The organism is Bordetella tumulicola (genome assembly GCF_965138755.1).
GTDB lineage: Bacteria > Pseudomonadota > Gammaproteobacteria > Burkholderiales > Burkholderiaceae_B > Bordetella_A > Bordetella_A tumulicola.
In genome coordinates this window covers 259,141-316,811 of sequence record NZ_CBCSFP010000005.1, presented here as the reverse complement: position 1 = coordinate 316,811, position 57,671 = coordinate 259,141, and the positions used below count along the sequence as shown (strand labels likewise).

General features: G+C 59.6%; 53 protein-coding genes (2 of these 53 only partly in view). 15 read left to right on the top strand and 38 right to left on the bottom strand.

What is annotated here, in order from left to right; all coding sequences use genetic code 11:
• Window positions 1-274: the 5' portion of a PA0069 family radical SAM protein gene (locus tag ACNAZS_RS15665; RefSeq protein ID WP_415790898.1), read on the bottom strand. Its footprint begins 1,004 nt before the window's first position; the window shows 274 of its 1,278 coding nt (coding positions 1-274); it begins with the start codon at window positions 272-274; its stop codon lies off the left edge, out of view.
• A 225-nt stretch (window positions 275-499) separates the two neighbouring features.
• Window positions 500-1,798, bottom strand: a complete 1,299-nt coding sequence (locus ACNAZS_RS15660; RefSeq protein ID WP_415790896.1) for a sulfate adenylyltransferase subunit 1 — start codon at window positions 1,796-1,798, stop codon at window positions 500-502.
• Window positions 1,799-1,935: 137 nt separating this feature from the next.
• Between ACNAZS_RS15660 and ACNAZS_RS15655 the strand changes: the two genes are divergently transcribed.
• Entirely contained in the window at window positions 1,936-3,240 is a 1,305-nt protein-coding gene (locus ACNAZS_RS15655; protein WP_415790894.1) for an RNA-guided endonuclease TnpB family protein, read from the top strand.
• Here ACNAZS_RS15655 and cysD read toward each other — a convergent pair.
• From cysD to ACNAZS_RS15610, 9 genes are all read right to left on the bottom strand, one after another.
• Window positions 3,158-4,066 carry a sulfate adenylyltransferase subunit CysD gene (gene cysD, locus ACNAZS_RS15650; RefSeq protein WP_415790892.1) on the bottom strand — a complete coding sequence of 303 codons (909 nt, stop codon included), beginning with the start codon at window positions 4,064-4,066 and terminating at the stop codon, window positions 3,158-3,160. The two genes, ACNAZS_RS15655 and cysD, sit on opposite strands and share 83 nt — an antisense overlap.
• A gap of 9 nt (window positions 4,067-4,075) precedes the next feature.
• Window positions 4,076-4,828 (bottom strand): phosphoadenylyl-sulfate reductase, encoded by a 753-nt coding sequence (locus tag ACNAZS_RS15645; RefSeq protein WP_415790890.1) that lies wholly within the window; start codon window positions 4,826-4,828, stop codon window positions 4,076-4,078.
• Between the two features lie 2 nt (window positions 4,829-4,830).
• On the bottom strand, window positions 4,831-5,892 hold the full coding sequence (locus tag ACNAZS_RS15640) for a sulfate/molybdate ABC transporter ATP-binding protein (protein ID WP_415790888.1): 1,062 nt from the start codon (window positions 5,890-5,892) through the stop codon (window positions 4,831-4,833).
• Between the two features lie 13 nt (window positions 5,893-5,905).
• Window positions 5,906-6,808 (bottom strand): sulfate ABC transporter permease subunit CysW, encoded by a 903-nt coding sequence (gene cysW, locus ACNAZS_RS15635; protein ID WP_415790886.1) that lies wholly within the window; start codon window positions 6,806-6,808, stop codon window positions 5,906-5,908.
• Entirely contained in the window at window positions 6,805-7,689 is an 885-nt protein-coding gene (cysT, locus tag ACNAZS_RS15630) for a sulfate ABC transporter permease subunit CysT (RefSeq protein ID WP_415790885.1), read from the bottom strand. Before cysT ends, cysW begins: the two co-directional genes overlap by 4 nt.
• A gap of 21 nt (window positions 7,690-7,710) precedes the next feature.
• Entirely contained in the window at window positions 7,711-8,736 is a 1,026-nt protein-coding gene (locus ACNAZS_RS15625; protein ID WP_415790883.1) for a sulfate ABC transporter substrate-binding protein, read from the bottom strand.
• A gap of 220 nt (window positions 8,737-8,956) precedes the next feature.
• The gene (locus tag ACNAZS_RS15620; protein WP_415790881.1) at window positions 8,957-9,598 is read right to left on the bottom strand and encodes a peroxiredoxin; all 642 of its coding nucleotides are present in this window, start codon (window positions 9,596-9,598) and stop codon (window positions 8,957-8,959) included.
• A gap of 151 nt (window positions 9,599-9,749) precedes the next feature.
• Entirely contained in the window at window positions 9,750-11,576 is a 1,827-nt protein-coding gene (locus tag ACNAZS_RS15615; protein WP_415790879.1) for an acyl-CoA dehydrogenase, read from the bottom strand.
• A 48-nt stretch (window positions 11,577-11,624) separates the two neighbouring features.
• Complete coding sequence (locus ACNAZS_RS15610) at window positions 11,625-12,974, bottom strand: SGNH/GDSL hydrolase family protein (RefSeq protein ID WP_415790877.1); 1,350 nt, start codon at window positions 12,972-12,974, stop codon at window positions 11,625-11,627.
• Between the two features lie 111 nt (window positions 12,975-13,085).
• Here ACNAZS_RS15610 and ACNAZS_RS15605 point away from each other — a divergent pair, with 111 nt between their 5' ends.
• Window positions 13,086-14,060 (top strand): LysR family transcriptional regulator, encoded by a 975-nt coding sequence (locus ACNAZS_RS15605; RefSeq protein ID WP_415790875.1) that lies wholly within the window; start codon window positions 13,086-13,088, stop codon window positions 14,058-14,060.
• Between the two features lie 45 nt (window positions 14,061-14,105).
• On the opposite strand, the gene ACNAZS_RS15600 is transcribed toward ACNAZS_RS15605, so the two are convergent.
• From ACNAZS_RS15600 to ACNAZS_RS15590, 3 genes are all read right to left on the bottom strand, one after another.
• On the bottom strand, window positions 14,106-15,035 hold the full coding sequence (locus ACNAZS_RS15600; RefSeq protein WP_415790873.1) for an electron transfer flavoprotein subunit alpha/FixB family protein: 930 nt from the start codon (window positions 15,033-15,035) through the stop codon (window positions 14,106-14,108).
• Between the two features lies 1 nt (window position 15,036).
• Window positions 15,037-15,786, bottom strand: a complete 750-nt coding sequence (locus ACNAZS_RS15595; RefSeq protein ID WP_415790871.1) for an electron transfer flavoprotein subunit beta/FixA family protein — start codon at window positions 15,784-15,786, stop codon at window positions 15,037-15,039.
• Window positions 15,787-15,857: 71 nt separating this feature from the next.
• On the bottom strand, window positions 15,858-16,781 hold the full coding sequence (locus ACNAZS_RS15590; RefSeq protein WP_415790869.1) for a histone deacetylase family protein: 924 nt from the start codon (window positions 16,779-16,781) through the stop codon (window positions 15,858-15,860).
• A 13-nt stretch (window positions 16,782-16,794) separates the two neighbouring features.
• Here ACNAZS_RS15590 and mltB point away from each other — a divergent pair, with 13 nt between their 5' ends.
• Window positions 16,795-17,931 (top strand): lytic murein transglycosylase B, encoded by a 1,137-nt coding sequence (gene mltB / locus ACNAZS_RS15585; protein ID WP_415790867.1) that lies wholly within the window; start codon window positions 16,795-16,797, stop codon window positions 17,929-17,931.
• A 100-nt stretch (window positions 17,932-18,031) separates the two neighbouring features.
• Here mltB and cysM read toward each other — a convergent pair whose 3' ends face one another.
• From cysM to gyrA, 15 genes are all read right to left on the bottom strand, one after another.
• Window positions 18,032-18,952: a cysteine synthase CysM gene (gene cysM, locus ACNAZS_RS15580; RefSeq protein WP_415790865.1), complete on the bottom strand. Its 921-nt coding sequence runs from the start codon at window positions 18,950-18,952 to the stop codon at window positions 18,032-18,034.
• A 75-nt stretch (window positions 18,953-19,027) separates the two neighbouring features.
• Window positions 19,028-19,513, bottom strand: coding sequence for a ComEA family DNA-binding protein (locus ACNAZS_RS15575; protein ID WP_415790863.1), 486 nt, complete (start codon window positions 19,511-19,513; stop codon window positions 19,028-19,030).
• Between the two features lie 175 nt (window positions 19,514-19,688).
• Entirely contained in the window at window positions 19,689-20,681 is a 993-nt protein-coding gene (gene rfaD, locus ACNAZS_RS15570; RefSeq protein ID WP_415790861.1) for an ADP-glyceromanno-heptose 6-epimerase, read from the bottom strand.
• Window positions 20,678-21,619: a D-glycero-beta-D-manno-heptose-7-phosphate kinase gene (gene rfaE1, locus ACNAZS_RS15565; RefSeq protein ID WP_415790859.1), complete on the bottom strand. Its 942-nt coding sequence runs from the start codon at window positions 21,617-21,619 to the stop codon at window positions 20,678-20,680. Before rfaE1 ends, rfaD begins: the two co-directional genes overlap by 4 nt.
• The gene (gene lapB, locus ACNAZS_RS15560) at window positions 21,616-22,845 is read right to left on the bottom strand and encodes a lipopolysaccharide assembly protein LapB (RefSeq protein WP_415790857.1); all 1,230 of its coding nucleotides are present in this window, start codon (window positions 22,843-22,845) and stop codon (window positions 21,616-21,618) included. Before lapB ends, rfaE1 begins: the two co-directional genes overlap by 4 nt.
• 38 nt (window positions 22,846-22,883) lie before the next feature.
• The gene (locus ACNAZS_RS15555; RefSeq protein ID WP_415790855.1) at window positions 22,884-23,198 is read right to left on the bottom strand and encodes a LapA family protein; all 315 of its coding nucleotides are present in this window, start codon (window positions 23,196-23,198) and stop codon (window positions 22,884-22,886) included.
• 189 nt (window positions 23,199-23,387) lie between these two features.
• Complete coding sequence (locus tag ACNAZS_RS15550) at window positions 23,388-23,747, bottom strand: integration host factor subunit beta (RefSeq protein WP_415790853.1); 360 nt, start codon at window positions 23,745-23,747, stop codon at window positions 23,388-23,390.
• A 2-nt stretch (window positions 23,748-23,749) separates the two neighbouring features.
• Window positions 23,750-25,462 carry a 30S ribosomal protein S1 gene (rpsA, locus tag ACNAZS_RS15545; RefSeq protein ID WP_415790851.1) on the bottom strand — a complete coding sequence of 571 codons (1,713 nt, stop codon included), beginning with the start codon at window positions 25,460-25,462 and terminating at the stop codon, window positions 23,750-23,752.
• Between the two features lie 147 nt (window positions 25,463-25,609).
• Entirely contained in the window at window positions 25,610-26,302 is a 693-nt protein-coding gene (gene cmk, locus ACNAZS_RS15540; RefSeq protein WP_415790849.1) for a (d)CMP kinase, read from the bottom strand.
• A 1-nt stretch (window position 26,303) separates the two neighbouring features.
• Window positions 26,304-27,638 carry a 3-phosphoshikimate 1-carboxyvinyltransferase gene (gene aroA, locus ACNAZS_RS15535; RefSeq protein ID WP_415790847.1) on the bottom strand — a complete coding sequence of 445 codons (1,335 nt, stop codon included), beginning with the start codon at window positions 27,636-27,638 and terminating at the stop codon, window positions 26,304-26,306.
• 5 nt (window positions 27,639-27,643) lie between these two features.
• Window positions 27,644-28,549 (bottom strand): prephenate dehydrogenase, encoded by a 906-nt coding sequence (locus ACNAZS_RS15530; RefSeq protein ID WP_415790845.1) that lies wholly within the window; start codon window positions 28,547-28,549, stop codon window positions 27,644-27,646.
• Entirely contained in the window at window positions 28,546-29,667 is a 1,122-nt protein-coding gene (hisC, locus tag ACNAZS_RS15525; protein ID WP_415790843.1) for a histidinol-phosphate transaminase, read from the bottom strand. Before hisC ends, ACNAZS_RS15530 begins: the two co-directional genes overlap by 4 nt.
• A gap of 126 nt (window positions 29,668-29,793) precedes the next feature.
• Entirely contained in the window at window positions 29,794-30,879 is a 1,086-nt protein-coding gene (gene pheA / locus ACNAZS_RS15520; RefSeq protein ID WP_415790841.1) for a prephenate dehydratase, read from the bottom strand.
• Complete coding sequence (gene serC, locus ACNAZS_RS15515) at window positions 30,872-32,002, bottom strand: 3-phosphoserine/phosphohydroxythreonine transaminase (protein ID WP_415790839.1); 1,131 nt, start codon at window positions 32,000-32,002, stop codon at window positions 30,872-30,874. Before serC ends, pheA begins: the two co-directional genes overlap by 8 nt.
• Window positions 32,002-34,656: a DNA gyrase subunit A gene (gene gyrA / locus ACNAZS_RS15510; protein WP_415790837.1), complete on the bottom strand. Its 2,655-nt coding sequence runs from the start codon at window positions 34,654-34,656 to the stop codon at window positions 32,002-32,004. Before gyrA ends, serC begins: the two co-directional genes overlap by 1 nt.
• A 383-nt stretch (window positions 34,657-35,039) precedes the next feature.
• Between gyrA and ompA the strand changes: the two genes are divergently transcribed.
• The 4 genes from ompA to ACNAZS_RS15490 all read left to right on the top strand — a co-directional run bounded on the left by ompA (window position 35,040) and on the right by ACNAZS_RS15490 (window position 38,624).
• A complete protein-coding gene (gene ompA / locus ACNAZS_RS15505; protein WP_415790835.1) occupies window positions 35,040-35,621 on the top strand; it encodes an outer membrane protein OmpA in 582 nt (193 codons plus the stop codon).
• A gap of 122 nt (window positions 35,622-35,743) precedes the next feature.
• Entirely contained in the window at window positions 35,744-36,472 is a 729-nt protein-coding gene (gene ubiG / locus ACNAZS_RS15500; protein ID WP_415790833.1) for a bifunctional 2-polyprenyl-6-hydroxyphenol methylase/3-demethylubiquinol 3-O-methyltransferase UbiG, read from the top strand.
• Entirely contained in the window at window positions 36,469-37,155 is a 687-nt protein-coding gene (locus ACNAZS_RS15495; RefSeq protein WP_415790831.1) for an HAD-IA family hydrolase, read from the top strand. The genes ubiG and ACNAZS_RS15495 overlap by 4 nt, the downstream gene beginning before the upstream one ends.
• Window positions 37,156-37,442: 287 nt before the next feature.
• Entirely contained in the window at window positions 37,443-38,624 is a 1,182-nt protein-coding gene (locus ACNAZS_RS15490; protein WP_415790829.1) for an MFS transporter, read from the top strand.
• An 89-nt stretch (window positions 38,625-38,713) separates the two neighbouring features.
• On the opposite strand, the gene ACNAZS_RS15485 is transcribed toward ACNAZS_RS15490, so the two are convergent.
• The 6 genes from ACNAZS_RS15485 to ACNAZS_RS15460 form a co-directional block, all read right to left on the bottom strand.
• Window positions 38,714-40,213 carry a M81 family metallopeptidase gene (locus ACNAZS_RS15485; protein WP_415790827.1) on the bottom strand — a complete coding sequence of 500 codons (1,500 nt, stop codon included), beginning with the start codon at window positions 40,211-40,213 and terminating at the stop codon, window positions 38,714-38,716.
• 27 nt (window positions 40,214-40,240) lie between these two features.
• A complete protein-coding gene (locus ACNAZS_RS15480) occupies window positions 40,241-41,953 on the bottom strand; it encodes a dipeptide ABC transporter ATP-binding protein (protein WP_415790825.1) in 1,713 nt (570 codons plus the stop codon).
• A 31-nt stretch (window positions 41,954-41,984) separates the two neighbouring features.
• Entirely contained in the window at window positions 41,985-42,872 is an 888-nt protein-coding gene (locus ACNAZS_RS15475; protein ID WP_415790823.1) for an ABC transporter permease, read from the bottom strand.
• A gap of 10 nt (window positions 42,873-42,882) precedes the next feature.
• Window positions 42,883-43,824: an ABC transporter permease gene (locus tag ACNAZS_RS15470; RefSeq protein ID WP_415790821.1), complete on the bottom strand. Its 942-nt coding sequence runs from the start codon at window positions 43,822-43,824 to the stop codon at window positions 42,883-42,885.
• Between the two features lie 7 nt (window positions 43,825-43,831).
• A complete protein-coding gene (locus ACNAZS_RS15465) occupies window positions 43,832-45,403 on the bottom strand; it encodes an ABC transporter substrate-binding protein (RefSeq protein WP_415790934.1) in 1,572 nt (523 codons plus the stop codon).
• Window positions 45,404-45,476: 73 nt separating this feature from the next.
• Window positions 45,477-46,817 (bottom strand): D-serine ammonia-lyase, encoded by a 1,341-nt coding sequence (locus ACNAZS_RS15460; protein ID WP_415790819.1) that lies wholly within the window; start codon window positions 46,815-46,817, stop codon window positions 45,477-45,479.
• A gap of 99 nt (window positions 46,818-46,916) precedes the next feature.
• Between ACNAZS_RS15460 and ACNAZS_RS15455 the strand changes: the two genes are divergently transcribed.
• A complete protein-coding gene (locus ACNAZS_RS15455; RefSeq protein WP_415790817.1) occupies window positions 46,917-47,885 on the top strand; it encodes a LysR family transcriptional regulator in 969 nt (322 codons plus the stop codon).
• A gap of 138 nt (window positions 47,886-48,023) precedes the next feature.
• Here ACNAZS_RS15455 and ACNAZS_RS15450 read toward each other — a convergent pair whose 3' ends face one another.
• Window positions 48,024-49,208: an RNA-guided endonuclease TnpB family protein gene (locus ACNAZS_RS15450; protein WP_415790815.1), complete on the bottom strand. Its 1,185-nt coding sequence runs from the start codon at window positions 49,206-49,208 to the stop codon at window positions 48,024-48,026.
• 317 nt (window positions 49,209-49,525) lie between these two features.
• Between ACNAZS_RS15450 and ACNAZS_RS15445 the strand changes: the two genes are divergently transcribed.
• The gene (locus ACNAZS_RS15445; RefSeq protein ID WP_415790813.1) at window positions 49,526-50,794 is read left to right on the top strand and encodes a TIGR03862 family flavoprotein; all 1,269 of its coding nucleotides are present in this window, start codon (window positions 49,526-49,528) and stop codon (window positions 50,792-50,794) included.
• A gap of 41 nt (window positions 50,795-50,835) precedes the next feature.
• On the opposite strand, the gene ACNAZS_RS15440 is transcribed toward ACNAZS_RS15445, so the two are convergent.
• Together ACNAZS_RS15440 and pcaQ are read right to left on the bottom strand one after the other, a co-directional pair.
• Window positions 50,836-51,333, bottom strand: coding sequence for a GNAT family N-acetyltransferase (locus ACNAZS_RS15440; protein WP_415790811.1), 498 nt, complete (start codon window positions 51,331-51,333; stop codon window positions 50,836-50,838).
• 58 nt (window positions 51,334-51,391) lie between these two features.
• Window positions 51,392-52,342 (bottom strand): pca operon transcription factor PcaQ, encoded by a 951-nt coding sequence (gene pcaQ / locus ACNAZS_RS15435; protein WP_415790809.1) that lies wholly within the window; start codon window positions 52,340-52,342, stop codon window positions 51,392-51,394.
• 95 nt (window positions 52,343-52,437) lie between these two features.
• Between pcaQ and pcaH the strand changes: the two genes are divergently transcribed.
• From pcaH to ACNAZS_RS15405, 6 genes are all read left to right on the top strand, one after another.
• Entirely contained in the window at window positions 52,438-53,154 is a 717-nt protein-coding gene (gene pcaH / locus ACNAZS_RS15430) for a protocatechuate 3,4-dioxygenase subunit beta (protein ID WP_415790807.1), read from the top strand.
• A gap of 3 nt (window positions 53,155-53,157) precedes the next feature.
• A complete protein-coding gene (gene pcaG, locus ACNAZS_RS15425; RefSeq protein ID WP_415790805.1) occupies window positions 53,158-53,748 on the top strand; it encodes a protocatechuate 3,4-dioxygenase subunit alpha in 591 nt (196 codons plus the stop codon).
• A gap of 241 nt (window positions 53,749-53,989) precedes the next feature.
• The gene (locus tag ACNAZS_RS15420) at window positions 53,990-55,009 is read left to right on the top strand and encodes a Bug family tripartite tricarboxylate transporter substrate binding protein (protein WP_415790803.1); all 1,020 of its coding nucleotides are present in this window, start codon (window positions 53,990-53,992) and stop codon (window positions 55,007-55,009) included.
• A 100-nt stretch (window positions 55,010-55,109) separates the two neighbouring features.
• Window positions 55,110-56,429, top strand: coding sequence for a Rieske 2Fe-2S domain-containing protein (locus ACNAZS_RS15415; RefSeq protein ID WP_415790801.1), 1,320 nt, complete (start codon window positions 55,110-55,112; stop codon window positions 56,427-56,429).
• A 28-nt stretch (window positions 56,430-56,457) separates the two neighbouring features.
• Window positions 56,458-57,447 carry an ABC transporter substrate-binding protein gene (locus ACNAZS_RS15410; protein ID WP_415790799.1) on the top strand — a complete coding sequence of 330 codons (990 nt, stop codon included), beginning with the start codon at window positions 56,458-56,460 and terminating at the stop codon, window positions 57,445-57,447.
• Window positions 57,448-57,474: 27 nt separating this feature from the next.
• Window positions 57,475-57,671, top strand: the beginning of a protein-coding gene (locus tag ACNAZS_RS15405; RefSeq protein WP_415790797.1) for a PDR/VanB family oxidoreductase. It continues 775 nt past the right edge of the window; only the first 197 of its 972 coding nucleotides appear in the window; the start codon lies at window positions 57,475-57,477; its stop codon lies beyond the right edge, outside the window.

Below are 57,671 nucleotides of genomic sequence, written 5' to 3'. Positions count from 1 at the left end.
CCTGCTCTGGCGCGACGGTGGTCTTGGGTGCCGGTTGGGCGACAATGGGAATGTAACCGCCCGGGAGATCTCCGCCGCAGCCATCGCCCTCGGAGACAGCCCCCTGGGAGGCGGTATCGTCCTGCCCGCTGGACCAACCGTCATCGACGGGTTCGCGCTCGGCTTGCTGGAAACGGTGCTGAACATTAGTAACCGCTCCCCGGCCGCGCAAGGCGGCGGGGGCGGTAGCCGGGGACCCAGAACCGGCGGAAAAAACGTAATCAGTGCGTTCCATGAAAGTACTGTACAAAAAACCAGTACTTTCAGCAAGCCCCAATTGCCCTTAACAGGCGAAATCTCACTTTACCCCAAGACGAGAGCGCCGTCTGAAGTATTGATTTCACACTCTGGAAATCGGCCGAAAACCCGCATCATTATTGGATTTAGACAAAAAACAACAGGCCACCACCCGGCAAGGTGATGGCCTGAACGCCCCGTTCGACAGCCTAGGTGAATTCCCTTAGCGCAACATACCCGCGGCAGCGGTCTGATGCGTGGCCGCGTCGATCAAAATAAACGCGCCGGTCGCCGGCGCATCCACATAGCGATCGACGGCCAGGGCTTCGCGCGTGGCAAATGAGACGCGCCCGATCTCGTTCATATTCAAGGTTCCGCTCGTGTTCTGCACCTCTTGCAACTCGTGAACATCCCGTTGCGTCAATACGCCCCGAATCTTGGCAGAGGTTAAACGCGTGCCATGCTTGAGCAAATATTTTCGTGCGGGATTCAGGGCCTGCGTATCCAGCCAGCACAGCTCGGCCTCGAACTCGCGCCCGACCCGTGCTGGCGCCTCGGCATGCGACAAGACATCGCCGCGCGACACGTCGACATCTCGGTCCAGCACCACCGTCACCGAATCCCCCACCACCGCCACATCGACGGCACGATCAAACGCCAGGATCTCTTTCACGCGCGCCGTCACGCCCGAAGGTTGCACGACGATGTCGTCGCCCGGGCGCAACTCTCCGCTGGCAATGCAACCGGCATAGCCTCGAAAATCATCGGCGCTCTCGCCGCCGTGGCGCGCCACCCACTGCACAGGGAATCGCAAGGGACGAATAGCCGCTTCGTTATCCAGGCCCAGCTGTTCCAGCAAACTCAACAATGGCGGGCCGTCATACCACGGCGCTTTAGCAGACCGATTGACAACGTTATCGCCCTCCAGCGCCGATAGTGGCAACACATGAAAGTGCGCGATATTCAGTCGACGGGCCAGGTCGGCATAGGCTTCGCGAATGCGCTCGAACACCGCCTGATCCCAGTCGATCAGATCCATTTTGTTCACCGCAACGACGATATGACGAATACCCAGTAAATGCGCGATGGTACTGTGACGCTTGGTTTGCGTCAGCAACTTGCCATCGGTGGCACGCGTAGCATCGATCAAGATAATGGCGGCATCCGCCGTCGAGGCGCCAGTCACCATATTGCGCGTGTACTGCTCATGTCCCGGTGCATCGGCGACGATGAACTTGCGCAGCGGTGTCGAAAAATAGCGGTAGGCCACATCAATCGTGATCCCTTGCTCACGCTCGGCCTCAAGGCCATCGGTCAGCAACGCAAAATCAATACCGTCACCCGCCACACGCTTGTACTTGGCACGCGAAATGGCATCGAGCTGATCGGCAAATACGCCTTTGCTGTCGTACAGCAAGCGTCCGATCAGCGTGGACTTGCCGTCGTCCACCGAACCGGCCGTAATCAACCGCAGTACGCCATTGTCGGTATCGGGCAAAAAAGAATCATTCACTGCGTTCATCCATTACTCCGAGAAACCTCGGCATTCACGCCGGGGAGGAAAGGGGCGCAGCCGTCAGGCTGCAGGATTGGTCTGATTTGAGCTGACGACTGGATAGAAATCCAGTTATTGGGTTTGACGCGGATAGCATCTTGGGCATGCAAACCAAACGTGCCTACCGATTCCGCTTCTATCCCACGCCCGAGCAAGCGATCACGCTGGCTCGCACGTTTGGTTGTGTGCGCGTGGTCTATAACCACATGCTTGCCCTTCGTTCGACGGCTTGGGCCCAGCGGCAAGAGCGTCTGGAATATCACGTGACCTCGGCTGCGCTGACGGCGCTGAAAAAGACGGCGGACCACATCTGGTTGAACGAGGTCAGTAGTGTTCCCCTGCAGCAAACGCTGCGCCATTTGCAAACGGCGTTTGTTAGTTTCTTCGCCAAGCGCACCAGATACCCTCGCTTCAAACGCAAAGACGGCTCGCAATCGGCCGAATACACCGCCAGTGCCTTTCGATGGGATGGCCGTTCGCTCAAATTGGCGAAGATGGCTGGAGTTCTCCCGATTCGTTGGTCCCGTCAGATTCCGAAGGCTGCCAAAGTCACCGTCGTCACCGTCGGCAAAGACCCGGCAGGGCGATACTTTGTCAGCCTGCTGTGTGATGACGCCGTGGTACAGAAACCTCCGGCGTCGAGCTGTGTCGGGATCGATCTGGGGCTGTCTCATTTTGCGACCCTCTCAACAGGAGAAAAAGTCGATGCGCCACAGGTCTTTCGACAACACGAGGCGAAGCTAGCCAAGCTGCAACGTCGCTTGGCCAGGAAACATCGCGGATCGGCTCGCCGTGCCAAGGCGAGGCTAAAAGTCGCCAAACTGCATGCAAAGATCGCAGACATCCGCAGGGATTTCCTGCACCAGCTTTCTACCCGGTTGATCCACGAAAACCAAGTGATCGCCGTAGAAAGCTTGTCTGTGTCCAACATGCAGAAAAACCGCTGTCTGGCTAAATCCATCGGAGATGCCGGGTGGGCTGAGTTCGTGAGACAGCTTGAATACAAAGCGCGTTGGGTCGGACGAGACGTCGTGCGGGTGGATCGCTGGTACCCCTCCAGCAAGCGCTGCCACGCTTGCGGGCACGTTTTACCTAAGCTGCCGTTGAGCGTGCGGCAGTGGTCCTGTCCAGAATGTGGCACAGACCACGATCGTGACATCAACGCCGCGCATAACGTATTAGCCGCCGGGCTGGCGGTGTTAGCCCATGGAGAAACGGTAAGACCTGAGTGCATGAGTGTTGATGCGCAAATGGCTCGGTTCGGTGAAGTGGGAATCCCTTTCCCTTTAGGGAAGGGAGCAATCAAGTTGAAATCCGATAATCAGTTCAGAAATAACCTTCTTTCTTGCGGCGCTCCATCGAGGCCTCGGAAGTCTGGTCATCCATGCGCGTCGCGCCGCGCTCGGTAATGTCGGTAACGGCCGTCTCGGCAATGATGGCCAGCGGATCTGCAGCGTCGGACGCCACAGGGCAGGTGCAAGAGATATCGCCCACCGTGCGAAAACGCACCGATAGATTCTCGATCTGCTCGCCCTCTTGCGGCGGGGTCAAAGGCGTCACCGGCACCAGCAGGCCCTTGCGGCGAACCACATCGCGTTGATGGCTGTAGTAAATCGACGGCAAGGCCAACTGCTCGCGCTGGATGTATTGCCACACATCCAGTTCGGTCCAATTGGAAATCGGAAAGACACGCATGTTTTCACCCGGGTGCACACGGGTATTGAACAGATTCCACAACTCGGGACGCTGCGCTTTGGGATCCCACTGGCCAAACTCGTCGCGGAAGGAAAAAATACGTTCCTTGGCGCGCGCTTTCTCTTCGTCACGACGAGCGCCACCGATACACGCGTCAAAGCCGAATTCTTCGATAGACTCCAACAGCGTCACCGCCTGCGCTGCATTGCGCGAATCCGTCTCGCGTCGCAACACCACGCTGCCGCGACGGATCGAGTCCTCCACGCTGCGTACGATCAGCGTCTCGCCCAACTCGGCAGCACGCTGATCGCGAAAAGCAATCACCTCGTCATAGTTGTGGCCGGTGTCGATGTGCATCAGCGGAAACGGAAAGCGGCCCGGACGAAAGGCCTTTTCGGCCAACCGCAGCAACACGACCGAATCCTTCCCTCCCGAGAACAGCAGGACGGGCTTGGCGCATTCGGCGGCCACTTCGCGCAAAATGTAGATCGCTTCGGACTCCAGCCAATCCAGGTGGCTACGATTGATAACGACGGACATGATGTTCCTTTAAACAGAAGTCGATTTTTCGGTCGCCGCGACCACCGAAATCACACGATTGCCGGCATGCAGGCCGCATTCTTTAGAATCGGAGGATTCCCACCACCAACGCCCTGCCCGCACATCCTCGCCAGGGCGAACAGCGCGCGTACAGGGCTCGCAACCTATCGAGGGATAGCCTTGGTCGTGCAGCGGGTTGTAGTGGATGCCCAGCGCGCGGATGACGTGCCAGACATCCTCTTCACTCCAGGCGGCCAACGGGTTGTATTTGTACAAACCGAACACGGGATCGTGTTCGGCCTCCGGCAACTCGCCACGTGTGGCCGCTTGCGCACGACGTTGTCCCGTAATCCAGGCGCCGCGTCCCGCCAGGGCGCGCTTTAACGGGTCGACCTTGCGGATCTGGCAACAGGCTTTACGCAATTCCACGCTTTCATAAAATGCGTACGCACCATGGGCGTTGACATGCGCATCGACGGCCGCCGCGTCCGGACGATAGACCGTCAAGCTGCGGCCATAACGTTCACGCACGGCGTCCTGCATGCCCAGCGTCTCGGTATGCAGGCGGCCCGTATCCAGCGTAAAAATCTCTAGCGGAAAACCGCCCTCGTAGATCGCGTGCGTCAGGACCATATCCTCCGCGGCCAAAGACGAGGCCAGCGCGGCGTCGGGATAACGTTGAGCAATATCGGCCAATTGGCCTTGGAGTCTTTGCCAGAGAACATCCACGGCGGGTTCGAGAACGGAATCGACAGTCGTCATGGTTACGCATTGGCGAAAACACGAGCACGACGCGGTCGCGCCAGCAGGCTTTCGCCCTCCTTCAAGTTGAGTTCACGATAGAGATATTCGGGGACCTGGGCTTCGATGGTGGCCTGGGCGTCCTGGCGCTCCAGCTCCAGATAGGCGCTAGGCCCCGCCAGATACACATGATTCAAGCGCACGGGAATCCCCTGCCCCAGCCCATCATCACGAGCCACGTCAATCTCGTGAGGCCGCACGTAGGCGATCGCTTGCTGATTCTCGACCTTTGCCAGATCAGGCGCGGGCAGCTCAATACCATGCGCATGCCAAATGCCGCGCGTAGCGTGGCCGCTGACTTGATTCACGTCGCCCAGGAATCCATACACGAACGGCGTCGCCGGATGCTCCCACACCTCGCGCGGCGTGCCGACCTGCTCGATACGGCCGGCGTTCATCAACACGACGCGATCGGCGACCTCCAGGGCTTCTTCCTGGTCATGTGTCACAAAGACGCTGGCGACGTGTAGTTCGTCATGCAGCCGGCGCAACCAGCGGCGCAGTTCCTTGCGTACCTTGGCATCCAGCGCGCCAAAGGGCTCGTCCAACAACAACACCCGAGGCTCTACGGCCAAGGCTCGCGCAAGCGCAATACGCTGGCGCTGTCCTCCTGACAGTTGGGCGGGATACCGATCCGCCAACCAATCAAGCTGGACCAGGCTCAACAACTCATGCACTTTGGCGCGAATCTGCGCCTCGCTGGGCCGCAACGCGCGACGCTTGACCCGCAGGCCGAAGGCCACGTTTTCAAACACCGTCATATGCTTAAAGAGCGCATAGTGCTGGAACACAAACCCCACCTGACGATGACGCACGTCGACCTCGGTGGCGTCTTCACCCGCAAAGAGCACGCTTCCGGTGTCAGCCGTTTCCAGGCCCGCGATGATACGGAGCAAGGTCGTCTTGCCACAGCCCGATGGCCCCAGCAACGCAACCAGCTCGCCCGTTTCGATATGCAAAGACACATCGTCCAGGGCACGAAAATCGCCAAAGCGGCGCGAAAGATTCTTGACTTCGATACTCATACCTGGAGCTCCATTACGCCGTCGCCGGCCTCGGTACCACCACCGGCGCGCCCGCGGCTTCAATGGGTTGATCTGCACTATCGAGACGGGCGCTGCGCCACTCGACGACGTTTTTGATCACGAGCGTTACCAGGGCCAGCAACGCCAACAACGAGGCCACCGCGAATGAGGCGGCAAACTGATACTCACCGTAGAGAATTTCCACATGCAGCGTCAGCGTATTAGTCAGCCCGCGCACGTGACCGGACACCACCGAGACCGCGCCAAACTCGCCCATCGCCCGCGCATTGCAGAGAATCGCCCCGTAGAGCAGCCCCCATTTGATATTCGGCAGCGTCACGCGCCAGAAAATCTGCCAACCGTTGGCGCCCAAGGTCAACGCAGCCTGTTCTTCCTCGCTGCCTTGCGCTTGCATCAAGGGGATCAACTCTCGCGCGATGAACGGGAATGTGACGAACAAGGTCGCCAACAAAACGCCGGGCACGGCATAGACGATCTTGAGGTCGTAGACTTGCAACCACGGCCACAACCCGCTTTGCGAGCCAAACAGCAACACAAACACCAAGCCCGCCACGACAGGCGATACCGAGAACGGCAGATCGATCAAGGTGATCAAGAACTGCTTGCCCCGGAACTCGAACTTTGCAATGGCCCAGGCCGCCGACACGCCGAAAATCAGGTTCATCACGAGCGACAGCGCCGCGACCCACAGAGTCAGCTTGATTGCGCTCCAGGCATCTGGCTCGGTAATCGCCGCGAGATACAGCGCCCACCCCTTATTGAAGGCTTCGACAAATACCGTAATCAAAGGCAGCAGCAGAAACAACGCCAGAAATGCCAGTGCCAGCGTCAACAGTACGCCGCGTACCCAACGGGGCTCGGTCAGATGGTTGGCACGGTTCGTCACTGCACTCATGCGAACCTCCTGCCGCGACGGGCCTGCCAGCCCTGCAGTAAATTAATAAGCAGCAGCATGACAAACGAGATTGCAAGCATCACCGTGGCGATCGCCGCGGCGCCCACGTAATCGAATTGCTCCAGCTTGGACATGATCAGCAAGGGTGTGATTTGCGTCATCATCGGCCGGTTGCCCGCGATGAACACCACGGATCCATACTCTCCAATCGCCCGCGCAAACGCCATGGCAAAGCCCGTCAACAGAGCCGGCGTGATGGTGGGAAACAGGACGCGACGCAAGGTTTCCCATCGGTCGGCGCCCAGGCTGGCCGCGGCCTCTTCGATCTCGCGTTCGATGTCTTCCAGCACGGGCTGCACCGTACGCACGACAAACGGCAGGCCGATAAACGTCATGGCGACGATAATGCCCAGCGGGGTAAAGGCGACCTTCACGCCCAGCCAGTCATTCAGCGGTCCGCCCAACCAACCGTTCTTGGCATACAACGCGGTCAGCGCAATCCCTGCCACGGCCGTCGGCAATGCAAAGGGTAAATCGACCATCGCATCGACCACTTTCTTGCCGGGGAACTGATAGCGCACCAACACCCATGCCACCAACATGCCGAACACCAGATTCACCAGGGCGGCGATCAAGGCCGTGCCAAAGGTCAACTGGTATGAATACACCGCCTGAGGCGCGCTCACAACGCGCCAGAATCCGTCCCATCCCAAGCTCGCGCTTTTCAATGGCAGCATCGCCAGCGGCACCAACACCAACAGGCTCAGGTAAAACACCGTAAAGCCCATAGAAATACCGAAACCCGGCAGAACGCCGGGCCGTTTACGCTGCCGGCCGACGGGTGTTTGCGCACCTGGGGCCGCCATCATCGCTGAACTCATGATTGCATCCTGCTGTCTCGCCTATTTGCCGCCGGGCAGGTAGATCTGGTCAAACGTCCCCCCGTCGCTGAAGTGCGTTTTCTGCGCCTTTTGCCAGCCCCCGAAGATGGCATCATCTATCTGAACGAGTTTCACTTTGGGAAACTGATCAGCAAACTTCTCGGCCACTTGTTTGTCGGTCGGGCGGTAGAAATTGCGAGCGATAATTTCTTGCGCTTGCGGCGTGTAGAGAAACTCCAGATAGGCCTGCGCGGCAGCACGTGTGCCTTTGCGATCCACGTTCTTGTCTACGACAGCAACAGGCGGCTGGGCCAAAATCGACAAGGACGGCACCACAATGTCGAACTCGTCCGGCCCCAACTCTTTCAGCGCCAGGAACGCTTCGTTTTCCCAGGCCAGCAACACATCACCAACCTCGCGCTCGACAAAGGTCGTCGTGGAGCCGCGGGCACCCGTATCCAACACCGGAACGTGCTTGTAGAGCTCTCCGACAAAGGCTTTGGCCTTGGACTCATCGCCCCCGTTTTTCTCCAATGCATACGCCCAGGCAGCCAGGTAATTCCAGCGTGCGCCCCCCGACGTTTTGGGGTTGGGCGTGATGACCTCGATGCCGTCTTTGATCAGATCATCCCAATCATGAATCTGCTTGGGATTGCCCTTGCGCACCAGGAATACGATGGTCGAGGTATAGGGCGAGCTATTGAGCGGCAAGCGGGCTTGCCAGTCCTTGGGCAATAAACCGCGTTCGGCAATCGCGTCGATATCGTAGGCCAGCGCCAGCGTCACCACATCGGCATCCAGGCCGTCGATCACCGACCGCGCCTGCTTGCCCGAACCACCGTGCGATTGACGAACCGTCAGCGCCACACCGGTCTTATCCTGATAAGCCTTGACGAAGGCCTCATCCACCTCGCGATACAGTTCACGCGTCGGGTCGTACGAGACGTTCAGCAGCGTTTGTTTTTCTTGTGCCTGAGCGGGTAATCCCAAGATAAAGGTCGCGGCGACCGCGGCCAAGGCCGTCCAGATTTTTTTCTTGTGCAGCATCTTCACATCCCAAACAGGTAGACAGTGGATGCAAGTGTGCAGGCGGAAAGACCTAAATTAAACGAATCATTTTTTGATTGCTCATCGCGATTAGAAATAAAGAACAAGGCGGCGCACGAACAAGATGCAAAAAAAAGCGCGCTCTATCAATAAGATAGGGCGCGCAAGCGGCACCTGATGTGAGCCAGGCGCAATGCGCCTCACCCACACCACGGGTAATTTACTTATTCGGTTGGGGCGTAATACGCAGGTAGGGGCGTACGGCTTTGTAGCCTTTGGGGAATTTTTGCTGGATCACCGCCTCGTCCTGCAAGGACGGCACGATGATGACGTCGTCGCCGTCTTCCCAGTTGGCCGGCGTTGCCACGCTGTGGCTATCGGTCAGTTGCAGCGAGTCGATCACGCGCAGGATTTCGTTGAAATTACGCCCCGTGCTGGCTGGATAGGTGATGATCAAACGGACTTTCTTGGCCGGATCGATCACAAATACCGAGCGCACGGTCACAGTCGCGCTGGCGTTCGGGTGAATCATGTCGTACAGCTCGGCCACCTTGCGATCATCATCCGCAATAATGGGGAAATTCACCTGCGTGGATTGTGTGTCGTTGATATCGTCGATCCACTTGGTGTGCGAGTCGACATCGTCAACCGAGACGGCCAGCACCTTGACATTGCGCTTGGCAAACTCATCGGCCAATTTGGCGGTGTAACCGAGCTCGGTCGTGCAAACGGGCGTGAAATCGGCCGGGTGCGAAAACAGCACGCCCCAGCTATCTCCCAGATACTCATGAAAGCGGATCGGGCCGATGGACGTTTTTTGCTCGAAATCCGGGGCGGTATCGCCCAGACGAAGTTGGGTCATGGAAGGTCTCCGTGGCGGTTAGCAACGCCAGCCCGGCAAGGAGCTAGCGGTTAGCGAGGGAAATCTCGGGCTAATAACGAGATCATGCCCGATGATTCTTACATCAAATGCGTATCACTGGAAATACGTTTGTTGCATATGTTTAATAACTTTATGCAATATTGGATTGTGCGGCGCAACTATCGGCCACGTCACCCGCACGAACCGACGACGACAAAGCCAATGCACGCGGCAAGATCTGTGCACCATAAAACAGGGCCGTAGACAGCTTGCTGCGATAGAAAGGATCGGTCGTCCCCTCGGTCAATTTCTGTTGGCACACCAGCGCAGCACGAGCCATTTGCCAGCCGCCGTGCACAATACCCGCCAACATCAAATAGGGCACGCTGCCGGCAAAGACAGCGCGAATATTCGATTGTGCATGCTGCAAAATGAAAGCCACTGCAGCCTCATAGGCCTGAATACCCAGATCCAGGTTGTCACGCAGCAGATTCAGCCCGGCACGATCACTGGGCTCGGCACGCGCGGCGACAGTGTGCAGGGTCTGTAGCGTATCGCGCATGGCGGCGATGCAGGCATAGGCTGTCGCCCCCCCATCACGCAGGGTTTTACGCCCCACCAGATCGTTAGCCTGAATCGCCGTCGTTCCTTCGTAAATCGGCAGAATTCGGGCGTCGCGGTAATACTGCGCGGCACCGGTTTCCTCGATAAAACCCATCCCTCCATGCACCTGCACGCCCAACGACGCCACCTCGACCGCAGACTCCGTTGAAAAGCCTTTCACGATAGGCACCAAGTATTCGTAAAAAGCGCGGTTGCGCGACCTCACGGCGGCATCGGGATGATGCGTGCCCTTGTCATGCGCCGCTGCCGCCACAAACGACACGGCCCGCGCCGCCTCGGTCAAACCGCGCATCGTCAACAGCATGCGCTGCACATCGGGATGATTCACGATCGCCACCGGCCCGGCCGATCCCTCGATCGCCCGACCCTGGATACGCTCTTGTGCGTACGCCAACGCGTGCTGATAGGCGCGTTCCGATATCCCGATACCCTGTTGGCCGACCCCGAAACGCGCGGCGTTCATCATGATGAACATATACTCCAGGCCGCGGTTGGCCTCGCCCACCAGGTAGCCAACCGCGCCCTCACCGGCCTCGCCCTTGCCTGATCCATAGAGCAGAACGGCCGTGGGGCTGCCATGAATACCGAGTTTGTGTTCGAGCGACGCGCACCAGACGTCGTTGCGCGCCCCGAGACTGCCGTCCTCGTTGACCAGGAATTTCGGGACAATAAATAGCGAGATGCCCTTGACCCCCGCCGGGGCGTCAGGCGTGCGAGCCAACACCAAATGAATAATGTTCTCGGCCAGGTCATGATCGCCGTAGGTGATAAAAATCTTCTGCCCGCTCAAACGATAGGTGCCATCGCTCTGCGGTACCGCACGGGTGGTCACCTGAGCCAGATCCGAGCCGGCCTGTGACTCGGTCAAGTTCATGGTGCCCGTCCACTTGCCGGAAATCAGATTGGGCACATACGTCTGGCGCTGCGCATCGGAGCCCACCGTCAATAGTGCCTCGATCACGCCGTCGGTCAACATCGGACACAACGAAAATGCCAAACTGGCCGCCTGAAGGTTTTCACAAGGCGCGCACGCCACCAATTTAGGCAATCCCTGCCCGCCCCATTGCGGCGGGTGTTGCAGCCCCTGCCAGCCACTTGCCGCATAGTCGGCAAACCCCTGTTTGAATCCTGGGGTGGTGGTGACCTGTCCGTCGTTCCATTGAGGCGGTTGTGTATCACCCGGCACATTCAGCGGCGCAATCGCCTGCTCTGCAAAACGCGCGTTTTCATCCAGAATCGCGTCCACCAGGTCAGGAGTGACCTCTTCAAAACCTGGCAGCTTCAGGATTTCGTCCAGACCGGCCAGCGAATTAAGCGTGAAACGAAAATCCCGCAATGGGGTGACGTAGGACATGGGGTCTCCAGAATCGATTGGCGGTTGCTGTGCTCTATCAGGCCAATCTTAACCTTTGACACCCTCGTTGCGGGTGAACTCAGTGTCGAGTTCTGCACCGCCGGGCAGCAAGACCTCCAGATCGACGGCATCGGCCATCGCGCGGTTGCCCTCATCGCCGGGATGCAAATGGTCGCCGGAATCGTAACGAGAGTCGATGCGTGCGGGGTGCTGGGGGTTGCGCAGATGCGCATCCAAATCGATGACGGCATCGAACGCACCACTGTGCCGTATCCAATCATTCACCTGCCGACGCAGCGCATCCTTGTCGGGATGATAGTAGTCGGCCAGCGGGGTACCAGGCAGTGCGCCCTCGAATGGCGTAAGGGTCGCGCCAATGACACGAATGCCGCGGCTGTGGCCCTGTGCAATCAACTGACGGTAACCCGCCGTAAGCGCCTCCAGTGTGGGGCGCTGTGCTTCTCGTGCAAAAGCGGTGCCCGGCCAGGAAATGTCGTTGATGCCGAGCATGACGATCACGCTCTCTACACCCGGTTGCGTCAGCACATCATTATTCAGGCGCGCCAATGCATTGACCCCCATGCCGTCCGAGAGCAGTCGCGCCCCGGAAATACCCGCATTGACGACGGCCACGCCACGCGGCGCCAGGCGCGCAGCCAGGAAATCGGTCCAGCGATGGTCTTGATCCAGGCTCGCCTCGGCACCGTCCGTAATGGAGTCACCCATCACCACGACTGCGCCCGCGGCCTCCCCGGCCTCGACCTGGATTCCCGACAGCAACGCGCGAGCGGTCGTGACCTGTGCTTCACTGTCTTGTTTCTTGAGTGCCGCGACGGCCGTCTGGTCTCCAGGGACGATCCAGGCCGTTTGCCGACCATCCCAGTGGAAAGTCTGCAAAGGTGTTCTTTGCGGCAGATAGAGACTCACCACGAGCTGTTCCAGCACAGCCATCGACAATGCCACCGGGTCGCTGACCAGCGATGCGCCGGGCGGGATCGTGGCGGTAGCGTGCCCGCCAAAGGTCACCATGCGCACGCTATCGGCAACGACCGCGCCTTCATCACCCTCCTGAGGACGCGCCACCGTAGCCTTGCCCACGACGAGCGGCTGCCGGCCGTACGTATTGGATAACACGATACGCAGGCGCGGCCCACCCAGGCTGACGCGCGCGACCTGACGGACCGTCTGATTGAACAACTCGGCAGGCACGTTGGCCGGGAAGAGGAAATCCGGTCCCCAGACCGGCTGAGGGCTAGCCTGCCAAGTCGCCACCCATGGTGTTACGGAGACCGCCTGAGCGCTCAGCGCGGGCGACATAGACAGCATGCCCACCGAGAGGATCAAGGCTGACAACGCGGTGGCGATGATGTTTTGAATGGATGGGTTCGGCAGTTTCATAGTAGTGAATTCAAAATCCAAATGACACCGAATCATGAATTCAAAACCCAATTTGGAATAGACTAGCTGCACGAAATTCATTTATGAATTGAACTCACCGAAGAGGCAGACATGGCCCGAATGGAAGTCAACCGATCTCGCGAGCTAGAGGTCTTCGTGCGCGTGATCGAACTGGGCGGCTTCTCTGCCGCCGCTCGCGTTTGCGACATGACACCCTCGGCCGTGAGCAAGCTGGTCGCCCGCCTGGAACAACGCCTGGGCACACGCCTGATACATCGATCCACCCGGCAACTGCAACTCACGCCCGAAGGTTGCGTTTTCTATGAACGCGGTGTGCGCATCCTGTCCGACCTGGACGAGGCCGAACGCTGCGCCGGCGAACACACCGCGCCACGTGGCCGGCTTCGCGTCAATGCCAATGTCCCGTTCGGGCACAGTTTCTTGTTGCCCCTGGTACCCGAGTTCCTGGCGCGCCACCCGGACGTCACGCTGGATATCATGCTGACGGACGAAGTCATAGACATCCTGGAACAGCGCACTGACGTAGCAGTGCGTGCCGGCCCGATGAAAGATTCGAACTTGATGGCACGAAAGCTCGGTGCCACACGTATGGTTATTGTGGGTGCACCCGACTACCTGGCACGACACGGCACACCGCGCACGCCGCAGGAACTGCTGGCACACAACCGTCTGGGTGCAACGTACGTGCGCGCTCAACCCGGCTGGCCGCTAAGGCACGGCGACGAGGACATCGTGATACCCGTGACCGGCAATGCCCAGGCCAGTGATGGCGATGCGCTACATCGCCTGGCGCTAGGCGGACTGGGTCTGGCTCGATTGGCGGCCTTTCAGGTGCGCAGTGATCTCGCGGCGGGTCGGCTACAAGCAGTCATGGAAGACGCCAATCCGGGTATCTTGGAGGAAGTGCATGCCGTCTATGTTGGTCACGGCGGACTCATGCCGCAACGCGTACGGGCGTTCCTGGACTTTCTCGTCGAGCGCGTCGATATCAGCCAAGCCGGGTCGGAATCAAAGTCCCCGCTCAGTGGCTCGCACGCGACGGCTCCAAGAAAAACGGGTGTGTAAACCGGCAAAAGCCGGCTTACACACCCGTTGTAGCGCGTTGAGTACTTACAGCGCGCTGGTCAGCTCAGGTACCACCGTAAACAAATCGCCCACCAGGCCATAGTCGGCTACGCCAAAGATCGGCGCTTCGGGGTCTTTGTTGATGGCCACGATGACCTTGGAGTCCTTCATGCCGGCCAAGTGCTGGATAGCACCCGAGATACCCACCGCCACGTACAGTTGCGGGGCCACGATCTTGCCGGTCTGACCGACCTGCCAGTCGTTGGGCGCATAGCCCGCGTCGACCGCGGCGCGCGAGGCACCCAGGGCGGCGCCGAGCTTGTCAGCCAAAGGATCCAGGAGCTTGAAGTTTTCAGCACTGCCCAAGCCACGGCCACCAGACACGACAACGCGTGCACCGGCCAGCTCGGGACGATCGCTCTTGGCGACCTCGCGACCGACGAACGACGAGAGACCCGAATCGGCCACCGCGTCCAGCTTGTCGACAGCGGCCGAACCACCCGTGGCCCCGACCGCGTCAAAGCCCGTGGTACGCACGGTGATGACCTTGACGGCATCGGCGGATTGCACCGTCGCAATGGCATTACCCGCGTAGATCGGGCGCTGGAAGGTGTCCGCGGACTCGACCCCGATGATGTCGGAGATCTGGGCCACGTCGAGCTTGGCAGCCACGCGCGGGGCCACGTTCTTGCCCGAGGCCGTCGCCGGGAACAAGATGTGGCTGTAGTCTGAGGCCACGGCCAGCACCTGGGCCGCCAGGTTCTCGGCCAACCCATCGGCCAAGTGCGGCGCGTCGGCCAGCAGGACCTTGGCCACGCCAGCGGCTTGTGCCGCCTGGTCAGCCACAGCCTGGGCGTTGCTGCCGGCAACCAGCACGTGGACATCGCCACCGAGCTTGGCTGCAGCGGCAATGGTGTTCAGGGTGGCGCCCTTGAGTTGGGCGTTGTCGTGTTCGGCAATAACCAACGTCGTCATCTTAGACCACCTTCGCTTCGTTCTTGAGTTTGTCGACCAACGCAGCCACGTCGGCCACCTTGATACCGGCCTTGCGGGCAGGCGGTTCGGTGACTTTCAGCGTCTTGAGGCGCGGAGCGGGATCGACACCCAGATCTTCGGGGCTGACGGTATCGAGCTGCTTTTTCTTGGCCTTCATGATGTTGGGCAGCGTGACGTAGCGCGGCTCGTTCAGGCGCAAATCGGTGGTCACGATGGCCGGCAACTTGAGCTTGATCGTTTCCAGGCCGCCGTCGACTTCACGGGTCACCGTGACGCTGCCGTCAGCGACCTCAACCTTGCTGGCGAACGTGGCTTGCGGCCAGTCGAGCAGCGCGGCCAGCATCTGGCCAGTTTGGTTGGCGTCGTCATCGATGGCTTGCTTGCCCAGGATCACCAGTTCCGGCTGTTCCTTGTCGACCAGGCCCTTGAGCAGCTTGGCCACGGCCAGGGGCTGCAACTCAGCGTCGGTCTGCACCAGAATGCCGCGATCAGCGCCGATGGCCATGGCGGTGCGCAGGGTTTCCTGGCACTGTGCCACGCCGCAAGACACGGCGATCACCTCGGTGGCCCCGCCCTTTTCTTTCAGGCGAGTGGCCTCTTCGACGGCGATTTCGTCGAACGGGTTCATGGACATCTTCACGTTCGCGATATCCACGCCCGTTTGATCCGATTTCACGCGGACTTTGACGTTGTAGTCAACCACGCGCTTTACAGGTACCAGCACCTTCATCCAGCAGCCTCCTAGCTCTATGAAATAGTCGATCGGCAAAAGCCAATCCCGCATTGCACAATTTGTTGATTCTACAACTTTGTCAGCGCTCGCAAATGCGCCAGCACGCTACGACCCAATGCGGACAAGTTGTAACCGCCCTCGAGCATGCTGACAATACGCCCCTGAGCGTGTCGCTCGGCCATCTGCACGACTTGTTCTGTGATCCAGGTGTAGTCGGCTTCCACGAGTGCCATTTGACCCATGTCATCCTCGCGGTGTGCATCAAACCCCGCGGAAATCAGGATCAGCTCTGGCGCATGGGCATCCAGGCGCGGCAGCCAACTGTCTTGCACCAGGGCACGCACCGCCGCCCCGTCAGTATAGGCAGGAACCGGAACATTGACCATGTTGGCGGCGGGATCCGTGGCACCGCTATTCGGAAAAAATGGATGCTGGAAAAAACTGCACATCAGCACGCGCGAGTCGCCTGCAAAAGTTTCCTCGGTACCGTTGCCGTGATGCACGTCAAAGTCAATGATCGCCACGCGCTGCAGACCATAGACATGCATGGCATGCTGCGCGGCGATCGCGATATTGTTCAAAAAACAAAATCCCATAGCCTGACCGGACCGCGCATGATGGCCAGGCGGACGCACCGCGCAAAACGCATTCGCCGCCTGCCCCTGCATCACCGCGTCTACGGCCGCGATACCCGCTCCTGCCGCATGCAGGGACGCGTCGTAGGAGCGCGGATTCATCAAGGTGTCGGGATCGACGTGGTAGTACCCCTCGGCCGGCGTATTGGCCTGCAGACTATCGAGATAATCCGCGGAGTGCACGCGCAGAATCGCCTCGCGTGTCGCCGCGGGGGCTTGCCGCTCGGCCAGAAAAGGCAGCAGTCCGCTGACCAATAATTGATCAGAAATCGCATCCAGCCTCTGCGGGCATTCCGGATGCCAACTGCCCATTTCATGCAGCCTGCACGACGGATGGGTAAGATACATGGTCTCCATATAAGGGAAGATTATGTTCGTGTGTAGGCGTTTCGTGCAAATCGGTACGGTTTTCCTGGTCTTGACGGGTTGTGCGAGCACCGCGCCCTCAGGCCCCTCTCAGGCCTCAGGCGCCTCTGTAGCACCCTCTGGTGCGACGTCAACACGCATCGGCCCGGCCAAGCCCGCGGGCGAGCCTCCTGCCGCCCAGACGCCCGCCGGCACGCTCCGACCCGAGGCCCAGGCCTTTGCCGCGCAATTGGCGGCCGAGCGCAACTTGCCCTTGAGCCCCATCGTTGCGGCGCTCACCAGCGCCCGCTATAACGCGACAGTCGCTCGCCTGATTGCGCCTTCGCCGCCGGGTCGCAAAATATGGCGCAGTTGGAAAACCTATCGCTCCCGATTCGTGGAACCCAAACGCATCAAATGGGGGGTTGAATTCTGGCAAGAAAACCAGTCTCTGCTGAACCAGGCCGCGCAGCGCTACGGGGTCCCTGCTTCCGTCATTGCTTCCATCATCGGCGTGGAAACGCTGTATGGCCGGAATGTGGGCAATTTCCGCGTGCTGGATGCGCTGACGACGCTGGCATTCGATTATCCCGACCCCAGCCGACCCGAACGAGCCGACATGTTTCGCGGGCAATTGGGTGATTTCATCACTCTTGCGTTGCAAAACAAGCTCGATATGGAAGCCGTCGGCTCATACGCGGGCGCCATGGGCCTTCCCCAATTCATGCCCGGCAGCATTATGCGTTACGCCGTCGATGGCGACGGCGACGGTCACATCGACCTGACCCACAGCGTCAACGATGCGGTCATGTCCGTCGGTAATTTCCTGGTCGAACATGGCTGGTTACGCGGTCTGCCCGTCTTTGCCCCGGTAATGTTGCCAGCGGATCCGTCCGCATTGGCGACAGGCGGCCTCGAACCCACGCAAACCTGGAAAACCTTGCAAGCGGCGGGCGCACGCGTCTCGGCTGGCGCCAGCATCGAAAGCTGGCAGGATCGCCCCCTGGGCGTCGTCGATCTGGTCGAAGAGGCACGTGGCACCGTACAGTACCGAACCGCCACGCCCAACTTTTTTGCCTTGACGCAGTACAACCGTAGTTATTTCTATGCGACAGCCGTCGCAGATCTGGCGGCCGAACTCGAAGCCCGCATGGGTCGTTGAACGCGCGGCTTTACCTCGGTCTCCTGCCGGCCTCGTCTCATCAAGGTCGGCAGGAGACCGTCAACACTCTTGTAGCCAATGCGTCGCGACGACTGGGAGGCTAGCGCGTTTCGTTAAACACGCCCGTGGACAGATACCGGTCGCCACGATCGCAAACGATGAACACGATGGTGGCATTTTCGACCCGCTCTGCCACACGTAGCGCACCGACCAATGCCCCCGCCGACGAGATACCCCCAAAGATCCCTTCTTCGGCCGCCAATCGACGGGCCATGACCTCGGCGTCGGACTGCTCGATGGACTCATAGGCGTCGACCAGGCTGCGATCAAAAATCGCGGGCATATAGGCCTCGGGCCATTTACGGATCCCGGGAATCTGCGAGCCCTCGGCAGGCTGCGCGCCCACCACCTGCACGTCGGGATTACGGGATTTCAGGTAAGTCGACACCCCCATGATGGTGCCCGTGGTGCCCATGGCGCTCACAAAATGCGTTACGCGTCCTTCGGTCTGGGTCCAGATTTCAGGGCCCGTGCCCTCGATATGCGCGCGCGGATTGTCGGGGTTGGCAAACTGATCCAGGACTTTTCCTTTGCCTTCGTCCTGCATGGACATGGCCAGATCACGGGCGTATTCCATGCCGCCTTTGCTCGCCGGGGTCAGGATCAATTCAGCGCCATAGGCCGCCATGGCGGCACGACGCTCGACCGACAAATTGTCGGGCATGATCAACACCATGCGATACCCGCGCATCGCGGCCGTCATGGCCAGGGCAATACCGGTATTACCGCTGGTGGCTTCGATCAGGGTGTCGCCAGGCTTGATTTCGCCGCGTGCCTCGGCACGCAAGATCATGGACAGCGCCGGACGATCCTTGACGGATCCTGCAGGATTATTGCCCTCCAGTTTGGCCAGGATGACGTTGCCCCGTGACTGCACCGCCAAGCCTGGAATGCGTTGCAGACGGACCAGCGGCGTGTTGCCGACGGTTTGTTCGATAGTGGGATAGGAAATGGTAGCCATGCCGTCGATCATACCGCCGGACGTCGCGATGCGTTGGTAAAGCCTTGCTGACGCCAGGGAAAACCGGGACGCGCGCTATGGCGCCGGCGGCATGATGCCGGGAATCGTCGGCGCAAAGTGCGGCATCGCGATGGTATTCGGACTGAGTATGGCCACGCCTGCGCCTACGGACAGACCCGCCGCCTGCAGCCGCCCCAGCCGCTTGCGGCCGATACCGCGCACGCGATCAGAAAGGTCCTCCAGCGACTCAAAGGGCCCCGCGCGCTCACGTTCCTGGATGATGATCTTCGCGGTACGCGGACCGACGCCGTTCAGTGTCTCGAGCTGCTCCACCGTGGCCGCATTGGCATCGAGTGCCTGCGCGGGCATCACAGTCATGCCCAGCCCGCAGCCAATCACCAAACGGCTGGCCACGTGCGTCAAGCGACGTCGCGTCGCCGGCCAACCCGTGTATTCAGGCCGGAAATGCCCCACCACAGGCCAACGCGGCAGGCGACGCATCCTCGCAAGGGGCCGCGACATCTCGTTGCGCATAACAGGATCAGGTAAAAAGGGATTCATGGGCAGGCTCCGTAAAAGACGGCGGATCGAGCGATCCGCCTGCCTGCCATCATGCCTATCCCCTTCTGCGGCAAACCGCCGAGTGAACGGGAAAATCAACCTCGGAAACTACGCGGGACAAATCGCTGATTCGGTACGTAAAGCGCCCTGCCCGCAAGGCCCTTGCCCCCCCCGTTCAGGCCTGACGTGCGCGCCAGTATTTCACGTACTCGGAAACACCGGTCTGGACGTCCCGCATGGGCGCCATAAAACCAGCGGCACGCAATTGCGTCGTATCAGCCTGCGTGTAGCTTTGGTAACGGCCTTTCAGGTCGTCGGGGAACGGGATATAGCGCAGCAAGCCCTGTTCGACCAATTTTTCCAGCGGCAACGCCGTTTCTCCGCGCTCTTCGCGCAGGGTATTGACCACCGCCATCGCCACGTCGTTAAACGGTTGGGCACGTCCCGTTCCGCAATTGAAGATCCCCGAGGATTCCGGGTGGTCCAGAAAATGCAGATTGACAGCCACGACGTCTTCGACCGAAATGAAATCGCGGCTTTGTCCCCCATCGGCGTAACCATCCCAGCCGGCGAACAAGCGCACATGACCCTCGGCCAGAAACTGGTTCATATTGTGAAAGGCCACCGACGCCATACGACCCTTGTGTTGCTCGTGCGGGCCATAGACGTTGAAATAGCGCAGCCCCACCACTTGAGCGGTCAATGCATCCATCCGGGTGCGCAGCACCTGATCGAACAACAGCTTGGAATAACCGTAGACGTTCAGCGGCCGCTCGTTGGCCGGATCTTCGACATAAACCGACGCCCCCCCATAGACCGCCGCCGACGAGGCATACAGAAACGGGACACGCTGCGCCTGGCAATATTCGAACAACTCCAGCGTGACCCGGTAGTTGTTGTCCAACATATAGCGGCCATTGCGCTCGGTGGTGTCCGAACACGCCCCCTGGTGCAGGACAGCACGTAGCGGCGGCAGCGAACCCGTCGATACGCGGCGACGAAATTCGTCTTTATCGAGGTAATCAGCGATCTGGCAGTCGACCAGATTGAGGAATTTGTCGCCCTCGGTCAGATCATCAACGGCGATGATGTCCCGGACACCCCGTCGATTCAGACCCCGGACCAAATTGCTGCCGATAAAACCTGCGGCACCTGTAACGACGATCATAGCGAGTCTCCTGCAAGTTCCTCGGCGGTCACGGTCGAGGTGCCCAGTTTGCCCACGACGATACCGCCCGCACGGTTGGCCCACGCCATGGCTTGCACCCAGGGCAATCCGATGGCGCGCATCGCGGCCAATGTGGCCAGCACGGTATCGCCGGCACCCGACACATCAAAAACCTCGTGCGCCTGTGCGTCCACGTGTTCGCGCCCCGCTTCGGTGAAAAGTGTCATGCCCTGCTCGGACCGCGTCACCAGCAAGGCTTCGATATCAAGATCGGCACGCAGTCGCTGAGCGCGCTCGGTCAACTCGGATTCGGAGTTCCAGCGGCCCACGGCCTGCTGCATCTCGGATCGATTGGGCGTCATCAGCGTCGCTCCCCGATAACGTGTGTAGTTGTCCCCCTTGGGATCGACCAGCACGGGCACGCCCGCCCCGCGGGCCAATGCGATCAAGGCCTCGACGCGATCCAGTGCACCCTTGGCGTAGTCAGACACCACCATCACGTCATGCTGTGCCAAATGGCGAGCCACCCGCGCGTCCAGATCGTCCAGCGCCACACTCGCAGGGGGTTGCTCGAAATCGACACGCAGCAACTGCTGCTGACGCCCCAGGACACGCATTTTGAGCGTCGTAGGGTTCTCTGCATCGATGGCCATATCGGCATGCACGCCGCCCTGCGTCGCCAGGCGCGCAATGCTTTGACCGGCCTCGTCTGCGCCCACGATCCCGATCAACGTGGACTGCCCACCCAGCGCCACCACGTTGCGCGCAACGTTCGCGGCGCCGCCCAGGCGATCCTCGCGCCGTGCGACTCGCACAACGGGAACAGGGGCCTCGGGAGAGATGCGCTCAACTTCGCCAAACCAGTAACGGTCGAGCATGATGTCGCCCACAACCAGCACACGGCTGCGCGCTATCGCCTCAGTGGGGTATGCGTTCATTCGAGTTCTTCCAGGCGCCGCGGGGCGTAGGTTTCCCAACCATTGCATCCCGGACATTGCCAATAATAACGCCGCGCCTGAAAGCCGCAACTGCGGCAGGCATAGCGATCCAGCCGCTGCGTATGCTTGTGAATCAGACTGCGCAACAAGCTCAGGTCGGCACCGCGCACGGGGCCCCGCTCTTGCTCTTGCTGTGTGCCATCGGTGCTGCTCAACTCGGCTTCGAGCAGGCGATCCAGCCCGAGCAATGAAGGATGGTGGCGCAAGGCTCCGCGCGCAAACGCCCAGGCGAGCGCCGCGCCCTGCTGGACACGTAATTCACGAAACACCACATTGAAAAGATCAAGCGATGCATAGCGGGCGTATTGCCTTTGCAGCAGATCCAGGCCCTCTGCCACCTGCCCGGCGCCGCGGTAATTCGCCAGTAATTGCTCGGCAACCTGTCCCGCGAACTCGGGCGCGTCGGCCAGGATGGACTCCAGGTACATACGCTCACGCTTGGGATCGCCTTCGAGTTGAGCCAATCGGGCACGCAGCATGGCCGTGCGAACCCTCGCCGCCTTGCCCAGGCCGTCACGCTGGCCGACTTGTTTGGCGGCGTGATCCGCGGCATCCAGCGCGGTATGGGCGGCATCCGCGTCAAAGGGCTTGGCCACCAAGGCCGTTTGCGCCTGCTCGCAGTAGTAGTGAACGATCTGTGGCACGGGCTCATCAACCAGGCCCTGCAACGTCTTGACGGCCTCGATAGCGCGCGGCCAATCGTGCTCGGACTCGTAAATGCGAATGAGCGAGCGCAACGCAGGTAGCGCATGGCGGGTGTCCTTCAGTTGCTCAAATGCCGCTTCGGCGCGATCGAGCATACCCGCCTTGAGAAAATCGTGCGCCAGTTCGTGCTGGGCGTGCTCGCGCTCTGCGTCGGGCAAATCGGAACGGTTCAGCAGGCTCTGATGTACGCGGATAGCGCGCTCCATCTCGCCACGACGGCGAAACAGGCTACCCAGCGCAAAGTGCAACTCGGTCGTTTCGGGATCGAGCTTGGCCACCTCGACGAATGCATCGATCGCACGGTCGGGCTCTTCGTTAAGCAGGAAATTCAGCCCGCGAAAATAAGAATCAGGCAAGGTTCGCGTTTCGCGCAGCATCTGCCGAAAATCGAAACGTGCCGCCAGCCAACCCAGTGCAAACAGCACGGGTACAAAAATCAACCACCAAGGTTCAAAGTCCACGCGACAGGCTCTATAGCAGTAAAGAGAAAGGACGCGGCTTAGAGCGGCGACATGGGGGCAATGGCCTCGGGCGCGATTTCAGGCGTCGTGCCATTGGCCGCCGCCTGCAAGCGATCGAGCTCGCGGCGCAGGCGCACCGCCTCGCGGCGACGACGCATGGCTGCCGGCACGGTCAACAACAAACCGAACACCGTACCCACCACAAACGTCACCAACATCACCACAATCAGCGGAACCTCTTGCACGACGTAATCGGCATAGAAATTGACCGCAACAGGGCCGGTGTTCTTGAGAGCGAACATCAACACAGCAATAAAGACGAGCAATCGCAAAGCCCAGATTAGGTAACGCATGGCGCATGCTCCAGAATATTCGAGACGTTCAATTGTAAGCGGAAGCGGGCCGAATACGTGCATCTCCCCGACGCACTTCGATGACCCCCTCATGAATGCCAAAGCCCCTTGAACATCCAGAGACATTCAAGGGGCTCGGTCTATCTATCGGGACAGCCTGGCGCCAAATGGCGACGCACCTGACAAAAACTACATGACATGCATGCCGACTACCGCCGGCATGGAGTCGTCCGACACATCATCGGACGACGGTGTGTCTGCCATATCAGCCACCAGATCAACCCGCTCGCGCAACTCCTTGCCGGCTTTGAAGTGCGGTACCTGTTTACCAGGCACCAGCACCTGCTCACCGGACTTGGGGTTGCGTCCGATGCGGGGTGAGCGCTGCGACAAGGAAAAACTGCCAAAACCCCGAATCTCGATGCGCTGGCCCGAGGCTAACGCCTGGGCCATCGCGTCAAGCATGGTCTTGACCGCGTAATCCGTGTCGCGGGCAGCCAGCTGAGGGTAGCGGGCTGCCAGAGCGGCGATCAGCTCCGACTTGGTCACTATTAGCCGTCGTTACGCTGTTGGTCCAGCTTGGCCTTGAGCAACGCGCCCAGGTTGGTCGTACCCGTAGAAGCGCTGGCCTCGGACATACGGTGCAGCGTATCTGCGGTTTCGGCGTTGTCACGGGCCTTGATCGACAGTTGAATCGAACGCGTCTTGCGGTCGACGTTGACGATCATGGCTTCGACGTTTTGGCCCTCTTTGAGCACGGTGGTCGCGTCCTCGACACGGCCAACCGAGATTTCGGAAGCACGCAGGTAGCCTTCGACGTCAACCGACAACGTCACCACGGCGCCCTTGGGCTCGACTGACTTGACCACGCCCGGCACGACTGCGCCCTTGTCGTAGGTACCAACGAAGTTGTTGAAAGGATCGCCTTCGAGCTGCTTGATACCCAGCGAGATGCGTTCCTTGTCGGTATCGATGCCCAGAACCACGGCTTCGATTTCGTCGCCCTTCTTGAAGTTGCGAACGGCGTCTTCACCGGTCTCGGCCCACGACAGGTCGGACAAATGCACCAGGCCATCGATACCGCCAGGCAGGCCAACGAACACGCCAAAGTCGGTGATCGACTTGATGGCGCCACGGACCTTGTCACCACGCTTGAAGTTGGTGGCGAACTCTTCCCAGGGGTTTTGACGGCATTGCTTCATGCCCAACGAGATACGGCGACGATCTTCGTCGATCTCGAGAACCATGACTTCGACTTCTTCGCCCAGGGTCACGACCTTGCGCGGATCGACGTTCTTGTTGGTCCAGTCCATTTCGGAGACGTGCACCAGACCTTCGATGCCGGCTTCGACTTCGACGAACGAACCGTAGTCGGTCAGGTTGGTCACCTTGCCGAACAGGCGGGTGCCTTGCGGGTAACGACGGGCCAGGCCCACCCACGGGTCTTCGCCCAATTGCTTGACGCCCAGCGAGACGCGGCTCTTTTCCTGATCGAACTTGAGGACCTTGGCTTCGACTTCCTGACCCACTTGCAGGACTTCGGAGGGGTGACGCACGCGGCGCCATGCCATATCGGTGATATGCAGCAGGCCGTCGATACCGCCCAGGTCGACGAACGCACCGTAGTCGGTGATGTTCTTGACCACGCCCTTGACCACTGCGCCTTCGTGCAGGGTTTCGAGCAGTTTTTGGCGCTCTTCGCCCATGCTGGCTTCCAGCACTTGGCGGCGCGACAACACGACGTTGTTACGCTTGCGATCGAGCTTGATGACTTTGAATTCGAGGGTCTTGCCTTCGTACGGGGTCGTGTCCTTGACGGGACGCAGGTCGACCAGCGAACCCGGCAAGAATGCACGGATGCCGTTGGTCATGACGGTCAGGCCGCCCTTGACCTTGCCGGTGATGGTGCCGGTAACCAATTCGCCGTTTTCGAGGGCTTGTTCCAGTTGCAGCCAGGCCGACAGGCGCTTGGCGCGGTCACGCGACAGGATGGTGTCGCCGTAGCCGTTTTCCAGGGAATCGATGGCCACCGAGACGAAATCGCCAGGTTGTACCTCGAGCTCACCCTGGTCGTTCAGGAATTCTTCGAGCGGGATCAGGGCTTCGGACTTCAGGCCGGCATTGACGACGACGAAGTTATGATCAACGCGAACGACTTCGGCGCTGATGACTTCGCCAGACTTCATGTCCTGGCTCTTGAGGCTTTCTGCAAAGAGGTCGGCGAAGCTTTCGCTGCCGGTGGCGGGGGTGGAAACGGAAGACATGGGGTTGAAATCCATTGGGCCAAAATGGCCATTAAAAACACACCGAAGCGGATTGCCCGCGACAGTGGAGTGAATGAACCCGGCGGGATCCGATAGCCCCGGGCACATGCCCGTAAACCACGAACCGCCACCAGGGACGGAAAACTGTCAGGTACCCTTCCAAAAATCGAGCACCGCTTGCACCGTTTGCTCGATCGTCAACGAAGACGAATCCAGCACGTGGGCATCGGTGGCCGCCACGAGAGGCGCCACGCTACGCTGCGTATCACGAGCGTCGCGTTCGCGCATATCGCGCAGAAGGTCGTCAAGATTAGCAGAAATTCCCTTTTCGATCAACTGCTTACAACGTCTTTCTGCCCGTGCCTGAACGTCGGCCACCAAAAATACCTTGAGCGCGGCGTCCGGGAACACCACCGTACCCATGTCCCGGCCATCGGCCACGAGCCCAGGCGGCACGCGAAATACCCGTTGACGCTCAAGCAGCGCTTGCCGTACCGCGGGATAGGCGGCAATGCGCGACGCAAAATTGCCGACCTGCTCCTGGCGAATCGCGTCGCTGACCTCGTTGTTCTCGAGGAAAATCCGGCCGCCGTAAAAACGAACGTCCAACGCGCGCGCCACCTCCGCGACACCGGCTTCGTCGTCGGCGGACAAACTGCGATCCAGCGCCGCCAAAGCGGTCAGGCGATACAACGCGCCACTATCCAGTGTGGCCCAACCCAGCGCGGCGGCAACACGATGCGCGATCGTTCCCTTGCCGGAGGCAGTGGGGCCGTCAATCGCAATCACAGGCACTGGCGTCTTAGTGCTTTCAGGGGGCATGACAGCATGGGTCGTCATATCAATCCGTATCCGTACCGGACACCAGCCCGGCATAGACGTCAAAATAGTCCGGAAAGGTCTTGCTCACGCAATCCGGGTCCAGGATGCGCACCGCGGCCGGCCCAAAGGCCGCCAGCGAAAAGCACATCGCCATCCGGTGATCGTCCCATGTGCCGATGTGGGCATCACGCCACCCGTCCTGGGTCGGCGGCGTGATCTGCAACCAGTCTGGGCCCGACTCTACCGTCGCGCCCAATTTGGTTAATTCGGTATGCATGGCATGAATACGATCAGTTTCCTTGACACGCCAACTGCCGATGTTACGCAGCCGACAAGGGCCATCCGCAAACAGCGCCAGCGCGGCGGCCGTCATTGCCGCGTCGGGAATTAAATTGAAATCCGTATCAAAAGCCTTTAGCCGCTGGCCCTGCGCCACGCGGACCCCGCGTGCCTCGATCCAGTCAGGGCCGTATTCGATCCGGGCCCCCATCTCGACCAAGGTTTGCGCAAAGGCCACGTCGCCCTGGATACTATCGGCGCTCACACCGGTCACTCGTAGCGGGCCGCCCCCAATAGCGCCCAAGGCCAGAAAATACGAAGCGGACGAAGCGTCCCCTTCGACCGCCATCGCGCCCGGACTGCGATACGCCGAGCCCGCCTCAATCGTGAATCGCCGCCATCCGTCGCGACGCACCGGTACACCATAGCGCGCCATCAAGTTCAGGGTGATCTCGATATAGGGCTTGGAGATCAACTCGCCCGTCACCTCAATGACGACCGGGTGATCGCTTTCTTGTGCCAACACCGGCGCTGCCATCAGCAAGGCGGTCAAAAACTGGCTGGACACCGACCCTTGCACACTAATGGCCGCATCAGACCGGATCTCGCCAGCACCGATTTCCAGAGGGGGATACCCTTGCTGCCCGGCGTAGCGGACTTCCGCCCCCCATTGGCGCAGCGCATCAATCAGGTCACCGATAGGCCGCTCGTGCATGCGCGGCACACCCGACAAGCGATATTGACCGCCCATCAGGGCCAGCGCCGCCGTCAACGGTCGAAACGCCGTCCCCGCATTCCCCAAAAACAAATCGGCCTGCTTCACCGGAAACCGCCCCGCGCCTGTCACAGTCACGCAACCCGGGCCGGTGTCGGTCACCACGACACCCAACTGCCGCAGAGCGGCCAACATCACCCGCGTATCGTCCGAGTCCAGCAGACCCGAGATATCGGTACGTCCGGCCGCCAGCGCAGCCAGCAGCAGTACGCGGTTGGAAATGCTTTTCGAGCCCGGCAAAGCGAGCTGACCACGCGCGCGCCGGGCACGGGGCAAATCAAGAAATGGCTGTCCGGCCATGAAAACTACTCCTTACGCCAATTGCGGCGCGCCTGCGCGGCCCGCAACAGCAACGCTTCGAGCGCCTCACCGTCGCCCTGAACCATCGCGCGTTCCATCTCGTCCAACACCGCGCGCACTGAGCCCAGCTCGACGCGCAGCGCATCGCGATTAGACAGAAAAATATCACGCCACATCTCGGGCGAACCCGCCGCAATGCGGGTGAAATCCCGGAATCCCGTCCCCGCCAGCGTCAGTCGCAGCGCCGCATCGTCAGCGCCTGCCACCTGGGCCATATAAGCGGCCGCCAGCAAATGGGGCATGTGGCTGATAGACCCCAGCACGCGATCATGCGCCTGGGCCTCCATCTCGAACACACGGGCGCCACAAGCCTGCCATAGCTCGCGCACGCGCGCGACGCCACCTGAGGTATTTTCGGGCAACGGCGTCAATATGACCGTACGGTGACGATACAAGGTGGCGCTGGCTGCTTCGGGACCGCTGCGCTCCGCGCCTGCGATGGGGTGGCCCGGAACAAACTGTCCGATACGATCGCCCAGCACCGCTCGTGCGGCCTCGACGATCTCAAGTTTGGTACTGCCCGCGTCCGTCAGCAACGTCTCGGGGCGCAGGTGCGGACGCATCTGCGTCAACGCGGCCCGCACGCCCCCCACAGGCATTGCAAGCAACACGACATCCGCCTCGGCGGCCGCCTGCTCAGGCGTGGCCACCTCATCGATCAAGCCCAGGGCCTGAGCCCGGGTCAATGATTGTGCGTTGCGGCCTACGCCGAGCACCCGCCCGACCTGCCCCGCTTCGCGCAATGCCAAGGCCACCGAGCCGCCAATCAGGCCAACGCCGACCACCGCCAGGACAGGAATCAGGGGGCCATCGGCCCCCTGCGCAACACCACTTGCCGCGGTCAGCGTCATATCGCCAAGACTTCCGTCAACGCGGCGATGAACCGCTGGTTTTCCTCGGGCAACCCGATAGAAACACGCAGCCACTCGGGCAAACCATCGCCCCCGACCGGACGCACGATGACGCCACGCTTGAGCAACTCGACATTAATACGTGCCGCGTCTCCCACGTGCACCAACACAAAGTTGCCATAGCTGGGCACATAGCGCAGCGACAGGCGATCGAATGCCTCGCACAACTGTTGCTTGCCCGCCTTGTTCAAGGCGTAGGAACGCGCCAGAAAATCCGCATCTGCCAACGCCGCGATCGCGGCCGTCTGGGCCAGCGTATTCACGTTGAACGGCTGACGCACCCGATTCAGCAAATCGGTCAATGTCGGCTGAGCCACGGCAAACCCCACGCGCAACCCCGCCAGACCATAGGCTTTAGAGAACGTGCGCGACACGATCAGGTTGGGATACTGCCGCACCAACGCCACACTATCAAAACGCAACTCGGGTTCCAGATACTCGTTATAAGCCTCGTCCAGCACGACCGTGACACGGTCGCCGTGCGCTTGGTGCACACGCTCGAGAAACTCGGCGATTTCCGCCCCAGGTACGAACGTACCGGTGGGATTATTGGGATTGGCGATAAATACCAGACGGGTGTCGTCTTCGATCGCCGCAAACATGGCATCCAGATCGTGGCCATAGTCACGTGCAGGCACCTGGATATGACGTGCGCCTCGCGCCTGCGTCGCCAACCGGTAAACCGCAAAGGAATGCTGCGCATATACGGCTGAGGCGCCGGGCTCCAGCAAGGCCAACGCCGCAATTTCCAGGATATCGTTCGACCCGTTGCCGAGCGTGATCCAGTTCATCGGCACGCCATAACGATCAGCCAGCGCCGCCTTGAGATCAAAGCCGTTGGGATCGGGGTAGCGCCCCAGCGAATCGGCCGCCACGACCAGCGCCTCGCGCGCTGACGCCGGCATGCCCAACGGATTTTCGTTAGAGGCCAGCTTGATGATGTCGGCCGGATTCAGTCCGAATTCGCGAGCCAGTTCATCAATGGGTTTACCTGCTTGATAAGGCGCAATGGCGCTAACGTGGGCAGGGGCAGTTAACGGCTTGATAGCGGTAGTCATGAGGGCGTACGCGTGCGCAAAAAAGTGACTGCAAAATGACTGCAGCAAATTGCTGCAAAATCGATGATTAATACCTGAAAAACCAACACAGCAGGACGGCGGGCTCACCACGAACCCACCGCGACATCACTGCGCCGGATACGAGCCCAATACCTTGAGGAACGCCACCTGGGATTGCAAGTCGGCCAACGCGCGCGCCAATTGCGGATCATCGCGATGGCCCAGCATATCCACGTAGAAATAGTATTCCCACTGACCGGTACGCGCAGGACGCGACTCGAAACGGCTCATGGACACGCCATTGGCTGCCATCGGCGCCAACATGTCATAGACCGCGCCCGCCCGATTGGGCACGGCCAAAATCACGCTGGTCTTGTCCTTGCCACTGGCCAGTGGCTGGAAATCGCCGACCGCCAAAAAACGGGTGCGGTTGTTCGGGTCATCTTGAATACCCGCCTCGACAATCTGCAGCTTCCAGGCAGGCGCGGCCGTTTCGCCCGCGATCGCCGCGATCGCGGGATTCTCGGCGGCCACGCGCGCTGCCTCGGAATTGCTGGACTCCGCGACGCGCTCCAGCCCCGGATAATTGCGGCTCAACCAACCTTGGCACTGCGCCAGGGCTTGCGGGTGCGCGGCGACCGCCGTCACCCCTTCCATCGTGCCTGACTGTGTCATCAGACAGTGGCGGATGTCCAACGAGTGCTCACCCAGGATTTTCAACGGCGTGCTCAAAAGCAGATCCAGATTGCGGTTGACGGCGCCTTCGGTAGAGTTTTCCACCGGCACCATCCCCACGTCTGCCTGACCGGCCTCTACCGCGCGAAACACCTCGTCGAACGACGGGCACGGCAGCGGTTGCACCGAATGGCCAAAATGCTCAAACGCCGCCTGTTCTGAAAACGACCCCCGTGGCCCTAAATAAGCCACGGTCATGCCCCGTTCCAGTCCACGGCAGGCAGAAATCACTTCGGTCCAGACCGACGCGATCGCGTCACGGGGAAACGGCCCGCGATTGAGCTGTTGCAAACGTCGAATGACCTGGGCTTCGCGCTCCGGGCGCAGGACCGGGCCATCCACCGCCGCGGCGTGTTTGACCTCGCCGACGTCTTGCGCGGCACGGGCGCGCTGCGACAACAGCTCCAGAATCTGCTCGTCGATTGCATCAATACGCTCACGCAACGGCTTGAGCTTGGCCTGCAGGGAATCATCCATAACGGCGCTCGAATTCTTTCAAGTAATCAACCAACGCCTGCACGCCCTCAAGAGGCATTGCGTTGTAAATAGAGGCACGCATGCCCCCCACGCTCTTGTGCCCCTTGAGCTGCGTCAGCCCTGCAGCCTCTGCACCTTGCAAGAAGGCATCGTTGCGCGACTCGTCGCGCAAGACGAACGGCACGTTCATACGCGAACGCGCCGAAACGTGAACGGGGTTGCGATAAAAAGACGTGCTATCCAGATAGCCGTACAACAGGTCCGCCTTGGCGCGATTGGCGGCTTCGATGCCGACCACCCCACCCTGCGCCTTGACCCACTTGAACACCAGGCCCGCCACATAAATCGCAAATGCCGGCGGGGTGTTATAGCGAGAGTGCTCGGCCGCCACATTGGCGTAATCAAACGCCGAGGGGCAAATCGGCAGGGCTTTCCCGATCAGATCACGGCGAGCCACCACCATCGTGACGCCTGCGGGGCCCGCATTTTTCTGTGCCCCGGCAAACATCAGGCCGGTACGACCGACATCCATCGGGCGCGACAGGAAATGCGACGAAGCATCGACCACCAACGGAACATCCGGCGCACCCAATGCACCCAAATCCGGCCAGTCCGTGAACTCGACACCATGAATGGTTTCGTTGCTGCACAGATGAAGATAGGCCGCCTCGGAACGGACATTCCAGGTATCGACTGGCGGCACCCAGGTCCAGGGCGCGTGCTCTGCCCCATCGAGCTCGGCGGCCACGCCACTGCTGGCGGCAATATGCGTATCGCCGTAACGGCCGGCTTCTTTATGGGAGCGCGTCGACCAATGCCCCGTCAACACAAAATCCGCCGCCGCGTTACCACGTCGGCCGATCAGGTTCATCGGCACAATCGCGTTCTCGCCCAATCCGCCGCCCTGCATGAACATCACCGCGTAATCCGTCGGCACGCCCAGCAGCTCGCGAAGATCGGCTTCGGCGGTATCGCAAATTTGCACAAAGTGCTTGCCGCGATGGCTCATTTCCATCACGGACATCCCGCTGCCGTTCCAATCCAGCATCTCGGCAGCGGCCTGCTGCAACACCACTTCAGGCAGGGCCGACGGCCCCGCCGAAAAGTTCCAGGGACGAGCCATTATTGCTCCGTAGGTTCAGTCGGTTCGGACACGTCGGCATCGCCACTGGCGGCGTCGGCGTCCTCTTGCTCATCGCCGTCGGCATCGGCGTCGCTTTCTACCACGCGCCGCACACCCGACAAGGTGCTGCCGTCATCAACGCTGATCAACGTCACGCCCTGCGTCGCACGCCCCATCTCGCGGATCTCGCTCACGCGGGTACGCACCAGCACGCCACCCGTCGTGATCAGCATGATCTCGTCGGACGGCATCACCAGCACCGCCCCCACGACCTTGCCATTGCGCGACGAGGTCTGGATCGCGATCATGCCCTTGGTACCGCGACCATGGCGGGTGTACTCGACGATAGAGGTACGTTTACCGTAGCCGTTTTCGGTGGCGGTCAGCACGCTTTGCGACTCGTCGCCAGCGACCAACAGCGAAATCACGGTCTGGCCTTCCTCGAGCGTCATGCCGCGCACACCACGCGCATTACGGCCCATCGGGCGTACGTCGTTTTCGTCAAAACGCACGGCCTTGCCGGCATCAGAGAACAACATAATGTCATGCTTGCCGTCGGTCAGGTCGGCGCCGATCAGGTAATCCCCCTCGTCCAGGCCCACGGCGATAATGCCGGCCTTGCGCGGATTGGAGAAATCCGACAACGGCGTCTTCTTGACCGTGCCGCGCAACGTCGCCATAAAGACGTAAGTGTCCTCGCTGAATTCCTTCACGGGCAACACGACGGTGATCTTTTCGCCGTCGAGCAGCGGGAACATATTGACGATGGGCTTGCCACGCGAGTTGCGGGTCCCCTGGGGAACCTCCCAGACCTTGAGCCAATACACACGGCCACGATCGGAGAAGCACAACAGGTAATCGTGCGTGTTGGCAATGAAGAGTTGGTCGATCCAGTCGTTTTCCTTCATCGCTGTCGCCTGCTTGCCGCGGCCACCGCGTTTTTGCGAGCGGTACTCGGACAAAGGCTGGCTCTTGATATAGCCCGTGTGCGACAGCGTCACCACCATATCGGTGGGGGTGATCAGGTCTTCGGTATCGAGCTCGGTGGCATTGAGCTCGATCTCCGAACGGCGCGAGTCTTTGGCGCCAGTCGAAAACTCGGCTTTGATCGCCTGAAGTTCATCGCTGATGATGGTGGTAATACGCTCGGGCTTGGCCAGGATGTCGAGCAAATCGGCAATGGTGGCCATGATGTCTTTGTACTCGCCAACGATCTTGTCCTGCTCGAGGCCGGTCAAGCGTTGCAGGCGCATATTCAGGATTTCCTGCGCCTGCGTATCGCTGAGACGATACAGGCCGTCGCCCTGCAAACCGAAACTCTCGTGCAAGTCTTCGGGACGGAACGCGGCACTTCCGCCGATCTCATCGCTGTCCACACGCGACAACATTTCGCGCACCAGAGACGAATCCCAAGTACGCGCCATCAATTCCTGGCGCGCGACCGGCGGGGTCGGCGCAGCCTTGATGATGGCAATGAAATCGTCGATATTGGCGAGCGCGACGGCCAGGCCTTCGAGCACGTGCCCGCGTTCGCGCGCCTTGCGCAATTGAAAAACCGTGCGGCGCGTGACGACTTCGCGACGATGCTGCAGGAAATAGCTGATCAGCTGTTTCAGGTTCAGCAAGCGCGGCTGACCATCGACCAGCGCCACCAGGTTCATCCCGAAGGTGTCTTGCAGCTGGGTGTTCTTATACAGATTATTAAGAATGACCTCGGGCACCTCGCCACGCTTGAGCTCAATGACCAGACGCATGCCGTCTTTGTCGGACTCATCGCGAATATCGGAAATGCCTTCGATTTTCTTTTCGTTGACCAGCTCGGCGATGCGCTCTTGCAACGTCTTTTTGTTGACCTGATAGGGGATGGCATCGACCACGATGGCCTGCCGGTTGCCCTTTTCCATGTCTTCGAAGTGCGTCTTGGCACGCATGATCAAGCGCCCACGGCCCGTGCGGTAACCGTCGCGCACCCCGACCATGCCGTAAATAATGCCGCCGGTAGGGAAATCAGGCGCAGGAATAAGCTCGATCAGCTCGTCGATCGTGCATTCCGGATTACGCAGGCAATAGAGACAGCCGTCGACCACCTCCTGGAGGTTATGCGGCGGAATATTGGTCGCCATCCCCACGGCGATGCCCGAGCTGCCGTTGACCAGCAGGTTGGGCAGGCGCGAGGGCAACAGCAGCGGCTCTTGCTCGCTGCCGTCGTAGTTAGGGCCAAAATCGACCGTTTCCTGGTCGATATCGGCAAGCAACTCGTGGGCGATCTTGGCCAGACGGATTTCGGTGTAACGCATGGCCGCGGCGCTGTCGCCGTCGACCGAGCCAAAGTTACCCTGGCCGTCGACCAACATATAGCGCATGGAAAAATCCTGCGCCATACGCACAATCGTGTCGTATACCGACTGGTCACCGTGCGGGTGGTATTTACCGATTACGTCACCAACGATACGAGCCGACTTCTTATAAGCGCGGTTCCAATCATTGTTGAGTTCATGCATCGCGTAGAGCACGCGTCGGTGCACGGGCTTTAACCCGTCGCGCACATCTGGCAGCGCACGCCCCACGATCACGCTCATGGCGTAATCAAGGTAACTGCGGCGCATCTCTTCTTCCAGCGAAACCGGAAGCGTCTCCTTGGCAAAGGAATCCATATATATAGCGACTGAATCGTGTAAAGAGAGAAACCCGGGCTGGGTAAACAGGAAATTCTATCATCTGAATCCCAAGGACCCTTTACCTCGCTAACCCGCGCCCGCAGTCTGCCGTCTTGCACTGCCCTCCCTGCCTCTCTGTTGCCAAAAACCAACATCCCTGCCACCCCACAGAGAATAAAAGCTCATATCCAGCATTAATGCGCCCTTTCAGGGGAGCCAAAGCCCACCAAATCGCTTAACATTGCTTCCAGCACGCAGGAGACTCAGTAGCGATTCTTTGAACCTTTTCTGAGCGTTGCTATACTGACCCCGTTTCCTGATATGCGGCGGGGATTCGCTGCGAGTCTACTTATCCAGCTTCAAGCTCAACGAGGAGAAACATGAACAAACCCTCCAAATTCGCTCTGGCGCTCGCCTTCGCTGCCGTTACGGCTGCCGGTGCTGCTTCCGCGCAAACGGTGGACAACTGGCGCAATCCGTTTGGCGACGTGTGGATGAACGGCACGAATGAACTGTGCTGGCGCGATGCGTTCTGGACGCCGGCTACCGGCATCCCGGGCTGCGATGGCGTACCGGTCGCTCAGGCTCCCAAGCCCGCGCCCATGGCCACCAAGGTCGTATTCAACGCTGATACGTTCTTTGATTTCGACAAGTCCACCCTGAAGCCGGAAGGCCGTCAGTTGTTGGATCAAGTTGCCCAGCAAGCTCAGGGCATCAACCTCGAAACGATCATTGCCGTTGGCCACACCGACTCGATCGGCACCGAAGCCTACAACCAAGGTCTGTCCGAGCGCCGTGCTGCTTCGGTCAAGTCCTACTTGGTCGGCAAGGGTATCGACCCCAACCGCATCTACACCGAAGGCAAGGGCGAATTGCAGCCCGTGGCTTCGAACAAGACGCGTGAAGGCCGTGCCCAAAACCGTCGCGTAGAAGTTGAAATCGTGGGCAGCCGCAGCAACTAATTGCTGAGCTAACCGCTACAATGAAGGGCCTCGCTTGCGAGGCCCTTTGTTATTGTCGCGGGGGTTCGCTGCCTGGCCCCTTTTCATTTCGGCGTCATCGCGCGCCGCTACGCTTGTTGCCCATGACCCAATCCGCTGCCACTTCGACCCGCCCCGGCGTCAACGCCGACCAAGCCGAATTAGATAAATTCGCTGCTTTGGCCGCTCGCTGGTGGGATCCCGAAAGCGAATTCAAGCCACTGCATGCCATCAATCCCCTGCGTCTGAACTGGATTCAAGAATGCGCGGGCAGCCTGGCCGGCAAAAACGTGCTGGACGTCGGCTGCGGTGGCGGCATCTTGTCCGAAAGCATGGCCGCCGCGGGCGCCACCGTCACCGGCATCGACCTGGCCGAGCGTTCGCTCAAAATTGCCCGGCTCCATGGCCTGGAATCCGGCGTCAAGGTCGACTACCGCGCCGTTCCGGTCGAAGATCTCGCCGACGAGCAGCCCGGGCAGTATGACGTGGTCACCTGCATGGAAATGCTTGAGCATGTCCCCGACCCCGGCTCGGTAGTCCGCGCCTGCGCCGCCCTGGTCAAACCCGGTGGCTGGGTGTTCTTTTCCACGCTAAACCGCAACCCCAAATCTTTTTTGTTCGCCATTCTGGGCGCGGAATACATCCTGGGCCTGCTGCCGCGCGGCACCCATAGTCACAATCAGTTCATCAAGCCCAGCGAGCTGGCGGCATCCGCCCGCCAGGCCGACCTGCAACCGACCAGCATGCGAGGCATGGAATACAACCCGATTACCAAGGTGTACAGCTTGTCCAACGACACCTCGGTCAACTATCTAATGGCCACCCGCAAATGAGCGCCCTGATTCTGTTCGACTTCGACGGCACCCTGGCCGATACCGCCCCCGACCTCGCCGCAGCCGCCAATCGACAACGCACGCGTCGCGGCATGGAGCCTCTGCCCTACGAAGACCTGCGGCCCGTCGCGTCGCAAGGCGCCCGTGGCCTGATACGTGTTGCACTTGGCCTGTTGCCCGATCACCCCGACTACGAACCTGCCCGCCTGCAGTTTCTCGAAGACTATGCCGCCGAATCGACCGTCCATAGCCGGCTCTTTCCTGGTGTCGATGCCCTGCTCGACAATATCCGAGCGCGCGGCCTGGCCTGGGGAATCGTCACCAACAAAGTCACCCATCTGACGCTACCTATCGTCGAATTTCTGGGCCTGACTCGCCACAGTGCGGTGCTGGTCTGCGGCGACACCACCGAACACGCCAAACCGCATCCCTTGCCGCTACAGCATGCCGCCCAAGAAGCAGGTTACGCCACGGACCGTTGCGTCTATGTCGGCGACGACCTGCGTGATATCCAGGCCGCACACGCCGCCGGCATGCCCGCCGTGGCTGCCGCCTATGGCTACCTGGGACAAGACGAAGACGTCATCTCCTGGTCCGCCGACGCCTGCGCCACCACGCCCGGCGAACTTTGGGGCGCAATCGAGCCGTTATTACCCAAAGATCTATCCAGAGACGCGCGCTAAACCCGTCCCCCCATCCGATCTGATCCAGCCGCTTTTCACGATCAGTATTCGCTGGAGCATGACTGTTCGTTTCATTCGAATAGTCATGCCGAAAAAACCCTCTTTATTCGCTCGTCAGGCCAATATACGCTAGCGCCTGAATCTCCCCAACGTGCCGTTCGTGCGTTGTGCACGCCTGCCGTGTGCAACGCCGCGCCGTTACTTGCGTACCCCTGATATCCGGATCGACGCGACATCTGCCGTCGCCCGCCATTTCCGCCCTCATCGGCACAGCACACCGTATACCCATGCTCTTACCTATTCTGCTGCTTTCGACTGCAGGGTTCACTATCTTGACGACAGAATTTCTCATCGTCGGGATACTACCCCCGCTGGCACGTGACCTGCATATCACCGTCTCCCAGGCAGGCCTGCTCGTCACGCTGTTCGCCTTTACGATCGCCACCGCGGGGCCGTTTCTCACGGCGCTGGCCAGCAATGTCGACCGCAAACGGCTATTCGTCGGCACATTAGTGCTATTTGGCCTTTCCAATACCGTCGCGGCATTGGCACCCAACATCTGGGTCATGGCGCTGGCGCGTTTCGTCCCTGCCCTGGCGTTACCCGTGTTTTGGTCACTGGCCAGCGCTACCGCGATTGAACTCGCGGGTCCCGCGCGCGCCGGCCGCGCCATTTCAATGGTGGGATTCGGCATCGTCGCCGCAACGGTCTTTGGCATCCCGATTGGCGTCCTGATCTCCGATGCCTTTGGATGGCGCACCGCCTTTGGCGTGCTGGCTATCGTTGCCTTCGCCAAGGCATTGATGTTGTGGGCGCTTTTCCCTCGCCCACCGCAGCAAGCCCAACCCGTCAAACTACGTACGCAACTGCGCATCCTGCGCGATCCCGTTGTCGTGGGTCACGTCTTATTGTCGCTGCTGATCTTTACCGGCATGTTCACCGCCTACACCTATCTGGCCGATATGCTGGAACGTCTAGCGGGTTTCAACGGTCAATGGGTGGGTTGGAGCCTGATGGCATTCGGCGCGATCGGACTGATCGGCAATTTGGCCGCCGGCCGGCTCGCCGATCGCAGCGCATTGGGCGCCACCTTGTTGTTCTCCGGATTGATGACGATCGGTTTGATCGCATTGGGACCCAGCATTCACTCGCCGGGCCTACTGACACTGGCGCTAGGTGTCTGGGGGATCGCGCAAGCAGCGTTATTTACGGCATGCCACGTCCGCGTGATGAAATCCGCGCCCAATGCCCCGGCATTCGCCGCCGCACTCAATATTTCGGGCGCCAACATCGGTATCGGTCTGGGCGCCGTGGTCGGTGGCGCCATCATTGATCACTATGGATTGGCATGGCTGGGCTTCACCGCGGCTGGCATTGTGCTTGTCGCCATCGGCCTGGGTGCCATTCTGGCTATGTTCAGCCGACGACGCACACGGCATGCGCCGCAAACGTCCCGCGTCAGTGCCTGAATGTGAAACGGGGTGCGGCCGGCCAGCATACCGGTAGCCCCCCTTGTGTGGCGACAGGATACTTGTCGTCAACGCTTCAAAGACACGTTCTACTTCTCGCCAAACGGCCGTCCGCAGGGTCCCAAACGCATATCGGGCGCCAAATGCTTCCACGGCAATTGCTCAATAATCATCGGCATGGACCCTGGGGCCGCCGCCACAATGATTTCTTCGGCAATCGGCGTGAAATCCGCCCGGAAATGCACCGCGCTCTTCACGACCAAGATATTCTGTTCGGTCGGTTCGATACCCGCAAAGCGGAACATCGCCTGATCAGCCATTTGCACCTTGTAAGAAGACACCACCACACGCACGCCATCCAGACGCAGACACGCTGCCGGCCCGACATCCAGACGAAAGCCGCGATAGAAAGGACCGGTCGCATCGAATTTTCCGTCAGAAACATGCTCGATGAAAAAATCGCCCTCAAAAGGCTGGTCGTCAGGCAAGCCCGCATTACCACCGATGGCAACACGCATCGTCTTTCCTTGGCCGACCGCGTGTATTTTCTCAATCGCGGCAGGATCCACGATCAGACCGATGGCGGCGCGTTCCGCCCCATTGCGTAATAAGGCACGCAACATACCCGTCGTATCCGAGTTACTACCTGCCCCAGGATTGTCTTGGCCATCTGCGATAACGATCGGGCGTGAGGCCGACTTGGCAGCCTGCATCGCATACTGCACGGCCTCGTCCGGCGTGTAGAGTTTTCCGGCAAAAGTGGCCTCGGCCGCATTAACGGCGTCGGCCAGTTTGTCTGCCGCGGCGTCCGCACTAGCTTGATCGCTGCCATACGCCCACACCACCGGTGCGCATTCATCAAAATCCGCCGCCGGAAATCCCGTCGCGAACGACACATGCAACGCGTCTTTCTCGATGACCTCCAGCAAGTCATACAGCCCTCGCGCCGGCTCAATATCTGTGCACTGCCAACAGATCGGGATCAAAAACTTCAGCGGACGCATCGCCAGCACCGGTCGCTTGCCCGACGCCAGACGCACACCCAATAATGCATGAGCACGGCGCCCTGTCTCGGCCATGTCGACGTGCGGGTACGTACGATAAGCCACCAGTGCATCCACCTGGGCCAGCATTTGACGCGTCACATTGGCGTGCAAATCCAGCGTGGCAAACAAGGGCACATCCGGGCCGATCAACGCACGCGCCCGGCGCAAGAGCTCACCTTCGCCATCATCAAAATGCTCGGCCACCATCGCGCCGTGCAGATCCAGATACACCGCATCAACAGGCATGGCCGCTTTGATGCCATCCAGAATCATGCCGGCGATTTTTTCGTAAGCCGCTTTGGTCACATGAGCCGATGGGCTCGCCGCACACCACGTGGTGGGAATCACCGTATCGCCCGCATCCAACGCAGCCTGCACAAAACCTGCCGCGGGGATATTGGCGCCGCCAACGGCGGGCCATACGGCCTCTCCCGACACAATGCCCGGCCAACCACCGCCCAGCTCAAACGCGCGCCAGTCCGCCTTGTCCGGGGCAAATGTGTTCGTTTCGTGCTGAAAACCACCATACACAATGCGTGCCATGACGCTATTCTCCGATTTCTCTGAAATTCAATGTGAGGATGTCGCTGCTGCCGCGATGGATTGCGCGCAGAAGTTCTTAAAATCCCAGCCTCGACCGGGTGCCGCGTCAATCAAGGCGCGGGTATAGGCCTGCTGCGGTTGAGTCAATACCTTCTCTGCCGTGCCCGCCTCGACAATGCGGCCGTGCTGCATCACGACGATGGTGTCGCAAATTTGCGAGGCCACACGTAGATCATGCGTGATGAACAAGACGCCGATACCCACCCGCTGGCGCACCTCTTCCAGTAAGTCGAGCACCTGCGCCTGTACCGAGACGTCCAATGCGGAAACGGCTTCGTCGGCCACCAGGATATCGGGTTCCATCACGAGCGCGCGCGCGATGCAGATCCGCTGGCGTTGGCCGCCCGAAAATTGATGTGGATAGCGCTCGACTGAATCGGCAGGCAAGCCCACGAGTGCTAACGCGTTGGCGGCCTTTTCTACCGCGGCTGCACGGGTTGTGCCGTAGTTCAACAGCCCTTCGATAATGGACTCGCCCACTTTGCGCCGGGGGTTCAAGCTGCGATACGGATCTTGGAAAACAATCTGGATGCGCTTGCGCATGGGTGCCAACGCACTGCGCCCCAAAGTAGCAATATTCTCGTTGGCAAGCGTGACCGTGCCCGACGTCGGATCAATGAGACGCACAACGCAACGGGCAACCGTCGACTTGCCGGATCCCGATTCCCCCACAATGCCCACGATCTCGCCACGCTTGATATCAAACGCAATATCACTCGCCGCAGCGACGGGCTTTCCCTTCTTGAAGAAGCCACTTTTGCCGTAAATTTTATTCAGAGCTTCGACCTTTAATACTATCTCTCCGGTCGGCGCACTACGTGTCACGGGAATCAAACTAGGCACCGACGATACCAAGGTCCGCGTGTAGTCTTTCGTCGGCCGTGCCAAGATGTCATCACGCAGCCCCGTCTCGACGACGCGGCCCTGATTCATCACAACGATGCGATCCGCAATCTCCGCCACTACCCCAAAATCGTGGGTAATGAATACGACGGCCGTGCCGTTTTCCGACTGCAATTCGCGGATCAACGCAAGGATCTGCTTTTGCGTCGTCACATCCAGCGCTGTCGTCGGCTCGTCGGCAATCAATAGTTTAGGCTTCAGGATCAACGCCATCGCAATCACAATGCGCTGGCGCTGACCACCGGACAACTCATGCGGATAAGAGTCATAGATACGCTCGATATCGGGCAAATGCACCGACTCCAGCATGGCCATCACTTGCCGCCGCCGCTGCGCACGGCCGATCCTGGTATGCAAGCGCAGGACTTCGTCGACCTGCTCGCCCACCCGCTGTACGGGGTTCAAGGCAGTCATCGGTTCTTGGAACACCATCGCCATTTTCGACGCACGCAATTCGCGCAGGCGTTTGGGCGAGACCTTCAAAACGTCCTCGCCATCGATTTCGATCTTGCCGGCCGACGCGACGAGTGCCCCTTTGGGCAGCAAGCCCATCGTCGCCATGGACGTCACCGACTTGCCCGATCCCGATTCCCCCACAATACAAACGGTTTCGCCAGCATGAACATCAAAATCCAGGCGCTGCACCACGGCCCGGCCCGCTCGCTTGGCATCCTCAACGCCCTCGTCATTGTCATGACAGACGCGTACGGTCAGCCCGCTGATTTTCAGTACGGGGCTGCGCGACTGGGCGGCGCTCAATTCGCTTCGAGGGTTCATTACAGTATCCATCTCTTTTCGACTCCTCGCGTCACAGCCGACGCGACATGCGCGGATCGAGCGCATCGCGCATGGCATCACCCAGTACATTCACACTCAGTACGGTCAACGACAACAAGATGCCGGGAAACAAGACCAGACCGGGGAACAGCTGAAAGAACGAACGCCCCTCGGCCATGATATTTCCCCACGAGGACACCTCAGGCGGAACGCCGGCACCCAAAAAGCTCAGAATGGCCTCAGTCAAGATAGCGGAGGCAAACACATAGGTTCCCTGCACGATCAGCGGTGCGATGGTGTTGGGCACCAGATGACGCAGCATCAGCGTAAAGGTCGGTGTGCCCAGAGAGATGGCCGCCTCGACATAGGGCTCATTGCGTACGCCCAGAATCACGCTGCGCACCAATCGCACCACGCGGGGAATCTCAGGAATCGTAATGGCGATCAGCACCGTCGCCAGGCTTGCGCCGGACAACGACACCAGCGCGATCGCGAGCAGCACACCCGGAATGGCCATGAGGCCATCCATGATGCGCATCACAATCGCGTCCACCCACCGAAAATAACCCGCCACCACGCCGATAGCCAGGCCGACCACCATGCTGAATACCGCGACACCAATTCCGACCGTCAGCGAAACCCGGGCGCCATAAACCACGCGCGAATACACATCGCGGCCATAAGCATCCGTACCCAACCAGTGAGCGGCGGACATAGATTTCAAACGTTGCGTCGGATCGATCTGCATCGGATCGACGGTATGCAACCACGGTGCAAACAGCGCCATGATCACCACCAGGCACAACACCGCGAGCGCGATCATCACCGGACCACTTTTCAGGACACGCCGTAACGGAGATTGCGCTCCCGACGCAGCGGGTGCTGGCGCTACCAGCACAGCATTAGCTGAGTTCGACATAAGGGGCTTCTCAGTATCGGATACGGGGATCAAACACGGTATAGAGCGTGTCGACAACCAGGTTGATGAGTACGTAAACGAAGGCGAACAGCAGGATCAGCGCCTGAATCACTGGATAATCGCGTCCGAGCACGGCTTCGACCACCAGTCGTCCGAGTCCGGGCAAGTTGAATACCGACTCGGTCACCACGACGCCACTGATGAGCAGCGCGACTCCCACCCCAATGATGGTGACGATGGGAACCGCCGCGTTACGCAGGGCATGCCCCAGCAACACGCTTCGCTCGCGCAACCCTTTTGCGCGAGCGGTGCGGATGAAGTCCTCGCCCATGACCTCGATGATGCTGGTACGCGTGATCCGGGCGATCAATGCCACGTACACCGTACTCAGCGCCAGCGTAGGCAACACCAGTGATCTCATGAACGGCCAGATACCCTCTGACAAGGGCTTGTACCCCTGAACCGGAAACCAGCCGAGATTGATCGAAAAGAACAAAATCAGCACATAGGCGGTAACGAACACCGGTATGGAAAAACCCAGTACCGACGTCGCCATCACCAACCGGTCGAAGAGCTTGCCCTGACGCCAGGCCGCCAAGATACCCAGCGGCACCGCAATCAACACGGACAGCGTGATCGTGCTCAGGCACAGCGCCAGCGACGGCCCCATGCGTTGCACAATCATGTCCGATACAGCCGTCCCCGACAGCAACGACACCCCCAGATTGCCGCTGAGCAACTGACCCACCCAGATAAAGAACTGCACATAGATGGGCTGATCCAGCCCCATCACCCGACGGATCTGCTCGAGCTGTTCGGCCGTAGCCGCATCGCCCGCAATGATCGCCGCGGGATCTCCGGGGGTTAGACGCAGAATCGCGAACACAATCACTGCCACCATCGCCATGACGGGCAGGACAGCGAGCATCCGCCGCAGAATAAAGCTAATCATCGACGTCTCACTTATCGGTCTTTTTCATGCCCCAGAACACGGGAACGGAGGCCGTCATGGGATCCGACAGATTCTTGCGCAGCGCGGCAGGCACGTAGTACTCGCCCATCGGCAGCAACACGCCCTCACTGATCACCAATTCCTGGATGTCATTGGCCAGCTTCTTCTGTTCCGCCAAATCCGACGTCAGCGCGAACTTCTCGCGCAGCGCTTCGATCGCAGGTACATCCGGCCAGCCAAACCAGGCCTTCTTGCCGTTGGCTGCCACGCCAAATGCACGCAGCGGGTCGGAGGCCTCGGCCATAACGTTGTTGGTCGCAAAAATATTCCAGCCACCTTCGGACACCGGCGCCTGCGATGCGCGTCGCGTCACCAGCGTTTGCCAATCCATCGCTTGCATCTGTACGTTAAACCCCGCCGCCTTCAGGGCTTGACCGATCACCACAGGTTGCGGGCTGACCGACGCGGAGTCGGTAGGCTGCAGGATCACAATGGGCTTACCGTCGTAATTCGCCTGCTTCAACAAGGCCTTCGCCTTCTCCAGATTGGCCTTGACGGTCACATCCGCGCCGGCCTGGCTCTCATAAGGCAATCCACAACCAAACAGGGCCGCGCAGGTCTTGTAGTATTTGTCGTTGCCGATCAACGCCTGCAAGACGTCTTCCTGGTCAACAGCAAGCATCGCGGCCTGGCGAATCAACTTGTTATCAAACGGGGGATTCAGGAAATTCATACGCATCACGGTCTGATAACCGTGCGGGTCGAACACTTCCAGCTTGATGTCGGCGTTATTCTCGACCAGCGGCAGCATGTCATAAGGCATCTGCTCAAGATAATCGACCTCGCCATTGATGAGGGCATTCACCGACGTCATTGCATCGGGCATCGCCACCCATTTGACTCGATCCACGTTGACCACCTTGCCACCGGCCAACCCACTGGCGGGCTCACTACGCGGAACATAGTCGGTGTTTTTCTCATAGACAACTTGCAAACCCGGCTTGAACTCGGCCTGCACCATCTTGAACGGCCCCGAGCCGATGTACTCCTTGATCGGCTGGCCGGACGGCGTCTCGGCGATGCGCTTGGGCATCATAAATGGCGCGACACCGCTGGGCTTGGCCAACGCACGCAACGCGATATCCGTCGGTGCCTTAAACGTCATGACAAAACGCTTGTCGTCGATGACTTTCATCTCTGTCATCTGACTCGTCATCATCTGGCCCATCTTGTCTTGCTCGGCCCAGCGCTTGATGGACGCCACACAGTCCTCAGCATTGACAGCGGCGCCATCATGCCATTTCAGGCCATCACGCAACGTAAAGGTATAAGACTTGCCATCCGCCGATACCTCCCATTTCTCGACCATCTGCGGCTTGATCTCGTTCTTGCCATCAGTCGCCAGCAACGTGTCGTAAATCATGTATCCATGGTTACGCGTGATGTGTGCCGTGGTCATGATGGGATCCAATACCCGCAGGCTGGCATGCATGACGGCATTGATCGTTTGCGCTTGCAGGGCCGGCGCCGCGCCCAGGAACGCGCCACTCACCAACGCAGACAACGCGACCTTGCGCAATGAAAAACGAATACTCATCGACATTTATTTCCCCTTGAGTTCAATTTTGATAATGACAGCCGAGCATGGCCCGTTACGGCATGGTGACGACAGTCCGTCCATGCTCGAGAAAACCGCGGTATTCCTGATCGGGCACAAACAACCCGCCCGTACTCCAGGCAATGTGATTGGCCTGATTCATGAGATGGAGCAAACCCTGCTGCCGCAGGTAAGCCAGGCCGGCTTCGCTGGATAACAACATGCGCGGGCCGCTCAATGAGGCAGCGGCAGAAGGCTCTACCTTCATACCTTCCTGCTCATGCAGACGATAGAGATCCGCGAACATGGTGTCGTCGGTCGTCGTCATGACGCCCGAGAGCATGGGCCGCATCTGCGCCAACGCCAGTTCGGAAGCCACCGGCACTGCCAGCCCATCGGCCTCGGTCTGGTTATCCATGCCAACGTCATAGATCGAGATGCCCGGACGATCCGGATTCGACATACCGGCCAGAAAGCAAGCCGCCGCAGTCGGCTCCACAAAAAAGCAATGGACGGCATCACCGAAAATCAGTTTGCAACCGAAAGTGATACCCGCCGGCGCGCCGCCGACGCCACAAGGCAGATAGATAAACAGCGGGTGTGTCGCGTCGACCTGGATGCCTGATTCAACAAGCTGTCGCTGCAAGCGCAATGCCGCCACGCTATAACCCAAGAACAGCGACAACGAATGCTCGTCATCGACGAAATAGCTGAACTCGTCGCTCGCCGCACGTTGCCGGCCCGCCTCGACCGCTTGCGCGTAATCGCCTTCATACTCGAGCACGGCCACGCCGTTGGCGCGCAATTTGTCCTTCTTCCACTGTTTGGCATCAGAGGACATATGCACCGTCACCCGAAAACCCAGGGCGGACGCCATGATGCCGATACTCAAGCCCAAATTACCGGTCGAACCGACAGAAATCTCGTATTGTGCAAACAGGGTCCGCGCCGACTCACCGACCAGCACACCGTAATCAGGTGCGCCGTCCAGCAGACCATGACGATGCGCCAGGGACTCGGCAAATTCGAGCACCTCGTGAATCCCCCCACGTGCCTTGATCGAACCCGCAACCGGTAACGCGTGGTCCGCCTTGATCCACAGCGCGCCGGCGGCAGCGCCACCTGGCAACTGGGGTTGCTGCAGATGGTTCAACGGCAACAGCGCCGACTCGATCACTCCCTGCGTGGCACGCAACTCGGGAAACAGCGCCATCAATACGGGAGCGAAACGATCCAGCCGCTGCGCAGCGGCTTTCACATCTGCCATACTAATGTCAGACGACATTTTTCCATCGCTTGATTTGCAGACATCAGGGTTTACCCATACCTGAGGAGCATTAACCTCATGCTGCGTCTTTTTTCCGTTTATTAGTGATTTCCCTAGTATTTTTGGCATATTTCGTGTCTTGAAGCGCTGAATGACTCATTCCGCATTCTTCGTCAACCATGATGACGGCACAACTCATTTATTTTAATTTAATCATTAATAATACTAATGCGTTCGCTACTATCTTCCTCACTTCTGACTTGGCTTCGTTACTTCGACGCCGCCGCCCGCCATAACAGCTTCACGCTTGCCGCCGGGGAACTGCACGTCACGCAAGGTGCCGTCAGCCAACAAGTCAAACACCTCGAAGAATGGATAGGCACGCCGCTTTTTCATCGGACACCGCGCAAGCTGGTGCTGACTCAGGAAGGCCTACAACTCAAGCTGGCGGTCAAAGAATCCTTCCAGATTCTGGAATCCACCCTCTCACAAATACAAACCAAGGGCAAAGAAAGCGCACTCAACCTGAACTGCTCACCGTCGTTTGCAATGCGGTGGCTAACGCCGCGCATCAGTAATCTATTGCGCCAGCATCCCGACCTGACATTGCGGGTCTATGGAGAGTTTCATCTGCTGGATAGAATGCGCATGGAGCAAGAAAGTATTGAGGCCGCCATCCGCTTTGATCCCGGCGAGTATTCCGATGTCCGTGCCGTCGAATTTCTAGACGAGTGGCTCGTCCCCGTCGCCAGCCGCGCGTTCATGCAAACCCACCCGGAAATCCGCGTGGCCGCCGACATCCCCAGCCACCTCATGTTGCACGACGCCTCACCTTGGCAGCATGCCGAAGAATGCGTGGAATGGAATCACTATTTAGCCCGTATGGGATTACCTATCCCCGAGCACCATGACGGGCAACGATTCAACATGTCACAGTTGGCCGTCAGCGCAGCGGTCGCCGGGCAAGGTATTGCCATCGGCCGCCTTGCCCTGGTGCTGGACGACCTGATAGAGGGGAACCTCGTTCCTCTCTTCCGACTGGCCGTCGCCTCGCGAGCGACCTACCACTATGTGTGCCTGCCCACCAAAAACGCGCGATTAACGTTAATTCAAGCGTGGCTATTTCACGAAGGGCAAGTCTTCAGCAAACAGCGCAACGAATGGTGCAGAAAAGTGGGGCTTGAGTTTGTCCGGTGATCGACCAGCAATCCGCGACGCGCTGGCGGCCGGCGTTCGAGCGGGATAGACGCAACAAGGCTCGCCGCAACCAGTGACAGCACCAAGGCGATCGCGTACGACGTCGAACCGCCCACTGCACCTTGACTGCTCCCTTCCCTAAAGGGAAAGGGATTCCCACTTCACAGAACCGAGCCATTGCGCATCAACACTCATGCACTCAGGTCTTACCGTTTCTCCATGGGCTAACACCGCCAGCCCGGCGGCTAATACGTTATGGGCTGCGTTGATGTCGCGATCGTGGTCTGTGCCGCATTCCGGGCAGGACCAACGCCGCACGCTCAACGGCAACTTGGTCAAGACATGTCCGCAATGGCTGCAGCGCTTGCTCGACGGATACCAGCGATCCACGCGCACGAACTCACGCCCAACCCAACGCGCCTTGTATTCAAGCTGTCTCACAAACTCAGCCCACCCGGCATCGCCGATGGATTTAGCAAGGCAGCGGTTTTTCTGCATATTTGACACAGACAAGCTTTCTACGGCGATCACTTGGTTCTCGTGGATCAACCGGGTGGAGAGCTGGTGCAGGAAATCCCTGCGGATGTCTGCGATCTTGGCATGCAGCTTGGCGACTTTCAGCTTGGCCTTGGCACGGCGAGCCGATCCGCGTTGTTTCCTAGCCAAGCGACGTTGCAGCTTGGCCAGCTTTTCCTCGTGTTGTCGAAAGACTTGTGGCGCATCGACTTTTTCTCCTGTTGAGAGGGTCGCAAAATGAGACAGCCCCAGATCAATCCCGACACAGTTCGACGCGGGCGCCTTCTGCACCACGACGTCATCACACAGAAGGCTGACAAAGTATCGCCCTGCCGGGTCTTTGCTGACGGTGACGGTGGTGACCTTAGCGGCCTTCGGAATCTGACGGGACCAACGAATCGGGAGAACTTCAGCCATCTTCGCCAATTTGAGCGACCGGCCATCCCAGCGAAAGGCACTGGCGGTGTATTCGGCCGATTGCGGGCCGTCTTTGCGTTTGAAGCGCGCGTATCCCGTGCGTTTCGCGAAGAAATTAACAAACGTCGTTTGCAAATGGCGCAGCGTTTGTTGCAGCGGAACACTACTGACTTCGTTCAACCACAGGTAGTCGGACGTTTTCTTCAGCGCCGTCAGCGCGGCCGAGCTCGCGTGATATCCCAGACGCTCTTGTCGCTGGGCCCAAGCCGTCGAACGAAGGGCAAGCATGTGGTTATAGACCACACGTACGCACCCAAACGTGCGAGCCAGCGTCATCGCTTGCTCGGGCGTGGGATAGAACCGGAATCGGTAGGCACGTTTGGTTTGCATGCCCAAGATACTATCCGCGCCAAACCACATAACTGGATCTTCATCCGGATAGCAGCTCAAGTAAGACCAATCCTGCAGCCTGACGGCTGCGCGCCTTTCCTCCCCGGCGTGAATGCCGAGGTTTCTTGGAGCAAATGATGAAAACGTGGGCCGAGATTTTCTTTATTCGTCATGACAGGCAGCCATCCATTTCCGCATTAGCGCTGCGCTAGTGTCTTAGGTTTTTGAATGCTTCGCGCCCGGTTTCTTGCCTCTGAATTCCGTACCGTGATGCGCATCGTGAGACAATCACGTCGCGCCCCTCTTTCTACTTATCCATGTCCGACGCCCCCTCGCCCGCCTCTTCTGCTTCTGTTCGCATCGCCATCATCGGTGGTGGCCCCGCTGGCCTCATGGCAGCCGAAACCCTGACGCGTCAGGGCATACTGGCTGACGTCTACGACGGCATGCCGTCCGTGGGGCGCAAATTTCTTCTGGCGGGCCGCGGTGGGCTAAATCTGACACACAGCGAGCCCGCAGAACGCTTCAATCAACGCTATCGAGGACGTAGCTCCGCCGTCGCCGCCTGGTTGCGCCATCTGGATGCCCAATCCTTGCGCGACTGGGCCCATGGACTGGGCATCGACACCTTCATCGGTTCGTCGGGCCGCGTGTTTCCCCGTGAAATGAAGGCTGCACCCCTATTGCGCGCCTGGCTGTCGCAGTTGCGCGCCGTGGGCGTGCGCTTTCACATGCGGCACCGCTGGAACGGCTGGGCCGCCGATGAAACAGCCGGCCCGCACGCGCTGCATTTCGAGACACCGCATGGCGCACTGACTGTGCGGGCCGACGCCGCCATCCTGGCGCTGGGCGGAGGCAGTTGGGCCCGGCTCGGCTCAGACGGCGCTTGGGTAACCGGCTTGCAGGCACACGGTGTGAACGTGGCGCCGCTACGTCCGGCCAATGGCGGTTTTGAGATTGACTGGAGCACACACTTGCGCGAACGCAGTGCCGGCATGCCGGTCAAGTCGATCGCGATGGCACTGGACAATAATGGCGCTCCCGATACCTGGCGACGCGGCGAATTCCTGTTGACCGAATCCGGCATCGAAGGCAGCCTGGTCTACGCCCTGTCGGCAGGCCTACGCGATGCCATCGACGCGAACGGCACGACCATCGCATGGGTCGATCTGCTGCCCGACATGCCCGCTGAACGTGTCCTCGCCCAAGTTTCTCATCCCCGCGGCGCGCGCTCGATGTCCAGCCACCTACAAAGCCGGCTCGGACTCAAGGGCGCCAAGGCGGCGCTATTACGCGAATGCGCGGACACGCAAGCCTGGCAAGACACAACACTACTGGCCCGCAGCATCAAAGCGCTGCCGCTGCGCTTACTGCGCACGCGTCCGATCGACGAAGCCATCAGCACCGCCGGCGGCGTCCGCCTGGAAGCGACCGACGCAGCCTTGATGCTCACCGCTGCGCCGGGCGTTTTCTGCGCAGGCGAAATGCTGGACTGGGAAGCCCCAACCGGTGGTTATCTACTGACGGCCAGTATGGCCAGCGGCGTGATCGCGGCAGAAGGCGTAGGGGCATTCCTCGCGTCCTGATGAATCTTGGCGAAAGCTCGAGGCAAAACCGTCAATCCGACCTACGTAAGACGACTGACCATCATTAACTCGTCCACCTCTTTCCCGTCTTCCAGCGTCGCGGCGGGGATTCTGCCAATCTGACGAAAACCAAAGCGTTCGTAAAACCGAATTGCCTCTGCATTATTACCATTAACGTTCAGCTCCAACTGCCACACCCCTTCGTCCCGTGCGAACGCGATGGTTGTCTGCAAGAGATCGGCCGCGAGACCTCGCCCACGTTCGCTTTCGCGCACATAAACCATGATAATCGTGGCGCGGTGGGCTCTTTTGACGCCTTGCTGGCGGAGCAAACCCATAATCCCGACCGGCTCACCGCTCCTGAACGCGACGAACACCGGCTTTCTCACACGATTCAGCCACTCATCGTTCGGAAGAGACTCCCAGTCCGCCAACGTAGTCTGAAAAGCCGATGGCACGAGTCGCAAAGACTCCAGACGAATTGCCTTGAAGGCAGGCAAATCACTCTCTTGCAGCCGCCTAATCTGCACGTCACTCATTACTGCCGCCTCCTCGTATCAAAACCGTGAATGAAACTAACTGAATTTCGATGCTGCGTTAATGCGTCATCGGCATCGACTGTGCTCGCGCGAGTCCTGCTTGCCGAATGGCCTTGATGAGGCTCTCTGCCGCAGGTGAGGCATCGACGTCAGTCCGGCGCAATAGGCCCATGGGCTCGTCAGTCCCTGCCAGCGGCATATCCAGGCGAACCAATTCGCCCTGCTTGACCTGTTCGGCAACCAAGCTGTCAGGAACAAACCAGATCGCATCGGCAGTCCTCGTCAAGGCCAGATTCAACGAAACGGACAGGCTTTCGACTGTGCGCCCGTGAACCGTCGCGCCGAAACGCGCCAGAATGCTCTCGGCTGACTGACGAATCAACGTGCCGGCTGGCGGCAGCAGCAGCAATTGCGTGCCGATGGCGTCCGGCGTCAGGGCGCCGGCATCCAACAACGGGTGGTCTGCACGCACGACCGTGCTCAGGGGTTCGCGAAAGAGATGCTCAAAACTCATCCCGCTCATGGCTTCGGCCTCGCCCATACGAGCCACGGCAAAAACGATGTCCGCAGACCGCAGTCGTTCGAGCAGTTCGACATTGCGCCCCGTCACGACATCGAGACTCACTTGGGGCCATTCTGTATGAAAGGTCCGCAGAGCCGGAGGCAACAGGACACTGGCCACCGTGGGGAGTATTCCCAGTCGGATCATTTCTGGCATGCTTTCCTGATCGCTCGCCAATTTGCCAACGCCCTCGTCCAAGCTGGCCAGGCAAGCGTTCGCATACGGGGCGAACACGCGACCCTCGCTCGTTAGCTCCGCCCCCTGCCGGCCTCGATGAAACAAGCGCACGCCCAGCAAGCTCTCCAGTTCGAGCAAGGTCTTGGATACCGCGGGCTGCGTGATCGACAGCCGCTCGGACGCGCGCTGCAGGCTGCTCAGTTGCGCCACGGCCAAGAAACACTGGATATGCCGCAACTTAATGCGGCTGCTTGCCAAAGACTTTTCCATAACTTTTTGTGCGCGCCAATGCCATAAAACATCAATTTCAATAACTTTACATCTTAATTATCGTTCTCTTTCGTATAAAACAGACGGAGACTGCCATGGACGGTGCGAATCGCCGCAGCGCCATTCTTACCCCGAGGGACTGGAAAGAACATCCTCCTTATCAGTACGCGGGATACAAGTCATCAGTGCTACGCAGTCCATCGTTACCGCCTATTCCGCGGACAGATGCGTTAAGAAATCTCTATGCGCCCGTGTACGGCGCCGATCAACTGGGCTCCCAGGACGCCGACCTGACGGTCAATGCCGCCAAGAATGGCGCGCCGCTTGGCGAGCGCATCGTGGTAACGGGCCGCGTGCTTGACGAAGGCGGTCGGCCCGTACGCAACACGCTGGTCGAGATTTGGCAGGCGAATGCCGCAGGCCGTTATGTCCACAAAGGCGACCAGCATGACGCGCCTCTCGATCCGAACTTTCTTGGGGCCGGCCGATGTCTGACCGATGATCAAGGACGCTATCAGTTCCTGACGATCAAACCTGGCGCATACCCGTGGGGCAACCATAGCAATGCCTGGCGACCCGCCCACATCCACTTCTCGTTATTCGGCGAGTATTTTGGGTCCCGGCTGGTGACTCAGATGTATTTTCCCGGCGATCCCTTGCTGGACCTGGATCCCATCTATCAGGGTACGCCCACTCATGCCCGCGAACGCCTGGTGTCGCGTTTTACGCTGGACGCCACACAAGAAGGTTACGCGCTCGGATACGAGTTCGACATCGTGCTGCGCGGCCCGCGCCAGACACCCGCGGAGTGAGCCATGCATACGTTGAAACAAACTCCCTCCCAAACCGTCGGCCCGTTCTTTGCCTATGGACTATGCCCAGAGCAATACCACTTCGACTTGAAAAGCCTGTTTACCGCGACGGTCGCTGCGCCGCATGTGGCCGGCGAGCACATCCTGCTGGTCGGTACGGTGCATGACGGCGCCGGACAGGTCGTACCGGACGCCGTCATCGAGTTCCTGCAGGCAGACGCGTCGGGGCAATATGTGACATCAGCAGCGGATGCACAAAAAACGGGGTTCAAAGGCTTTGCGCGCGTGGGCACAGGCACCGACCCTGATCAACGCTACGTCGTCGAAACCATTAAGCCTGGCGCCGCTGCACCCGGCGCGGCCCCCTGTATCGATGTCATTGTCCACATGCGTGGCATGCTGCTCCATGCCTACACCCGCATTTACTTTGAAGACGAAGAAACGGCCAACGCCCAAGACGAGGTGCTGGCTACGGTACCTGCCGCGCGTCGTCCCACCTTGATCGCAAAACGGGAGCCAGGGTCATCACGAAAGGTATATCGGTTCGATATTCGCCTGCAGGGCCCAAATGAAACCGTATTTTTCGATGTCTGACGCGCTCGCGGCGCACCGGGTGATGCTCCCCAGGACGTGACCGAGTACGGCGCCGCGCTGACGCGTCAAACGCGTCAGCGCAAGGGCATTCCCCGACTAGGGAATGCCCTTGTTTTTTTTCACACTTCAGGCATTGAATTTTAATTAGATCTCTAATATTATTTTCTTGTGCGCAACCCGAAATGGCCGCGCACGCAGCATAAATCTCGTTAAAAAACATAAATCAGAGGACGGAGACAAGATGCAAAACCACCAAACGGCGCTGACCTATTCCATCAGTTCTCGCAAACTCATCGCGGCCTTCGGCGCGGCTGCGGCATCCCTGGCATTGACCTGTAGCGCGGTCGCCTCTGAAACGGCGTCGCAGTTCCCTAATCGCGCAATTCGATTCATCGTGCCCTATGCGTCCGGCGGTCTGCCAGACACGGTGGCCCGTGTTGTAGCCCAGCAGTTGACGACCACACTGGGTCAATCGGTCGTCGTCGAAAACAAGCCGGGCGCCAATGGCGTCATCGCGGCCCAGGCGCTGATGAGCAGCCCGCCCGACGGTTACACCTACCTGGTCACCGACGGTTCGATGATGTCGATCAACCCCTCGCTGTACAAGGATCTTCCGTACGAACCAAAGCGCGATTTCCTCCCCGTTTCGTTGATCGCCACGTCACCGCTGTTCCTGGCCACCAGCACGCAAACCGGCATAAAGACACTGCAAGAATTCGTGGACCGCGCCAAAGCCAATCCTGGCGATCTGGACTACGGGTCGTCCGGTATTGGCAGCTCTCACCACCTCAGTATGGAGGCTCTGACTCAAAGTCTGAACACCAAGCTCACTCATGTGCCGTTCCGAGGATCCGCCCAATCAGTACCGGCCCTGGTCGGCAACCAAGTCGATGTCGTGTTTGCAGCATTGCCTTCCATTGCCGGGTTCGAAAACAAAGGGCAGGTCAAGATCCTCGCGACCAACGCGGGAAAACGCTCGGCGCTGGCACCCAACATTCCAGCGATCGCCGAGATCATTCCTGGTTTTAATTTTGCGGTAACGGTAGGTGCCCTGGCCGCGTCAGGTACCCCGGACTACGCCGTGGAAAAAGTAAGCGCCGAAATCGCCAAAGCGGTGAAAACGCCCGCGGTGGTCAAGCAATTCAATACGCTGGGTATTGAACCCGTCGGTGGTTCGCCCAAGCAATACGCCACTGCCATCGACGAGGAAACACAGCGGTATGCAAGCGCCATCAAATCAGCAGGCATCAAAGCCGACTAAGCCCGCGTCGTCGTCATGAGGTTTGCCAGCGACAGCGGCATCACGAAATTTATATACCCCAGTCGCTGGCGCAGCGGTGGGAAGCAATCTGGAGGCCCCTATGTTGACCGTCGAAGAAAACAATCTGCTGTGCCGCGTCGAAGAAGACGCGCCTATGGGACAACTCATGCGCAAGCATTGGATCCCCATTTGCCTGACGGAAGAAGTGAGCGAACCCGACTGTGATCCGGTCAAGGCACGCGTGCTAGGTGAAGACCTCGTCGTATTTCGCGACACGGATGGGCGGGTGGGCGTCATGGACGAGTATTGTCCTCATCGCCGTGTGTCGCTTGTGTACGGACGCAATGAAGAATGCGGCCTGCGCTGCCTGTATCACGGCTGGAAGATGGATGTAGAAGGAACCGTGATCGAAATGGTGTCCGAACCCGCGGCAAGCACGATGGCGGACAAGGTCAAACACAAGGCATACAAGGTACAGGAATGGGGTGGCATGGTTTGGGCGTTCATGGGTCCCCAGGACGCCATACCCGAATTCACCCCTCCTCCCTGGGCGCCGACCCAGGACGCAAAAGTCAGTATTGCCAAAGTGCTCGTCCCCTGTAATTGGGCGCAGATCCTGGAGGGCGCTATCGATTCGGCCCATAGCTCCAGCCTGCATTCGTCGGATTTCGTGCCTGCCCGCGTCGGTGGCGCGCAAGCGACAGAGAAAAACTGGTTGCGACCGTCCACAGACAAGGCCCCCCGTATGCAGGTGCATAAGACCTCGTATGGCTTTCGTTACGCGGCGATTCGCAGACCCATTACCAACGCCGCCAAAACGGACTACATCCGCTCGACGGTCTTCGTCGCGCCAAACACCGTGTTGATCCCGCCAAACAACCTGTACAACGTCGCGAATGTGAACGTGCCGATGGACGATACGAACACGGCGTTCTATTTCATCGCATGGGGAGAACGGGCGACCACGCCCGACACCGAGACCTGGCGCAAGTTCCTGGGGACCAGCGTCGGAAAAGACCTGGACGAACGCTATCGCCCCTTTCGCAACGAAGAGAACCGCTTTTGGCAGGATCGCCAGGCCATGAAAGCCGGCAACTTTACGGGAATCAAGGGATTTCCGAACCAGGACATCGCCATGTGGGTCACCATGGGTCCTATTGCCGACCGATCAAACGACCGCCTTGGGGCCAGCGATCTGGCCGTCGTCGAGTTTCGCAAGCAAATGCTGGACGCCGTCCTGGCGTTCAAGGATGGTGCGCCGGCCATCGGCACGGGCGATCAGCGTATTCCGGCGCAGGTATGCGCATTCCAGGCGATCGTCCCCAAGGAAATCGATTGGCGGAATTTCGACGCCAAGCCCGTGGGTCGGCAAACGGAAGACACACCGGAACTCGAAACCAACTATCAAACAACCGCTTAACAGCGACAACCTGAGGACAACTCGCAACATGGCCAAACTACCGCTTTCCATTGCCATCGGCGACTACGACCGTAATCGCGCCTTGGTTGACGGCGCCGTGCAGATAGACGGCGTAGACCCCGCGTACATGCTTCTGAGTCCCGAGGAAATGTTCTTTCGTGCGTTTCGCTATCAGGATTTTGATATCAGTGAGCTGTCTTTTTCGAGCTATCTGGTGAAACACGCCAACGGCGACTGTCCGTACATCGCGCTACCCATCTTTCTGTCGCGCGCATTCCGACACACGTCGATCTATGTCCGCAAGGACAGAATCACGCGCCCCGAAGACCTGAAGGGAAAACGGATAGGTATCCCCGAGTATCAGTTGACCGCCAATGTATGGGCGCGCGCCATATTGCAAGACGACTATGGCGTGCGGCCATCGGATGTCACCTGGGTGCGCGGCGGCATCGATCAGCCGGGCCGCCCCGAAAAAATAAAGCTGAAGCTTCCCGCTGACGTAAAAATGATCGACGCCCCCGCCGACACGACCATCTCGGACATGCTGGACCGGGGTGAGATCGATGGATTCATGGCGCCACGCGCGCCGTACGGCGCCGCGCGCGAGAACCCCAACGTCGGCTGGTTGTTCGACGACCCGACGGCCGTCGCAAAGGACTACTTCAACCGCACACGCATTTTTCCCATCATGCATGTCTTGGGCCTGCGCAAGACCCTGGCCGAGCAGCACCCCTGGCTGGCCGCCGCCCTGGTCAAGGCATTCGATCGGTCGAAATCCATCGCATTGGAAAAACTGTCGGATACATCAGCGACGAAAGTCACTCTGCCCTTTGTTGAAGAGCAGCTCAAAGCCGCGCAAGAAACCATGGGACCCAACTACTGGGCCTATGGCGTGCAGGATAGCCTGGCCACCCTAGAGGCTTTTACGCGCCACCATCATGCGCAGGGTCTGTCGTCCCGTCATGTTCCGGTCGAAGAACTGTTTCATCCCAGCACTTACGAAACATACAAGATCTGAGTGTTACGCAGATTGCAGGAGATCGACATGACCCCGCCCAGCACGTCCATGGATACCGAAGTGCGTTTGAGGATCCAGAAAATCGAAGACGCCGCCCAGGGCATACGTGCATTTGAACTCGTTTCGGAAAACGCGGAAGACCTCCCGCCGTTCACCCCTGGTTCTCATATCAAAGTGCAAGTGCCCAACGGCGAGTTTCGCAAATATTCCCTCTGCAACGATCC

Coding starts and splice junctions, on each gene's coding strand:
- ACNAZS_RS15485 (WP_415790827.1), bottom strand. CDS start 40,213: ATGGCACGCATTGTGTATGGTGGTTTTCAGCACGAAACGAACACATTT.
- ACNAZS_RS15530 (WP_415790845.1), bottom strand. CDS start 28,549: ATGACGCTGACCGCGGCAAGTGGTGTTGCGCAGGGGGCCGATGGCCCC.
- gyrA (WP_415790837.1), bottom strand. CDS start 34,656: ATGGATTCCTTTGCCAAGGAGACGCTTCCGGTTTCGCTGGAAGAAGAG.
- cysT (WP_415790885.1), bottom strand. CDS start 7,689: ATGAGTTCAGCGATGATGGCGGCCCCAGGTGCGCAAACACCCGTCGGC.
- ACNAZS_RS15450 (WP_415790815.1), bottom strand. CDS start 49,208: ATGCAAACCAAACGTGCCTACCGATTCCGGTTCTATCCCACGCCCGAG.
- ACNAZS_RS15490 (WP_415790829.1), top strand. CDS start 37,443: ATGCTCTTACCTATTCTGCTGCTTTCGACTGCAGGGTTCACTATCTTG.
- ACNAZS_RS15440 (WP_415790811.1), bottom strand. CDS start 51,333: ATGAGTGACGTGCAGATTAGGCGGCTGCAAGAGAGTGATTTGCCTGCC.
- ACNAZS_RS15460 (WP_415790819.1), bottom strand. CDS start 46,817: ATGCCAAAAATACTAGGGAAATCACTAATAAACGGAAAAAAGACGCAG.
- ACNAZS_RS15605 (WP_415790875.1), top strand. CDS start 13,086: ATGGCCCGAATGGAAGTCAACCGATCTCGCGAGCTAGAGGTCTTCGTG.
- ACNAZS_RS15420 (WP_415790803.1), top strand. CDS start 53,990: ATGCAAAACCACCAAACGGCGCTGACCTATTCCATCAGTTCTCGCAAA.
- cysM (WP_415790865.1), bottom strand. CDS start 18,952: ATGGCTACCATTTCCTATCCCACTATCGAACAAACCGTCGGCAACACG.
- ACNAZS_RS15655 (WP_415790894.1), top strand. CDS start 1,936: ATGCAAACCAAACGTGCCTACCGATTCCGCTTCTATCCCACGCCCGAG.
- ACNAZS_RS15415 (WP_415790801.1), top strand. CDS start 55,110: ATGTTGACCGTCGAAGAAAACAATCTGCTGTGCCGCGTCGAAGAAGAC.
- ACNAZS_RS15600 (WP_415790873.1), bottom strand. CDS start 15,035: ATGACGACGTTGGTTATTGCCGAACACGACAACGCCCAACTCAAGGGC.
- ACNAZS_RS15595 (WP_415790871.1), bottom strand. CDS start 15,786: ATGAAGGTGCTGGTACCTGTAAAGCGCGTGGTTGACTACAACGTCAAA.
- ACNAZS_RS15615 (WP_415790879.1), bottom strand. CDS start 11,576: ATGTCCTACGTCACCCCATTGCGGGATTTTCGTTTCACGCTTAATTCG.
- cmk (WP_415790849.1), bottom strand. CDS start 26,302: ATGACGACCCATGCTGTCATGCCCCCTGAAAGCACTAAGACGCCAGTG.
- ACNAZS_RS15475 (WP_415790823.1), bottom strand. CDS start 42,872: ATGTCGAACTCAGCTAATGCTGTGCTGGTAGCGCCAGCACCCGCTGCG.
- ACNAZS_RS15445 (WP_415790813.1), top strand. CDS start 49,526: ATGTCCGACGCCCCCTCGCCCGCCTCTTCTGCTTCTGTTCGCATCGCC.
- mltB (WP_415790867.1), top strand. CDS start 16,795: ATGTTCGTGTGTAGGCGTTTCGTGCAAATCGGTACGGTTTTCCTGGTC.
- pcaG (WP_415790805.1), top strand. CDS start 53,158: ATGCATACGTTGAAACAAACTCCCTCCCAAACCGTCGGCCCGTTCTTT.
- ubiG (WP_415790833.1), top strand. CDS start 35,744: ATGACCCAATCCGCTGCCACTTCGACCCGCCCCGGCGTCAACGCCGAC.
- ACNAZS_RS15590 (WP_415790869.1), bottom strand. CDS start 16,781: ATGGAGACCATGTATCTTACCCATCCGTCGTGCAGGCTGCATGAAATG.
- hisC (WP_415790843.1), bottom strand. CDS start 29,667: ATGACTACCGCTATCAAGCCGTTAACTGCCCCTGCCCACGTTAGCGCC.
- serC (WP_415790839.1), bottom strand. CDS start 32,002: ATGGCTCGTCCCTGGAACTTTTCGGCGGGGCCGTCGGCCCTGCCTGAA.
- ompA (WP_415790835.1), top strand. CDS start 35,040: ATGAACAAACCCTCCAAATTCGCTCTGGCGCTCGCCTTCGCTGCCGTT.
- rfaE1 (WP_415790859.1), bottom strand. CDS start 21,619: ATGAACGCATACCCCACTGAGGCGATAGCGCGCAGCCGTGTGCTGGTT.
- aroA (WP_415790847.1), bottom strand. CDS start 27,638: ATGGCCGGACAGCCATTTCTTGATTTGCCCCGTGCCCGGCGCGCGCGT.
- ACNAZS_RS15455 (WP_415790817.1), top strand. CDS start 46,917: ATGCGTTCGCTACTATCTTCCTCACTTCTGACTTGGCTTCGTTACTTC.
- pheA (WP_415790841.1), bottom strand. CDS start 30,879: ATGGATGATTCCCTGCAGGCCAAGCTCAAGCCGTTGCGTGAGCGTATT.
- ACNAZS_RS15620 (WP_415790881.1), bottom strand. CDS start 9,598: ATGACCCAACTTCGTCTGGGCGATACCGCCCCGGATTTCGAGCAAAAA.
- ACNAZS_RS15640 (WP_415790888.1), bottom strand. CDS start 5,892: ATGAGTATCGAAGTCAAGAATCTTTCGCGCCGCTTTGGCGATTTTCGT.
- pcaQ (WP_415790809.1), bottom strand. CDS start 52,342: ATGGAAAAGTCTTTGGCAAGCAGCCGCATTAAGTTGCGGCATATCCAG.
- ACNAZS_RS15410 (WP_415790799.1), top strand. CDS start 56,458: ATGGCCAAACTACCGCTTTCCATTGCCATCGGCGACTACGACCGTAAT.
- ACNAZS_RS15555 (WP_415790855.1), bottom strand. CDS start 23,198: ATGCGTTACCTAATCTGGGCTTTGCGATTGCTCGTCTTTATTGCTGTG.
- ACNAZS_RS15625 (WP_415790883.1), bottom strand. CDS start 8,736: ATGCTGCACAAGAAAAAAATCTGGACGGCCTTGGCCGCGGTCGCCGCG.
- ACNAZS_RS15645 (WP_415790890.1), bottom strand. CDS start 4,828: ATGACGACTGTCGATTCCGTTCTCGAACCCGCCGTGGATGTTCTCTGG.
- ACNAZS_RS15470 (WP_415790821.1), bottom strand. CDS start 43,824: ATGATTAGCTTTATTCTGCGGCGGATGCTCGCTGTCCTGCCCGTCATG.
- rpsA (WP_415790851.1), bottom strand. CDS start 25,462: ATGTCTTCCGTTTCCACCCCCGCCACCGGCAGCGAAAGCTTCGCCGAC.
- ACNAZS_RS15480 (WP_415790825.1), bottom strand. CDS start 41,953: ATGAACCCTCGAAGCGAATTGAGCGCCGCCCAGTCGCGCAGCCCCGTA.
- ACNAZS_RS15610 (WP_415790877.1), bottom strand. CDS start 12,974: ATGAAACTGCCGAACCCATCCATTCAAAACATCATCGCCACCGCGTTG.
- ACNAZS_RS15495 (WP_415790831.1), top strand. CDS start 36,469: ATGAGCGCCCTGATTCTGTTCGACTTCGACGGCACCCTGGCCGATACC.
- rfaD (WP_415790861.1), bottom strand. CDS start 20,681: ATGATCGTCGTTACAGGTGCCGCAGGTTTTATCGGCAGCAATTTGGTC.
- cysD (WP_415790892.1), bottom strand. CDS start 4,066: ATGTCCGTCGTTATCAATCGTAGCCACCTGGATTGGCTGGAGTCCGAA.
- ACNAZS_RS15660 (WP_415790896.1), bottom strand. CDS start 1,798: ATGAACGCAGTGAATGATTCTTTTTTGCCCGATACCGACAATGGCGTA.
- pcaH (WP_415790807.1), top strand. CDS start 52,438: ATGGACGGTGCGAATCGCCGCAGCGCCATTCTTACCCCGAGGGACTGG.
- ACNAZS_RS15575 (WP_415790863.1), bottom strand. CDS start 19,513: ATGAATCCCTTTTTACCTGATCCTGTTATGCGCAACGAGATGTCGCGG.
- cysW (WP_415790886.1), bottom strand. CDS start 6,808: ATGAGTGCAGTGACGAACCGTGCCAACCATCTGACCGAGCCCCGTTGG.